We start from the raw sequence: 57,671 nt of genomic DNA, 5'->3' as shown, positions 1-57,671 counted from the left end.
GACTTTGCTACCCGTGATCATCAGAGTCGCCATGACCAGGGTGTACAGCGTGATCGCGGTTTGAATGCCGGTGATGCTCGTGCCGACGTCCTCGGCGACGGTCGCCATCGAAACATTCATGACCGAGCTGTCCAGGGTCATCAGGAACTGGCTGCTCGCCAACACCGTGAGAACCAGCCCCGAACCCGCCTGCGTAGTCGAACCAGCAACCTGTCCGTCACCCATCGTGCGGGTGTACCCGGTGCTCAGGTCTTCGAAGCAGACCGGTCAGTGCTGTTCGAGGCTGTTTGAATCAGTGCCGTCCGAGTCAGCGCTGTTCGAGTGCGAGTTGATCCGCCCAGGCCGACACGTCGCCGCGTTCCAGAGCGACCGCGAGCAGTTCCGGAAACTTGTCCGGCGTGCACGCAAACGCCGGAATCCCGAGGGCGCTCAGCGCCGCTGCATTGTCGTGATCGAACGATGGAGCGCCGTCGTCCGAGAGCGCCAGCAGAACCACAACCTGAACGCCGGCATTCTTCATGGCCGCCATGCGTCGCAGCATCTCGTTCCGAATACCGCCCTCGTAGAGGTCCGAGATCAGAACAAACATCGACTCGGCAGGACGCGAGATCAGCGACTGGCTGTACGCGATTGCGCGGTTGATGTCCGTGCCCCCACCAAGTTGGGTCCCGAACAGGACGTCGACGGGGTCGGACAGTTTGTCCGTCAGATCGACGACGGCGGTGTCGAAAACCACGAGCGAAGTCTTCAGCGCTTGCATCGACGCCAACACCGCGCCGAACACGGACGCGTAGACGACGCTGGACGCCATCGAACCCGATTGGTCGATCGCCAGGACCACGTCGCGCTGCACAGATTTCGACTTGCGGCCGTATCCGACGAGCCGCTCGGGGACGACGGTTCGATACTCCGGCAGGTAGTGCGACAGATTTGCTCGGATGGTTCGGTCCCAGTCGATGTCACGCAACTTCGGATTCGACGTTCTGGCCGAACGATTGAGTGCCCCGGTCACCGCGGCCTTCGTTTTCTGCGCGATTCGCTCTTCGACTTCCCGAACCACCTTCCCGACGACCATTCGAGCAGTTGCCTTGCTGGCCTCCGGCATGACCTGGTTGAGGCTCAGCAGCGTCCCGACCAGATGAACATCGGGCTCGACGGCATCGAGCAGTTCCGGTTCGAGCAGCAACTGCGCCAAACCCAGTCGGTCGATCGCGTCCTTCTGCATCACCTGCACCACCGTGCTGGGAAAGTACGTTCGGATATCGCCGAGCCATCTGGCGACGGACGGCGCCGACGCCCCCAATCCGGCGGAGCGGCGGCGCCCCTTGGTCGGGCCGGACGAGTCGTAGAGCGCTGCGAGAGCTGCATCCATTCGACTGTCGCCCGGTTGGCCCAGCCCTCCCGTCGATTCTTCGGCGGATTCCCCGAGCATCAATCTCCAGCGCCGAAGGCGCTGATCGTCGTCGCTCATACGCGCGCTCCCAGTATCTCGGCAACGACCGCCATTGCCGCTCGGCCGCGTCGAGTATCGGTCTCCACTGTCGTCTCGACGCGTCGTCCACCTCTGACCGCCTGACCGATCGCTCGACGCTCCCCTGCCTCGAAGGCTCCGAACGTGCGTCGAAGCAACGGAAGCGTGTCGATGAAGTCCTGCTCACGAAGTTGGCGGACCCACGTGTCGATCAGCGTGAGCAACGCTCGATCGTGAACGAGCACAAGCCCTCCGCCGCCGAGAAACCCGTCGACCCACCCGGCTTTGGCGGTCGGCGCGCTGCCCACGGACAGGGCCCGAGACAAGCGCTGGGCTGCAGCGGTTTCCGTGATCGAACCGCTGTCGCGCAGTAGCCGCACCATCCGTCCGACGAGTAAACCGTTGACGTCGTCACGGTCGATCACGCCGGCCATCGCCTGCAGCCACCGTGCGCTCGCATCGCGATCGTCACGGACCATGACTGCCGAGTGAACCTTGTCGAGGTGATCGCGAAACTCCTCGGCGCTGGGATCGTCCAGTCCGGTGACGGCGACTGCGAGGCCGGTGCAGATCCGGATCAACAAGCTGTCGGCGACGTCGATCAACGCCGTCACATCGGTTCCGCGCACATCGCCGTATCGCAGCGTTCGGGTCAGCGTCGGTAGCGCCGCCATCAGATGTGACACGTCATGGTCTAGTGCCGCAACTGTTTTCACACTCTCCAAAACCGCAGACAAAGCTGCCGGGAGGTTTGCGAGCAGTGAGCTCTCCAGTAGTCCGATCAGTGACGCGAGAGTGATGTCCGGCTCGTTGATCTTCGAGACGACACGTGATGCCGCCGCTGCGGCCACCGTCGTACCCCACAGCGACGCCTCGATCACCGAGACCGAGAATTCGGGCTTCCATTGCAGCGCCCAAGTCTCTCGGAAAGTTCCGGTGGAACGGACCTCACTGTCGGCCGGGGTTCCCCAATCGATCTCGAGGATCCCCAGTCGGTGCAGGAACTGGGAACGCTCGACGTCGATATCGCGTCGCAGGTCCAGATCGAGATTCTTGGCTCCCGCTTGTTGTTTGAGCCGCAAAGTCTTCGAACGTGCTCGCAGGTCTGCTTCGAGCGGAACCGTCGGAGTTTCTTCGGGCACCGTGCCCAGGGCTTCGCCCACAACGAGTCTTCGTGTGATCAGATCCAGAAGAACGTCGTTTCCGTCGCACATCACCGACCTCGTAGCCTCGGTAACTTCCGACAATCCGGCCAGCGGGCGAGAACGCAGTGCAGCCAACGTATCTGCCAATCGGACAGCTTCGATGACGTGAGCACTCGAGATGGGAAGGTCCTCGTCCCTGAGCACCCTCGCAACTTTGGTGAGCCACCGCGTGATCGTCTTGTCGTTCGCGGTGAACAGATGGTGATACCAGCCCGGCGAGGTGATTCCGGCTCCGTAACCCGATGCCGACGCCAGGCGTGAATGTGTCCAGGGAACCCAGGTCAGCGAGGTCTTGACCTTGGACATCCCCTTGAGAATGCGGGCGTCGGGAGCCGCAGGCCCCAGGGCTCCGACCAACGCCGGCGCGTGCCAAGCTCCGCAGACGACCGCTACCCGCTCGGCGCCATCCTTCAACGTCTTTCGCAGCACCTGCCGCATATACGCTTCGCGATGCGCTGTCTCCTCGTCGATCGGCACTGTCTCACGCAGCGCCTCCATCGCCTCGGTGATCGCATCGAAAGAATCTGCGCCCGAGCTTGATTCGATCACCGAATCCCACCAGCGTTCGGTGTCGTCGAAACCCGCGGCCGCGGCCAGTTCAGACAGAGGATCGCCCTCGCGGACAGTACGAATCCCCTGATCCGCCAACCCGTTGAACGCGGGCAGATCGCAGAACCTTGCCTGCACACCGTTCTTCGCAGCCCACTGCAGCGCTTGCCATTCAGGTGAGAACACCGCAAACGGCCAGAAGGCCGCCTTCGACGGTTCGCCAGTGGCGTACGCGAGCAACGCAATCGGCGGTTCCATCGACTCCGATGCCGCCAGCATCACCAACGGGTCTGCATCCGAAGGACCTTCGATCAGGACCACGTCGGGGGAAAACTCGTCCAGGCCCTGCCGAACCGAACGAGCAGATCCCGGGCCGTGGTGACGGATACCGAAGACCCGGACACGCAGGTCCGGAATCACGATGGTCACCCGGTGACCTCGCGGCACGCCCGGTAGAAGTCGGACCACTCGCCGCGTTCACGCACTACTGCCTCGAGGTACTCGTTCCACACAACCTTGTCTGCGACCGGATCCTTGATCACCGAACCCAGGATTCCGGCAGCGACGTCGGATGCCCGCAGTACGCCGTCCCCGAAATGCGCAGACAACGCCAAACCGTTGGTGACCACCGAGATCGCCTCCGCCGTCGACAGAGTTCCGGACGGGGACTTCAACTTGGTGCGGCCGTCGGTGGTCGTGCCTGATCGCAGTTCCCGGAACACGGTGACGACCCGGCGAATTTCCTCGGCTGCTGCGGGGGTTGTCGGCAATTCCAGTGCTGCGCCCAACTGTTCGACTCGGCGTGCCACGATAGCCACCTCGTCCTCCTCGCTGGCCGGCAACGGGAGAACAACTGTGTTGAACCGTCGACGCAGTGCGGACGACAGATCGTTGACACCGCGATCGCGATCGTTGGCGGTAGCGATCAGATTGAAGCCCTTGGCTGCCTGCACCTCGATGCCCAGTTCCGGCACCGGCAACGTCTTCTCGGAGAGAATGGTGATGAGGGCGTCCTGCACGTCGGCCGGAATACGCGTCAACTCTTCGACACGGGCGATCTTCCCGGTTTCCATCGCGGTCATCACAGGTGACGGCACCAGCGCACCGGCGGTCGGCCCCTCCGAGAGAAGGCGTGCGTAGTTCCAGCCGTAGCGGATAGCTTCCTCGGGCGTACCCGACGTGCCTTGAACCAGGAGCGTCGACGCACCCGAGATTGCAGCCGAAAGGTGTTCGGAGACCCAGGTCTTGGCTGTACCCGGCACGCCCAACAGCAGTAGCGCCCGGTCGGTGGCAAGAGTTGCGACGGCCACTTCCATCAACCGCCGTGGACCGACGTACTTCGGTGAAATGACCGTTCCGTCGTCGAGAGTGCCACCCAACAGATACGTCACCACGGCCCAGGGCGACAAGTTCCACGACGGTGGACGCGGGCGGGTGTCCTGCGCGGCCAGTGCTTCGAGTTCGAGTGCGTACTCCTGCTCTGCGTGGGGCCGCATCAGCATTGCCGGTTCTGTGGTGGGCACGGTTGCGCTGTCAGTCATGTGAGCTCCTCGAGCAGGGTCTTGCGGTGGGTGATGGCGCTGGCAGTTCTGGCGAAGGTCTGCCGCCAGTCCGGGTCACGTGCACGTTCCGCAGCCCGATCGAGCAAAGTTACTGCGCTGTAGGGAAATCGACTCTCGGCTAGGCGTAGCGATGCGCTGTATTTGTAGCGCGAGAATTCGCCGGCCTTGGCGCCCCCATCGGCACGTCTGGCCGCAACTCGTTCCCACTGGGCCACGACTGCCCGGGTGATGTCGTCTGGCCATGGACCTGGCAGAGCGTCGTAGATCGCTGCCCGGCCCGGGTGCAGAACATTGGCGTCGCCGTTTCCAGACCTCAACAGGTCAGCCAACGCCTTGGCCGGCACCAACGGGAGTAGGCGTCGATCGGTTGCCGTGCCGCGTATGCGAAAGAGTTCCAGCGCCCATTCCGCATTGTTCTGCGCGACTGCAGCGGTGGACCAAGCGTCGTGAAGGATCGGCTCCCAGCCTTCGTCAACGCTCATCCCCATGACCTTGCCGGGTTCACCGATCATGTTGTTCCACAGAGACAACGGTGCAGAACTGATCGCCTGACGCACATACTCGGCACGATAGTCGGTGTGTGGATTCGGCCGATCTTCGATGCCGTCTCGCCTCGACGCCGCATCGACTTCCTCAGGCGGCAGGATGACCAACGTGGATCGAAGCAGTTTCCGCTCCACCCGCGCCCATTTCTGAACCCGCGCAGCCATTCGCTCCCCGAACTCCGATTCGGGAATACGTCCGAGCACCTCCGCTGCTGCGCGTCGCACGTCCTTGCGACGGTCGTCGAGGGCTTCCTCCAACAATGGTTGATCGTCGGCGCTCGATCCGATTGCCAGAGTCGAGACAAATGCAGCCTTCTGTTCGCCCCGCTCGGTGCCCCACGATTTTCTGAGTTCGGCCAGTGCCAGCGCGGGATCTGTTCGGCGAGTGTCTATCAGCCACTGCGTGCGCTGGGACGAACTTCCGTGACGCCAGACATCCGGATCTGCATCCCTGGTTCGGACGAGCTTGCTCCACTCGGGGTTTTGCGCGGCTAGCCATCGGCCACGCTCGCCGACGATCTGCAGGATGCTCTCCCGGTGAGCTTCGCTCGCACGTGCAAAGGAAAGCAACTCGGCGACCAGATGATCAGGCGCACGGTAGTTGCGCTCCAACGCGACTGCGAACCACTCGTCGAGCAAGGTCGCCTTGGCCGCGAGCATCGACAGCAGGTGCGCCGATGAGGATTCCGGCAGCGTGAATCGCACATCGTCTGGAGCAGGTATCGGCACGGCCGCCGTGGTGGAGCCCGCACCGCCACGGCGGTACGCCCTCTCCAACGCTGCTGCTGCCAGAAGCATCTCGGCAGGATCGCCGTCGAGTTCGCGGGCATGGCCTCGCACTTCGGCCGGCAGCTCCTCGAATGTTGTTGAGGTTCTGGCAGTCCCGAGCAGAGCAGCCGAGATCAAAGTGCTCACAGCACGATCACCTGCCCTCCCGTGAAAACCGAGATCGGAGTAAGAGCCAGCGCATTCCACGTTCCGCAGACCGTGACCGGGTAACCGCCGGAAATACCGAGCAACTTCCACAGAAGATCCGAATCACCTTCTGCCCGAAGCGCTGTGCCCGATTCGTCGACGAGAAACCAGGAACCGTCGACGAACGACGGGACCACCGAACTGATCACTGCCGGCCACGAGCGCAACCAGGGATCTGCGGCGAGGGCATCGGTAAACTGCTGCAACGCAGCGTCGATGCTTCCGAACGGCATGGTTGTGAAGGGCTCCGGTTCACCGTGCGTTGCCCCCATCCGCGCCCGCAATGCCGCGGCACCGGGATAGAAATGAACATCGGCATTGAGCAGAAACCCGACTGGCGGCGTTTCGGTGGCAAAATTGGGTGACCCGTGGGAGAAGTCGAGCAGCATGGCCCACCGTTTCGAATTCCTGCCGAGCATCCACACGGTTCGGGTGAACAGTCGCTTCTCCTCGGTGATCCCGGAACCGAGAATCATCCAGTTCTCTTTCACCGGAATCGATTCCATCACACTCTCGGTTGAGACGGGATAGCCGACGTGCGCTTTCACCGAATGGGCAAGATCTTCCGGCAACTCGGACAGCTTCTGATGCGCAGCGACCAGCAGGTGCAACCGAGCCAACTCGTCGAGGACCTTCTCGGGCCAGTTCTCCGTAGACGCAACGATTCCCGCCAATGCTCGAAGCATGCCTGCAATACCGGGCGCCTGAGCATCCACCATGCGAGCGGCTACCGCGTCGAAGCCCGCCCAGGACGTGTCCATCGCTGCCAGACCACTGCGGATCTGATCGGTGATCCACAGGTCCAATTCGACGAGCCCGCCCGCAACGCGGTCGGCGCGCTTCTGCGCTGTCGCCGGGTCGGGAGACTTCTTGGGAGCCTCGTCACCGCTTTCGCCGGTGTTCTCGGCCTTCTCCTCGCGGCGCGACAACCACTCTGCCGCGAAGTCGGCCGGCTCGTCCGCCGACGGCACACGCCCTTCCGACCATTCCACCAGCAGCCCCAGAGCATGTTTGCACGGAAACTTTCGACTGGGGCACGAGCACTTGTATGCAGGGCCCCGCAGGTCAACCACTGCTTGATACGGCTTCGAGCCACTGCCCTGACACAGCCCCCAGAGCACGAGACCGCTACTGCCGGTATGGCTCCACGAACCAGCCAACTTGCGCGCAGCGGCCAGCGATGCGGCGTCGGGAGCTACCGACGCCACCTGCCCAGCTGTCCACGGCGAAGTCACTCAACCACAGTATGACAACCCGCTGACATCGCAGAGTCAGGCCGATTCTTTAGTGAATTAGCTCTTGACTCGAACGCATGTTCGAGTATGATTCGGGGAGGGGATCGGGGGATTCAATGAGTATCAACACATCATCTGACATCGTTTGTGGTTCTGCGGTGGGTTTGCGCGGACGTCTGTGGCGGTTGTCTGCTTCTGAGTTGCGTGCGGTTGCGGTGTCGGCGAGTGCGGAGGTTCTGCGTCTCGAGGCTGTTCGGGTGGCGGTGGTCGACGAACTCTCGATGCGTCCCGATGATCAGGTGATTGCCAGCCGCGGGGTGGGGTGCTGGTTGGCGGCAAACACGATGCTGCAGGTTCGGGACGGGAAGAAGATCGCCGCCCTCGGTGCAGCGCTACGGCCGTTTCCGGCGGTGACTGCCCGGTTCGATGTCGGGGACTGCTCCTTCGATCACGCGGTGTTGATCGTGGCGTTCTGCGAATCACCACCAAAGGGCATGCCGGACGAAGCGCTCCCTCGCTGTATCGACTTGTTGTTGGCTGCCGCTTCCGGAGTGGAGGCCACGACCACGAAGGTACGGAACGTGATCGCGACCTTGGAGCGAGTGTTCGAATCCGATGAGATTCCGCCCGCCGAGGATGTGGATCGGAACGAGTTGCGGATCGCGTCGACGTTGAACGGTCGGGTGGTGGTGCGCGGGGATTTCGATGCTCTCACCGGAGAAATGCTGCTATCGGCGTTGTCGAATCTGACGATGCCCACCCCGGCACCCGATGGAACCCCGGACGCCCGGTCGGCAGCGAAACGCACGGCGGACGGGTTCACCGAACTGATCCGCCGCTACCTGGACTGCGCCAAGACTGGCACGGACGGTGGTCAGCGTCCGCACGTGAATGTGCACATCCATGCTCGTGATTTGGCGGAGCATCGGGACTGCGCCGCCGCGCCCTCGCCCGATGGTGGTGGTGGTGGAGCGACTGTATCGGATCTCGATGTCGGGCACATGCCCTGGCTCGGACCACTCTCGGTCTCGCAGACCAGGCTTCTCGGCTGCGACTGTTTCCTGTCCACCGTGCTGCTCGACGACCACGGGGCGCCGCTCGATGCGAAACCCGGAAAGCGATTAGTGTCCGCGGAGCAGCGAGTGGCGTTGATCGCCCGAGACAAAGGCTGCGCGTTCCCCGGCTGCACGTGTGTACCGGCCTGGACCGACGCGCACCACATCCGGCACTGGGCCAACGGCGGCCCGACGGTGATGAACAACCTTGTCCTACTGTGCCGTTCACATCATCGATTGATGCACCGAAAAACCGGATTCGTCGGGAAATGGGAAATCCGCATCGGCGTCGACAACAAACCCTGGTTCATCCCACCACCCTCGATCGACCCCGGCCAGCACCCACGGCCCGCGAACACCACCTTCAAAACCTGAGAAGAACCTCAGGCACAACAGAACACGGCCAGGCTCCGCATCGGACATCAAACCCCGATACGGAGCCCACAGGCCGTGTCGCGTCCATGACTCACGAGGTTTTAGCGGGGCGCAGAACCGATCTACCCAACAACTCACAAACCTGCAGGGCCAGAGCGAGATCCAACTTGTCTCGACCGGCAGCGACTGGATCTCCGAGCGCCTTGTTGATGCGATACTTCACCGTATTCCGGTGCAGATTCATGTGATTGGCAGTGTGCAGATGGCTTTCTCCGTGGGCGAAGTACACACTCAACGTCGTCCGCAAGGATGCAGCAGAAGGCGTATCGTCCGCCAACGGGCCTAGCACCTCCCAGACCCATGACTTCGTAGAATCGATGTTCTCGGACAGAAGTGAAACCACAGCGACGCCGCGGTCCCCGAAGCTCACCACCGGCCGTTGCGGCGTATCCGGCACGGCAGCAACCGAATAGGCGGCGGTTGCCTGTTCGTGAGATCGCTTGAAACCTTCGACCCCTGTCCCTGGCAGTCCGATTGCCACCCGCGCCCCGCCGTCCAACGGCACTGCCGCCGCGAGAACCTCCGGATCCGGCGCGGGCACCCGGCGACCGAACGGCAGCCACGCCCACACCGTGCGTCGATCGATGGCAGTGATGATCGGCGGCTTGTCCGCTCCCGCCGCTGCGCCGAGATCACGTACGAGTCGATCGAGCGTGTTGATACCCATGACGTCCGCATCCCACGTCGACCAGACCACCAGGGCGACGTGGTTCTGACCGAGGCGGTATCCGGTCTCCGCTTCGAAAGCAGCGGTATCTGCGTTGGTGCCGGACAGGAGGGCGTGGATCGCGGCCGAATGGAGGTTTCCCTGCGCTGCCATCCATCGACTGCGTTCCCGCTCGTAGGCGTCGAAGACGTAGAGCGTGATCCAGTCGATATAGCTGTAGACCACATCCGAAGTGTGTTTCAGGACAGCCAAAGTGAGTCGCGCCGGAATATCCAGCGTGCTGATCTCGTCGTGACAGATCCGCATCAGATCGCCTTGGCCCATGTGGTAGGCCCGAACGAGGGAATTGGACGGAACGTCCCGCTGCGCCAGACGCAGAGCGTATTCCACTGCGGCAGTAGTCGGTTGGAGATGATCGATCGGAATGTCATTGGCCAGTACGTGGATGATCGTCGTGATGTTTCCCTGCACGCTGGCCTCGAGCATTTCGAGCAATTTGGCGTCTGCATCCAATTGGTCGATTTCGTGAGCCATCATGAAGGCCATCTCACGCGCAATGTCGGCACTGCGCTCGTCGAGTCGTCGGGCCAACTCGGCAACCACCGCAAGCACTTCCGGCTCCGCGGCTGCAGGCACTCGGGCGAGGCGCCGCATCGCGCCGGCGCCTCGCTCCTTGTGCGATGGACTACTCACAGAACTTCCGCACCCTTTCGTCGCAGGTACTTCAGAGCCGATTCGGCCGCGTTGTACCCGCACATTCCATGTGCTCCGGCACCCGGCGGGGTCGAGGCCGAGCACAGGTAAGTGCCCGCGATCCCCGTGCTGTACGGATCGACTGCCACGCGCGGACGCAAGACAACCTGCAGTTCGGTGTTGGCACCTCCGATGATGTCGCCGCCTACCTGATTCGGATTGTCTTGTGCCAGGTCAGCTGTACCACTGCTCGTTGTCGCGACGATCTGATCCCGGAATCCTGGCGCAAACCTCTCGATCTGACGAATGATCGCCTCTGTAGCGTCGCCGGCATATCCGTGTGGCACGTGCGCATAGGCGTACAGCGGATGAACGTTCCCGGCGGATCGGGTGGAATCAGCCAGGTATTGCTGACCGAGGAGCACGAACGGCCGGTCCGGCATGCGGCCTGAATTCGTCTCACGCTCAGCGGCCACGATTTCGTCGAAACCACCTGCCAGATGGACAGTTCCGGCCCGAGCGCAATCCGGATTGGTCCACGGCACATGACCTTCGATCGCAAAATCGACCTTGAACGCTCCGGGAGCCTGCTTGAACTTTCGATAGGCTCTCGCCACTCGGCCAGGGAGTCGATCGCCCAGTATTTCGAGCGCACCCCCCGGATTGACATCCAGCAGAACAACATCGGCGTCCGGAATCTCGGAGGCCGTGCGAACCCGAATGCCGGTGTCGATCTTGCCGCCGTGATCGAGGAGCATCGCGGACATGGCGTCGGTGATCGAACGCGAACCTCCCTCGGCAACCGGCCAACCGTAGCGGTGACCAGCAGCAGTGATCATCAATCCCACCGCCGAGGTGGCCGGACGGTTGAGTGGATAGAAGGCGTGCGCGGCAACCCCGCCGAACAGCGCCTTCCCTTTGTCGGTCTTCCACAACTTCGCGGTCACGGTTGCCGGAAGCAGCGCTCGCGGACCGAAACCTGCGAGCCGCAGCGGATGCCGCGGGACATTGACGATCGGGCGCATCAGGTCGGACGCCAATGCATCGAATCCCGTCGACAAGTCACCGAACATCCGTTGCCATCGAGGTCCGTCCGCGCCGAGTCCCGCCGCCGTCTGCTCCAGCGAGCGGTACAGAACACCGGCGTCCCCGTTGTCGAGCGGATGCGCGCAGTCCACCTCTGCCCATCTCCAGATCAGCCCGTATCGCTCGAGGTCCAGCTTGGACAGGTACGGCGAGCCGATACCCATCGGGTGAAATGCCGAGCAGTGATCGTGAATCAACCCCGGCACGTCGATCGGACCGGAGCGGGTGCCTCCGCCGATCTGGTCGGCGGCCTCGAGCACCTGCACGTCCACACCGCTACGTGCGAGGTGTACCGCGGCAGCGAGCCCATTGGGCCCGCTGCCGACGACTACGGCCTTTGTCACTTACTCACCTCTTGCTCGCTACCGCTGACCCTCGTACGCATCTTCGGTTCGGAGACCACCTGCGGATCTGTTGCCGCGCGGTCGGCCCGTACGTCCAGTGTCCACTGAACGTCGAACGGAATGGGCCCGTTCGGCAACCACGGTTGTTCGGCAACTGCGTCGGCGACCTTGAAAGTACCCCGTTCGATGACGCCGAGAGCTGCGTCGATCACCTGGTACTCCTGCGTTCCCTTGTGGATGGGCTGCGATTCGATCCAGGTCACCAGGAACTCGCCGGGCGCGAAATTGCAGCGACGCTGAATGGCGGCGATCAACTTCGCGTCGTGCAGGTGCCCGTCACCGAAGTTGAAGGCGACGATGGAGTTGCACATGAACTCGGCTTCCCGCAGCGAGTACGTGTTGATGTCGTCGCCGAGGTGCCTGATCATCAGTGAGAACAGTGCACGCCCCTGGCTGTGCATGGAACGCCAACCCAACAGCTGATGCAGAACGACATCGGACACATCTTCGGGGTACATCGTCATCAACTGATTACGCGTATCCGGCGACGGACGCTTGATGTACTGGTCGATCTTTGCTTCGGCGCCCGGCGCGAATGCCCACGTCGCAGATGCCCAGTTGCCGGCGTACTGACGCATCGACGGCAGGAACGACACCAGATCGGGTCGAAGGTTTCCGAGAATGGGGAAGAAGGCAAGGGCTGCAATAATTCCCGCTGTGATCCAGGGTGAAGACATGGCGCCGAGGCCGTAGCCGTCCCACGCCGGGAAGCCCAGGAACAGGAAGACCGAGGCGTAAGCGAACAGAAGATTCCATTCCAGCGGAACGGCCAGCGGGAAGGTCGACGCGATGAAGAGATGGAATCCGACCATGAGGATCACGGCGAGGATGGTGAGTGTCTTGTTCGTCGAGAACAGCAGTATCAACGGGGTGACGATTTCGACCATCGTTCCGGCCACGTGTGCGACCCCGCCGCCGAGGTGCGAGGGCCGCAGATCCTCCGGGAAATTCCGGTAGTGCGCACGCTTGATCTTCTTCGACGGGATCCACGGCGTATTGCTGAGCATCGGGGGGACCACCAGCGAGAAGTGACGGCCGAACTTCGAGACACCGGCACCGATCCACACCATGACGATCAGCAGTTTGAGCGCCAGAATCATGTCGACGAAGGGCAGGAACGTGAAGAAGAAGATCGCCGGCAGGTACTGCTCACTACGGGCAGCGATGAAGGGCACCTTGTCCCGCAACCCGAGAATCACCATGAGCACGAGGAAGGAGTACAAGACCGTCGGGCGTACCAGTCCGGCATTGTCGGCGATTGCCGAATCGATTCCTGCGGTGTGAATGCCGGGAAGAACCGCGGCAACAAGAAGATTGGCGACTACGGCGACGTAGATGAAGACGTCGAACACCGTGCGGGTGTCACCCGAGGTGAGCGGCACCTTGCCCGGCCACGGTGGAAGGCGAATCGTGCCGGGGCGGATCCAGTAGAGAACTCCACCGGTCATCGGTTTGAAGTGGCCGGCCAATGGACCCCAAGACCCTGCCAGGCCCAGGATTTCGAGCATCATGGTCCAGATGATGAGTTTCTGGTAGACGATCGGCTGGTTCCACCATGATCCGATGTCGAACCACGAGAGGCCGGAAGTCAAAGTGGCAACGGCTGTTCCAGCTGCCAGGTAGAGGAACAACAGTTTCATGATGTAGACGGTGTGGACCATCTTCGGTGTACCGAAGCCGTAATCCACCCAGTGCGTGGACATGTCACGCAGACGCTCGAGAAACGGCTTGTCCATGAAGGTTGCCGGATCGACGGGAGGGAAGTTTCCTTCTTTGAATCCCATGATGTGCTCCTGAAATACGGAATGTGGGCATGACGGATCGACTCGACGCACGTCGTCGAGTTGTGCTGGTATTACGGGGAAGGGACTAGTGAGCGGGAGTTGCGCTCAGAGCTCGTCTCATTCCGGGTTTGTCGATCTTGCCCACCGGGTTTCGGGGAAGCGTATCGACGACGTAGATCGCCACTGGCACCTTTACTCGGGTGAGCAAGGCCGTGACATGTTCGAGCAGTTCGCCTTCGGTGACGGGCGCGTCGGGGTAGGCAACGACATAGGCAACTGGCACCTCTCCGTAGACCTGGTGCGGAGCGCCGATGACGGCGGCCTCGAGCACGGAAGGATGTGTGGCGAGCGAATTTTCGATCTCCTTGGGGTAGATGTTCTCGCCCCCACGGATGATCATGTCCTTGATGCGATCGACCAGGGTCAGGTAGCCGTCTTCGTCGAGGACCCCGACGTCGCCGGTATGCAACCAACCATCCTTGACGGTCTTCGCGGTCTCCTCCGGCTTGCCCAGATAGCCACGCATCACGTTGCCGCCCTTGATGACCACCTCTCCGGCAGTTCCGACGGGAGCAAAGGTTCCGTCCTCGGCAAGAATGGCAATCTGCTGGCCGGGCAACGCCGGGCCGACCGTACCCAGTTTGCGCAGGCCCTCCACAGGATTACAGGCCGACGCACAGGTCCCCTCGGTGAGTCCGTAACCCTCCACGATCACGAAACCGAAACGCTGCTCCGCGCGTTCGAGGAGTTCCTTGCTGATCGGCGCCGCACCGCACACGGCAAACCTCAAGGATGACGTGTTGATCGAGGCGTCTTCCGGCTGCGAGGTCAGCATCGCGTAGATTGCCGGCACCGCCGAGAAATACGTGGGGCGAAGCCGCGCAACGTCGTCGAAGAATCTCGAAACCGAGAACTTCCCGGTGACACTCACCTGTCCGCCGACAAGCAAGGGCGTCAGGACGCTGACGCAGATCGCGTTGACATGGAACAACGGCAGAATCAGCAGGCAGTGATCCGCGCCGGTAACACCGATGTTCTTGCCCATCGACGAAGCCATGAACTGCAGGTTGGAATGCGTGAGCATCACTCCCTTGGGCCGTCCAGTGGAGCCGCTGGTGTAGATGAGCAACGCCAGATCGTCTGCTGCAACATCGATTCCGGGTCGGGGATCGGTCGGCGGCACTGTCGCCAGATCGTCGACGGCCAACACCGCACGGCCACCCGAGGGCGCATCGGCAGAGGCGGTGATGACCAACTCGGCCCCGGAGTCCGCGATCTGGTAATCCGCTTCGTTCGCAGTGAACATCGGATTGATGGGCGTAGCTGCAGCACCGATGCGCCAGGCAGCCATGATCGCGATCAGCAACTCGGCGCGATTGGGCAGCATGATCGCTACCACGTCACCGAGTCCGATTCCGAGTCCGGCCAATTGCGCGGCAACAGCTTCCGTACGATCTGCGAACTCTTCATACGTGAGTTCGACGTGGTCGTCCCGTAGGCACGGCTTCTTCCCGTACTTCTCCGCAAGATCCCAAGCCAGATATCCGATGTCCGCCACGAGAGTCAGCACCTTTCATTCGTGTGTGACTCAAAACACTATCGGCGTCCTGTGGCCGAAGAAACGGTCTCAGGGGATCAACTTATCCAGGTTCTTTGTTCCCTGAGCACAACACCGTACGTGCGGTGCCATCAGCTCGAAGGCTGATGCAACACCTCGTGAGCGCGTCGGGTCACCATCTCGGAGATCCGGCGCAAGACGGGTGACGACAGTTTCCACTGCTGCCAGTACAGCGGAACGTCGTCCACGAAGTCCGGATCGAATCCGATCAACAACCCGCCGCGATCGTCCTCGCCGCACTGCAGGTCCGGTATCAACCCCCACCCGTATCCCCGCCTGACGGCGTCCGCGAAGTCTGCCGATGACGGAACAAGATGGCGAGGCGGATCTGCCGGGCGTCCGACCTTTTGATCGAGGTACCGATCCTGCAGCAGATCCTTGCGATTGAACACCACCAGCGGTGCCTTCGAAAGGGATTCGGCCGTGACACCATCTGCGAACCAGCGACGGCAGAACTCTGCGCTCGCCATCGGCCGATACCGCATGATGCCCAACCGACTGGAGGTACACCCTTGAATCGGTGACGCAACAGACGTGACGGCAGCCATGACCGAACCGTCGCGCAGAAGTTCGGTGGTGTGGTCTTGATCGTCGAGATGAAAATCGAAACTGACTTCTTGCGTGAACTCCGCGAGGGCCCCGAGAACCCAAGTGGACAGCGAATCGGCATTGACCGCGATCGCGACGCGGGCGAAGGTGTTCGAACCGTTTTCCAAACCGAGTTCTCGCACGGTGTCACGCGACAGTGCGTCTATCTGACGGGCAAGACGCAGGACTTCTCTCCCGGAATCGGTGACCTGGATGGGTTTGGTGCGCTGCACCAGGATCCGGCCAACCGAGGTCTCGAGAGCTTTGATTCGTTGGCTGACCGCCGAAGGCGTGATGTGTAACTTCCGCGCCGCCGCCTCGAAGGTTCCCTCGTCGACCGCAGCGTGCAATGCCCTCAGTTGCTCGAAATCCAACATAATCTGAAGCTACTCTGATGCGTCCTAAGAATCATTAGCTGGACTGAATGAAATCTGAGCGGCAGGCTCGACAACATGCTCAGCACCAACGACCCTGCGTCGGCCCTCGTCGGTTTCGGAGTCGGACTGTCATTGATCGTCGCAATCGGCGCCCAGAATGCGTTTGTTCTTCGCCAAGGTCTGACGCGATCGCACGTACTCGCGATCGTCTCAGTGTGCGCGTTGTCAGACGCAATTCTGATCCTTGCAGGCATCAGCGGAATCGGGACCCTCCTCGAACACGCACCGTCGCTGATCACGTTCGTTCGTATCGCCGGTGCGGTCTTCCTCCTCAGCTATGCAATCTTCGCCGCCAAGCGGGCGCTTCGACCCCAGACGCTGGCACCGGATCAGCACGGCAACGGTTCGAGGCTGGCCGCCGTCACGATGGCATTGGCTCTCACCTGGCTCAATCCACACGTTTACCTCGACACCGTGGTGCTCATGGGTTCAATTGCCAACGGTCGCGGCGAAATCGGACGTTGGTGGTTTGCGGCCGGTGCCATCACCGCGAGTGTGGTCTGGTTCAGCGCCCTCGGTTACGGCGCACGTCTGCTGACGCCGCTTTTTGCGAAACCCAACGCCTGGCGGATTCTCGACGCTCTGATCGCCGTGATGATGGCGGTTCTCGGAATCAGCCTGCTTGTCGAATTGTGACTCGGCTGCACAACCTCGATCCGACACTGCGGGTATCGGAATGGGTTACCGTCCAAGGTGAGGAAGCTCAATTCACCTGTCGCGAGTTGTGACCATCAGGTAGGGCTGATCACGATGACCGAGGACGACGGCGGCACCGAACCGCGTGACTCCAACCGCGGACTGAGTTTGCTGTGCCTTCTCGCTGCGGTCGCCGGCGTCGGGGTCGGATTTGTCGGCGGCGCGTTCCGTTGGTGTCTGATCAGGGCCGACGAACTCCGTCGGACGATCGTGAACTGGGCGCATCACGTTCCGTACGTCGGGTGGCTCGTGCCGGTCGTCCTGGTGGCCTTGTGCACCGTACTGGCCGTACTGATCGTCAGACGAGTACCCCTCGCAAAGGGAAGCGGCATCCAGCACGTCGAGGCGGTGTCCCGCGGCGAAGCGAAGCCGCCGGGAATCAATCTCGTGCCTGCCAGATTCATCGGCGGCCTCTTGGCGATCGGCTCCGGGCTGGTTCTCGGCCGCGAGGGCCCCACCGTACACATGGGTGCGGCGATCGGGGCAGAAGCGGGACGGCGGGCCCGCCTTGCCGAACCGGACGTCGCCATGCTGCAAACATCCACGGCCGGAGCAGGACTCGCCGTCGCGTTCAACGCGCCGATCGCCGGGGCACTGTTCGTCTGCGAGGAGGTGACGCACTCATTTCGGCTGCGCACCGTGCTGCCAACACTTTTCGGTGTTTCGGTCGCGGTGGGCTGTGCACGACTTGTCATCGGTGACCAACCCGATTTCGAGGTCGGCACCGTCCCGACGCCTCAACTCGCACTCTTGCCACTGTTTGTCGTCTTCGGAATCCTCACGGGGTTACTCGGTATCGCCTACAACCGCTTGATTCTGGGTCTACTCGACGCCGTTGCACGACTCGACAAGATTCCGCCGACTGTCATCGGCGCAACGATCGGCGCGGTCATCGGCCTGACGCTGTTCCTCGACCCTCTCGCTAGCGGGGGCGGCGACGTTCTTGCACAGATGATCGTCGGCGGAAGGACCTTCGTACTGCCGATCCTGCTGCTGTACTTGGCGGTTCGGTTCTTCACTGGCCCGCTCTCGTATGCCGCTGGAACTTCCGGCGGACTGTTCGCTCCCTTACTTGCACTCGGTGCACTCTGGGGGTCGATCTTCACCGGACTGTCGAGCTTCGTGCCCGGAGTGGACGCCGGGCTCACGGTCACCATGGCCACCATCGGCATGGCTGCCTTCTTCGGCGCTGTAGTGCGCGCACCGTTCACCGGCATCGTGATCGTGGTCGAGATGACAGCGGTGACGTCGACGCTCGTCCCGATGCTCGCTGCCACTGCGGCAGCGGTATTCGTCGCCACCGCGGCAGGGTCGGCACCTATCTACGACAGTCTCCGAGAACGGATGTTGGAAACTCGACACCCACCTCTGCGATGATCACGATCGACATCGTGCCCGACCAATGCGTAGGCAGAGGAGCATTCATGACCCCACAAAGTCTTCACCGAGATAGGTGCGTCGGGTAGCGTCCGGGACCTACCGTCGACCGTTGAATCACTGCGAAACGAACCCATCGACGGCGACGGCATCGAAGTTCACAACTTGACCGGTCGAATCATCGACGACGGATACGTCCTGACACAGTGGGATTCACTCCGTGGCGTGCGTCGAGCGCGACGCACATCCCTGTGGCGCCGCGCCCCGGCCGGATGGCAACTGGTACACCATCAAGGCACCCCGCTCCACTGATTACGCACCGCAAAATCTGCGACAACTCTCTAGATCAAGGGGGTTCCGACGTAGTTCTCGGCGATCAGCGTTCGTCCGGCGACCGAACGCGTGACCATGTCCAACTCGGCCAGTTGACGGCGATGCCCGAAACCGCTGTCGTCTGGCAAGCGATGGAGCATCGACGACATCCACCACGAGAAGTGCTGCGTCCGCCACACACGCGGCAGCACCGTTTCGGTGTACCCGTCCAACATCTTTCGGTCGGACGAGGTGAAGAAACTGTCCATTGCCTTCGCCAGAGCGTAAACGTCGGCGATCGCGAGATTCATTCCCTTCGCACCGGTCGGCGGCACGGTGTGCGCCGCATCGCCGGCAAGAAACAGGTTGCCGTGCTGCATCGGTTCACAAACGAAGCTGCGGAACTGAAGGATCGATTTCTGAAAGATCCTGCCGTCCTTGATCTCTGCGCCCTCGCCGTCGACGCGCATGTGCAGCTCGTCCCAGATTCGATCGTCGGACCAGTTGTCCACGGAGTCGTCCGGATCGACCTGGAGGTAATGCCGCTGCACCTCGGGCGTCCGCGTGCTGATCAGCGCAAACCCACGCTCATGGTTGGCGTAGATCAATTCTTCCGATGACGGCGGAGCCTCGGCCAGGATGCCGAACCACGCGAAGGGATACTGGCGGAAATGATCCGTTCGGATCGACGGTTCGGGAATCAGCTTTCGCGTTTGCGTACGTGATCCGTCGCAACCGGCCACCAGGGCGCACTCGAGCTTCTGGTCGTTTCCGTCCGAATCGACAAAAGTGATGCTCGGGCGATCCGATTCGTGATCGTGCACTTTCGCGTCGGACACTCCGAACCGAATGTCCCCGCCGTCAGCGAGACGTCGCGCGATCAGATCCTTGAGCACCTCGTGCTGCGGATACACCGTGACGGCGCGCCCGTCGGTCAATTCGTCGAACGCGATTCGGTGCCCTCGCCCGCCGAATCGCAGCTCGATTCCGTGATGTTCGAGGCCCTCCCGCTTCAGTCGATCACCGAGTCCGGTCTCGACCATGAGATCAACCGTGTTCTGTTCGAGCACGCCGGCACGAATGGTGCCTTCTACCTCTTCACGGGTGCGACATTCCAGGACTACCGAATCGATTCCCTTCAGATGCAACAGATGCGAGAGCATCAACCCGGCGGGACCACCACCGACGATTCCGACCTGGGTGCGCGAAGAAGACATACAGAGAACTCCTGAGGTGAGTGACGATTGAGACCACCATCGACCACGACCACTCCCCTGAACAGCTGCAATTTCACTCAGTGAAAGACCGAATACGAGCTATCCAAGTCCGCCGCCACCGAGCCCGCGTGAAATTCCACGGGCGGCCGCGACCAAGGCCGGCAGTAACGGAGCCGGATCCTGCTCCACCGGAACAACTGTCGAGACCGCTGCGACGACATTGCCGCCGGCATCGCGGACCGGAGCGGCGACGGCAAGGGTTCCGACGTTCAGATACTCACGGCAGACGACAAATCCGGTGCGTCTGATCTCGTCGAGAGTTGCTCGCAAAATCCGCTCGGACGTAATGGTTTTGGGAGTGAACGACTCGAGACCGGCCTGGAGGACGTCGTCGAGAAGCTCGGTTCCGCCGTGCGCGAGGAGAATCAATCCACCGCTGGACGCGTGCAACGGCAATCTTCCCCCGGCCCGACCGACAACGGTGACAGCACTACGCGAGGACAAGCGCTCGAGGTACAGCGCCTCGGTACCCTCACGAACGACCAACTGCACATTCTCCCGGGTGACCTCGTACAGGTCCTCGAGGAACGGCAACGCCACCTGCCGCAGGCCGTGAGCGCCGGGAGCAAGAGCGCCGATCTCCCACAACCGCACTCCGACCTGGTACTTGCCGTCACTCCGACGCTCGAGTGCGCCCTCAGCCACCAACTGCCCACACAGCCGATGAACGGTGGGCAGAGGTAAACCGCTGCGACGACTGATTTCCGACTGCGTCAACCGCGGCGATTTCGCGTCGAAGGCACCGAGCACGATAAATGCCCGGCCGATCAACGAACGGTCGCCTGATGCCATTCACACAGTGTGACAGGGCAGTGCCACTAAGAATCCACTGTGACTGGCATCAGGCGAAACGTGTTCAGGCGGTGCGGAGCTACGCGGAGTGCGCCAATTCCGGTTCGCGTTCGGTCACCGGCGGCGCGGCCTCGATCTTCATCGGTTCCTGCGCGTAGTGGAAGTGCGGACGACGGTGACCGATGAACGAACCGAACCACGACATCACAGCGACGTACCGGTTGCGGAAGCCCACCAGATACATCACGTGCACGGCCAGCCACATGAACCAGGCGATCGTGCCCTTGAACTCGACCTTGCGGACGCGACATACAGCGCTGAATCTGCTGATGATCGACATGCTGCCCTTGTCGAAGTACTTGAAAGGCGTTCCGGCCTTGACCTTTCCGTTCACAGTCTTCGCGGCGTGACGGCCACCCTGCATCGCAACGGGCGACTGACCGGGCAGACCGTTGAGCGAAGTCATGTCGCCGATGGCAAAGACGTTGGCAAACCCGCCGACGGTCAAGTCCGGATTGATGAGCAGACGACCTGCGCGGTCACTCTCACAACCGGTTGCCTCTCCGAGCACTGCGGCGAAGTCGTTGGCGCGTACACCGGCCGACCAGATGACGGTCTCGGCGTCGATGCGCTTCTCTTCCTTGGTCTTTGCCGAAGAGACGGTGACACCATGCTCGTCGATGGCGGTGACCATGGTGTTGAGGACTACCTCGACACCCGACTTCTCGAGCGAGGCCTGCGTGTACTCACTGAGCTTGCCGCCGAAGGCCGGAAGCGCAACGCCGGCGCCCTCGACCATGGTGACCGTGACCTCGTCGGCACTGATGTTGTTGATGGCCTTCGCAAAGTAGCGACGCGCCAGTTCCTTGATCTGTCCGGCGAGCTCGACGCCGGTCGCGCCGGCACCCACGACAACGAAGCTCAGCAGGTTACGGCGAACCAGCGCGTCGTTGGTGGTGTGCGCTTCCTCGAAGCAACGCAGGATCTGCTTACGCAGTACCTCGGCGTCCTCGACGGTCTTGAGCTTGTAGGTGACCTTTTCGAACTCGTCATGACCGAAGTACGCCTGCGTGGCACCGGTGGCTGCGATGAGCGAGCGGTACCCGAGCGTGTGGCGGGTGCCCGAGGCTTCGTAGACGACGGTGTTCTCTTCGGCGTTGACCTCGACGACGCGGCCGAGGCGGACGTCGGCGTTGGGGTACTTCTGCAGGATCGTGCGGATGGGCGGAGCAACTTCGCCGGCCGACAGGACACCCGTCGCCACCTGGTAGAGCAACGGCTGGAAGAGGTGCTCGGTGGTGGCGGAGATGAGAACGAACGGCGTCTTGGACTTCGCGAGGGTCTTGGCCGCGGCGAGGGCTCCGAATCCCGAACCGACGATCACAACCTGAGTCTTCTCGTGTCCAGTCGCGTCGATGTCGGCGCGACCCGCAGCTGTTCTATCCACAACGAACTCCTCAACCAAATTGAAAGTATGACTATTACGGTATGGACTGATCATGGGTCGGGTCCAGCTAGCTGGAGTATTCGCAAGACTGTTATCTCGATTGCTCATAAGTAAGCTGTCCTCATGGACTTCCGCCAACTCAAGTACTTTCTCGTCGTGAGCGAGGAACTGAGCTTCAGTCGCGCTGCCGAACGCTGCTTCATCTCGCAGTCGGCGATCAGCCATCAGGTCGCACGACTGGAGAAGGAGCTCGGGGCGACACTCTTCGAGCGCTCGACCCGGGCGGTTCGCCTGGCCCCGGCAGGATCGCGACTGGTGCCCATCGCGCAGCAAGTCCTCAGTCTCGAAACGATGGCGTACTCCGTCGCACGAGACCCGAGAGCCCGGATCCGAATCACCGGAAACATGAGCTTTGCCGCTCAGACGCTGGACGCCATCGCACACGTGCGCGAACTTCATCCGGACCTGGACGTCGAGTTCGTCATCAAGAGCTTTGCCCACCGCATGGATGCTGTGGCCTCCGGTGACGCGGACATCGCCCTGATTCGCGGCGGCGTCGACCGCCCCGGACTCGAACCCTTGGACCTCGGCGTCGAAGATCTGCTGGTCGTCATGTCGAGCCGACACCCCCTAGCCGGCCAGCAAAGCGTCGACCTCAATGATCTGGCCGCATATCCCCTGCTCCTGCCGCCGCGCCAAAGTCAGGTGCTCATTCACAAGGTGGTCGAGGACGCATTCCGCGAGATCGATCGACGCGTCCAACTGGGCCCCGCAATTCCGAGCGATCACACAGCCACGCTGGACGTGATCACCAACCCGCGCGCCTGGACCCTGCTCTATTCGATCACCGCAGGCGAATCTCCACGCGCTGGAATCAGCTTCATGCGAGAATCGCACGGCCGCTTACGCATTCCCGTCTCGGGAGTGACCCGCAGCGGCGCTACCCACTCCGCCGAGTTCGCCGATCTGATCCAAGCACTCAAGGACGCCATGAATCCGTCTTTCACTGAGTGAAAGTGTGATGGCGATCGACCCCCTCACGGAGCAACGTGGTGGGCAACCATGTGATGCGGCGCGCGGTTGCATCCCTTTACCGAGGAGCAGCCATGACGCGTTTGCTGAGCGACCATGTGTGGGAATCGAAGATCTTCGACGGCGAATGGGTTCGCGGTAGCGCCGACGATCGTATTGTCGTCGAGCCGGCCACCGGCAAGCAGTTGACGACGGTCGGCATGGCAACACCCGACGACGTGGCGGCCGCTGCAACAAAAGCTACTGCAGCTCAGAAGAATTGGGCGGCAAGGCCATACACTGAACGAGCCGCCGTTCTACGCCGCGCCGGTCAACTGTTCGAGCAGTACGCCGACGAAATCGGCGAATGGGTAATCCGCGAGGCCGGCAGCATCCCGGCCAAGGCCGGGCTGGAAACCCATACCGCTGCCGAAGAGTGCTACAACGCAGCAGCTTTGGCCGCACACCCTGTCGGAGAGGTTCTGCGCTCGGAGCAACCTCGGCTGAGCTTCTCTCGTCGCGTACCCGTCGGAACCGTCGGCGTCATCGCGCCGTTCAACTTCCCCATCATTTTGTCGATCCGTGCAGTCGCTCCCGCACTGGCGCTGGGCAATTCGGTGATCCTCAAGCCTGACCCGCGCACGGCGATCTGCGGCGGTGTGGTTCTCGCTCGCATCTTCGAAGAAGCAGGCTTGCCCGCCGGAGTGTTCAGCATGCTGCCGGGCGGCGCTGACGCCGGTGAGGCAATCGTGGTTCATCCGAGCGTTCGCGTCATCGCATTCACCGGGTCGACCCGAGCTGGACGCGCGGTCGGCGAACTGGCGGGCCGCTATCTCAAGCGCGCTCATCTTGAACTCGGCGGCAACAATGCGCTGATCGTCATGGATGACGTCGACCTCGAAAAGGCCGCATCTGTCGGCGCTTTCGGATCGTTCATGCACCAGGGACAGATCTGCATGACCACCGGCCGCCAACTGGTCCACGAAAGTATCGCCGCCGACTACACCGCACTCCTTGCCGAACACGCCGACAAGCTTCCGGTAGGCGACCCGTTCACCGGTCAGGTCGCACTCGGACCCATCATCGACGCCAAACAACGCGACCACATCCACTCTCTGGTCAACGGAAGCATCGCGGCCGGAGCAAAACTGGCTGCCGGCGGCACCTACGAGGATCTCTTCTACCGGCCCACCGTGCTGGCCGACACCCCACTGACCGCGCCGGCCTTCGCCGACGAGGTCTTCGGGCCGGTCGCACCGGTGACCTCCTTCGCCACCGTCGAACAAGCCGTCGCCATAGCCAACGATTCCGAGTACGGATTGTCGCTGGGCATTCTGACCTCCGACGCCATGCGCGGACTCGAACTCGCCCAACAGATTCCCACCGGCCTGGTCCACATCAACGATCAGACGGTCGGCGACGAAGCCGTCATCCCGTTCGGCGGCATGGCGTCTTCGGGTAACGGCGGCCGTGTCGGCGGTATCGGTGCAAACCTCGATGCCTTCACGGAAACACAATGGGTGACGGCGCAAAGTGCACTCCCGGTATACCCCTTCTAGAACGAATTCACAGGGCACGTCCCACTCGGTCGCTGACCAGCATTGACGGGATCGATCTCGCGGACTTACCATCCAGAGAAAATTACTTCGCCACATTAAGCATTTTCTCTTGTTGTTCCCGAGAAGGACCCGTTGACGAACACAGTTACGACGAGCAGTGCCGCGAGCCCCAGCGCTACGCCAACTGCCACCGATTCCCCGGACCAGTCCGTAGCAAGATCGCCGCGCCGGGAGGCCGTGATCATCGGCGCTTTGAGCCTGGCAGCGATGATCGTCTCGATGATGCAGACGCTGCCGGTTCCGATCCTGGGACGGATTCAGTCCGACCTCGGAGCCTCGTCCGCCGGCGTCAGTTGGGTGACGACGGCGACCCTGCTTTCCGCTGCCGTCTTCACTCCCCTGCTGGGACGCTACGGCGATCAGCACGGCAAGAAGCGCACCTTGGTCGGCGTCCTCGTCGTCATGGTGATCGGTTCGATTGTCGCGGCATTGGCGCACAATCTGCCACTGCTGATCCTCGGCCGTGTACTCCAGGGAACAGCCACCGCGATCTTCCCTCTCGCACTCTCGGTCTTGCGCGAAGAGATACGACCACAGAAGCTTCCCGGCGCCATGGCCCTGGTCAGCGGAACTCTCGCGTTCGGCAGCGGTCTCGCCCTCGTGGCCACCGGTCTGCTCACATCGGCTCCGGATGCCGACTACCGCAACGCCTTCTGGATGGCCACCGGATTCGCAGTACTGGCCTTGATTGCCGTCGCCACGCTGGTCCCGCCCACCACGCACAAAAGCGGTGGGCGCGTGGACCTCATCGGTGCGCTGAGTCTGGGCGCGGCACTACTTCTGCTTCTTCTGGCGATTTCTCAAGGCCACCAATGGGGGTGGTTGTCGCCCTTGACCGTCGGTGTTTTTGTGGCCTCGATCGTGATGTTCGCAGTCTGGGTGTGGATCGAGAAGATCGTCGACGAGCCGCTTGTCGACATGCGGATGTTCGTCCACCGCCCGGTGATGATGGCAAATCTTGCCGGCGTCGTGGTGGGCTTCGGCATGTTCGCGAACTTCCTCGGGATCTCGTATCTCGCACAACTTCCCCGCGATCTCACCGGATACGGCTTCGACGCGAGCATTCTGCGTGCGTCGGTCGAATTCCTGCTGCCTGGCGCGATAGTTTCGCTGATCGCCGCCCCGATCGGCGGTCGTCTCATCAGACTCCGTGGGCCGCGATTCGTTCTGGGACTCACTGCGATCCTGGGCGCGGTGCCGTTTGCGTGGCTCGCGTTCGACCACACGCACACCGCGTCGGTCATCGGTGCGGGCATGGTGATCGGCGCCGCCCTCAGCCTCGGCTATGCAGCCATGCCCGCCATCATCATGTCCAATGTGCCGCATCATCAGAGCGGCATCGCCAACGGCATCAACTCGATCTCACGTTCCACCGGCAGCGCCATCGGCAGCGCAGTAGTGACAACGATTCTGGCGTCGATGACAATCGCGAACCTCCCCGAAGGTGTTCCGGCGATGCCAAGCGAATCTGCCTTCACCGTCACGTTCGCGACCGCGGGCGTTGCCTTCGTTCTGGTGGGACTTGTGGGGTGGCTGGGGCTGCGACCGGCACACTCCCCGTCCGCTTCCGAACAACCTCCCGCTGCGTGAGATCGGTAGTACCGCAGAGACTTAGACGGAACGTAGCCTGCGCACATGGCAGGTGAGACTCTCTACGTGATCGACCGGATCGTCACGAATCCCGGATGCGGGCAGAAGTTCGTCGACGAATGGCGTGCCGGCTACCTGCCGAACGCCCGGCGACGCAGCCTGACCCTCGACAACATACTTGTCAGTCCGCCGTTGTGGTCCGAGTACGAACCCAACGTCGTGACTATCACGTGGACCGTCGACGGAACCTCCGGTTGGTGGGCCATGACTCGTCTGAGTCGCGGCGACACCACGCTTCGGCAGTGGTGGGATGCCATGGAACCACTCATCTGCGAACGTAGCCGCACCATGGCTGCTGCTGCCGACGACGTCGAGGCACTGGCCGATGTATAACGTCACGAGGGTTGTTTTTGCTGCCGACAGCCCGGACTCGGACGGCTGGGCGAATGCGGTGAACACCATTGCAGCAGTGGCAGAATCGTCGGGCGCAGTTCGCCATCTCGTCACCGCTACTCTGCCCGGCGCCATCAACGGCGGAGATCTGATCGTTTATCTTCAGTTCGCGAATGAAGCCGCGTGGCGGGCCGTTAGCGATTCCGTCGACGCCGAACTTCACCACGATGCCATCGAACGCTTTCACGGCGCCGAGTACGTTTCCGGAACCGAGGGTCGCTCGCGCGCCACGGGCCCGAACGGGGTGTATCGAGCGTTGCTGATTCGCGTTGAACCCACTACCTCCGAGGACGAAATCGAACGCTTCGAAAGCGACTTGCTGAAGATGCCCGGGCATATCTCCTCGATCGCTGCCTGGCGACTCAGTCGGGTGAGTGCGGCGACCGGCGCAACACCCGCATGTGACGAAGCACCGTGGACCCATGTGTGGGAGCAGGAGTTCACCGACCTCGAATCACTGCAGACCCAATACCTCGATCATCCGATCCACTGGGGCGTCGTTGATCGATGGTTCGATCCCGAATGCACCGAAGTCATTGTGCGGGAAAGAATCTGCCATACCTTCGGCGAACTGGGCGACGAGATCCTATCGAGCGGCGGCTGATACCTCGCGGATCATCGCCCAAACTTTCTGGCGTGCCGGCTCTGTGAGCGACAATGACGGAATAGTGAGGAACCCGTGAAACAACCCGTCGAAGCGATGATGCTGCACGGGGACGCCGGCCGAGGCAAGCAGTTTCGCGTACTCGTCACCGGACGAGCACGGCGGATCCAGCTCGGCTGTCACGACAACAGCAGCTGGAAGATCTGCGAACGACTCTGTCCGAGTGGGTATCACCCGCACGTCATCTCGGCGTTCGGGAGCATATTGGTCCCAGTACCACTTCATGGCCGTGGTCGTGTTGTAGTGGTCGGTACCGTAGAGACGGTAGGACTCGGTGTCGAAATCGTCGTCGATCACCGGATAGATGAGAACCTGCGCCGCAACCGCCGGCCCCCCACGATCGCGAGCGGCGATGGCTACTGTCGCAGCAAGATTGCCGCCCGCGCTGTCGCCGGCAAGGACTATCTTGCTCGGGTCTGCGCCGTACTGTGCCGCGTGTTTCGTCGCCCACTCCAATGCGGCGTAGACGTCGTCGTGTGCTGCCGGCGCGGGGTACTCAGGGGCCAGACGATAATCGACGGAGACGACGACGGCGCCAACCCCTTCCGCCATGGACCGGCAGAATTCGTCATGGCTGTCCAGGTCACAGAACACGAAGCCTCCGCCATGAGCGAAGACGACCAGCGGTCCGGCGTCGGAGGAAGTGTGCGGGCGGTAGACGCGGATCGCCAGATCTCCACCGGGGCCCTCGATTGCGAGATCTTCGACCGTACGCAAATCGGGAAGCCGCTCCAACGGGGCGCGTCGATTCCGAAGCAGAGCGCGCAACTCCGACGGCTCGAAGCTGGTGACATCCGGAAATGCGGCGTTGAGCGTGGCCAGCATGGTGATGACTTCCGCGTGAATTGTCATGTGCACTCCTGATCTCGGACGTCGGGCATCCGCCAAGGTAGATCGCGCGCGGCCGAGTGAGAACACACCTTCCCGATCAGTGGTCTGTTTGGTTACGAGAAGTCGTGAGAAACGAAAAGGGAGACCACACCTCGTTGTGTGGTCTCCCTTTTCGATTCGGTTCAGCCGATCAGGCGTCAGCTCCTACTGCGAGCATCCACCTTGTCGTCATCGTCGTCGTGCTCGCCGGCAGCAAGCGCGATGTCGGAAGACTCGACGCCCCCATTCGGGCCTGTCTTCTCGAGGTCGACCGGTGCATCACCGGACGCAACCTCTTCGGCCTCAGGCTCTTGCGGTAGCGGTTTCTTGAGGCTCAGGATGATCGAGCCTGCCAAGACCACGATGATCACCGCGAGGCTGACCAGCGAGGGGATCTCGGGGATCGACGTGCTGATCACCTTGTGGCTGGCCTGCATGATCAGCTTCACGCCGATGAAGGCGAGGATGATCGACAGACCCTTGGAGAGGTAGTGGAACTTCTCGAGCAGACCCGAGAGCAGGAAGTACAGGGCACGCAGACCCAGGATCGCAAACGCGTTACTGGAGTACACGATGAACGGGTCGTCGCTCACTGCCAGGACTGCCGGGACGCTGTCGACTGCGAACACGAGGTCGGCGGCTTCGATGGCGACGACGACGGCGAACAGCGGTGTTGCGACGCGCTTTCCGGCTTCCTTGACGAAGAACTTGGTTCCCGCGTATTCCTCGCGAACCGGCATGATCTTGCGCAGCAGGCGAACTGCCAGCGACGTACCCGGATCGAAGCTCTCGTCGTCGTCCTTGAGCAGCTTGTAAGCGCTGTAGAGCAGGATGGCGGCGAAGACGAACAGGACGGCCGTGAACTTGCTGACCACGGCAACGCCGGCAGCGAGGAAGATTCCGCGGAAGATCAGGGCGCCGATGACACCGAAGAACAGCACACGGTGCTGGTACTCACGGGGCACCTTGAAGTAACCGAAGATCAGGGCGAACACGAAGAGGTTGTCGACCGAGAGGCTCTTCTCCAACAGCCAGGCTGTTGTGAATTCGACGCCCGAGTTCACCCCCAAGGTCAGGGTGACAACCACCGCGAACACGAGAGACAAACCGACCCAGAGTGCACTCCACCAGGCCGCTTCCTTGAAGCCGATGACATGCGCGCCGCGGTGGGCGAGCAAGTCGATGAGCAACATGACGACGATGACTGCGGCGAACGCGGCCCACGCCCACATGGGAACGTTCATCGCTGACCACCTACCCGAATGGCACTGATGACTGCGGTCACGGGGAGCTCCTTCACTGGGTTCGGACGGCCGTCTCGCCGTCTTCTCCAGTGTTCCTTGCCGACTTCTATCCATCCCTGTCGAAATATCGACGACTTTTGTATCTAAAGTTGCCGAGATCATGCAATCTAAAGGTGTTGCATCCGAAACCGCCGTTGGAAGGCAACTTGTTCTAGCCTGGCAAACATGAGCACCTCGTTGTACTACTCCGCCGTCCGCTCCACACCGCTGACCGACGACGAGAAGGCCGAAGTCGACCGACTCATCGCCGTCCACAACGACGAATTTCCGTTCGACTACGAGGTCCTGGACCTCTACCCGTCGGATATCCCCAACACTCTGCTCAACGGCTCGACCAAGATCTCGAGCGATCCGACCGAGGTGATTCCGTCACTCGTCTACTGGTTCAACGCACTGACCGAACTCCGGCGAGCGGTGCCCGACGCCGACTGGGACGTTTCACTCGACGACACCCCCGCAGATTGGGATGACAACTCCGGCTACTCGCTCCCCGGACTCGATGACATGCAGTAGCGAATCACGGCGCCGGCGCGATGGTGGCTCCGTAGCTCTCCAGTGCGATGAGGGCCAACTCCGTCGGCAGCCGACGCTGGTCGACGCTGCGACCCAGTAGCTTTTCGGCCTGATCGAGTCGATACCGCACGGTGTTCTTGTGCAGGCCGAGGGCTGCGGCAGTAGCGGCCGCGGTGCAGTTGTTCTCGTAGTAGACCCGGACGGTGTCACGGATGCGCGTCGTGACGCCGTCCGCGCCGGCCAGGCCTTTCAGTTCCCGAGCCACCAACTCACGCAGTTCGCCCAGATCTTCGGTGAGCAGACAGGGAACCTGAACATCCTCGTAGACGGTGATACCCGGCGAGCCCCCGGAACGGACCGCCACGCGCTGCGCGGCGAGCGCCTCGCGATGACTGCGAGCGAATCCTTCCATTCCGTAACCGCTCGCTCCCACTGCAACGCGAAGATCCGAATGCCGGGCATCAACATGTGACGCCCACTCCTGGCCGTCGAAATGCGCGACCCACGACCACAGCTCACGCGCGCCCGAAGGCAAAGTCAGAACACGCTCGCCATTGGACTCGTCCACAAAGGTACGGGCGTACGAGTCCAACCGCGCCAATACGTCTGCAGCCGGGTCGGTGTCGTCCGTCCAGAGAACAAACGCCGTGTGGTGGCGCCGCATCGGATAGTCCAGGATCCGGGACGCTTCGTCGGAGTGAAGGGCTTCGCCCGCGACAATCGCGTGCACCGTCTCGGACCGACGCGCAAAAGCGCCGCGCGCCAAGCTCTCCCGCTCCTTCGCGTACGTCGCGACCAACAATTCGGTGGTCACTTCCAGCCATCTCATCGCCGAACCCCACACTCGAACGAGAAGTGCGCGTTTGAGTTCCGGACCGATCGGGAGTGCCTCTATCGACTCGTCGACGAAACCCAGCATCGCGAGGCGTCCGGCGCCGTAGATCTTGAGCAGGACCCGAAGATCCATACCGCGCCGAGCGACGGTGAGTGCAAGCGCAACCGACTCCGCCGGCGGCGTGACCTCCTGGGAACCGCCCGCGATCGCCGCCACGATGACGCGGAGCTGCGCCGCGGTGCTCGCATCCACATCGCGTCGTAGCTCCCGATCAGCCGCTACCTCGGGATTGGCCTCGGCAATGGCGTCGTCGATGCGTTGGACGAAACCGTCGATCACCTCCGGCTGGAGATAGATGGGTGCGAGATTCGCAATCCAGCCGTCCAACTCCGATGTTTCCATGGCGCCTCCCCGAATTGTGACTTAGTCATAAATCTATCGCCTTGGTTCGGCCAACAAGCCCTATCTACCCAACTTCAACTGGTCCACAATCACATCTCACTGCAGTTTCACGTCGCTGCAGATTTACGTCACTGCAATCCCACCCCTCTAGTTTTTGGAGACGCTCGCGATATGAACAAGCCTTTCGACGGTCAGGTAGTGGTCATCACCGGTGGCGCCAGGGGCATCGGATACGCCACCGCGAAACGGCTCATCAGCCTGGGCGCGAGGGTCGCGATCGGCGACATCGACGAAGCCACTCTCGCGCAGGCTGCAAAAGATTTGGGCATCCGTACGTTCGGGCGTCTCGACGTCACCGACCCCGCGTCGTTCTTCGACTTCCTCGACACCGTCGAAGGTGAACTCGGCCCGATCGACGTACTGGTCAACAATGCGGGCATCATGCCGGTCGGACGGATCGTCGACGAGGACGACACCGTGACCAGACGCATCATCGAGATCGACGTCCTCGGCGTGATCACGGGAACCAAACTCGCACTGCGACGGATGCTTCCACGCGGACGTGGACACGTCATCAACATCGCTTCGCTTGCCGGCGAACTCCCGTGCCCCGGTTTGTCGACGTATTGCGGCGCCAAGCATGCGGTGTTGGGCTTCACCGATTCTGTCCGCAAGGAAGTTCGTGGCACCGGAGTGAACGTCTCGTCCGTACTGCCGACGCTCACCAACACCCAACTCACTTCCGGGACTTCGGGAATGAAGGGTTTCCGTGAGGTTCAGCCGGAGGAAATCGCCGAAGCAATCGTCGGCTTGATCACCAAACCTCGACCACGCGTGCGCATTACGCGAGTATCCGGACTGCTTGTCCAGGCACAGGGTTTCGTACCCCGACGGCCTTACGAGGCATTGAGCCGACTGTTCGGCGTCGAGACGCAGTTTCTCGGCGACGTGGACACCGCGGCCCGTGCTGCCTACGAGGAACGGGCGCGCACCAGCTGATCAGGCCAGCTCCGTGGCCGGCCAGTCGAGCAACTTCGCGCCCAACACGGCAGCGTGGAGCGCGAAGCTGTCGTTGGGGTCGTTGACGTTCTGGCCGGTGAGTTCACGGATACGGTCCAAGCGGTACGTGACCGCCCGGACCGACAAATGCAGGTCTCGGGCGGTCTTTGCCGTATTGCCGCCGGCGGAGAAGTACGCGAGCAGGGTGTCGATCATCGGCCCAGCGCCGCCGCGTGCCTCGAGCAGCGGGGTGAGCAGGGTGTGGATAAGGTCGGTGACCGCCGGCCTGTCGTTGACCAGAACGCGGTAGACCAGCAGGTCACGAGCATCGATGATCGGTGCGGTCAACGACAGGCGCTGCGCCAGGTCCAGTGCGTCGAGCGCCTCCCGGTACGACGCCACGACGCCCGAAGCAGTGGTGCGAGGGCGCCCGACAGCGATCTGCCAGGTGCCGTCCAAAGCACGCCGCTGCAACTGAACTCGCCCGTCGTCATCGGTTCCCGGTCCGAGAGCCGACCGAATACCCGCCAGCACGTGGTCGACGGCATCACGGTCCGGCGCCGCGAAAACGACGACCAGTTTGCCGCTCTTGCTGGCAACCAACGCGTCGGCGTCACCCTTGCTGCCGAGCACGGCACGTTCGACGGCCCGCACCAAGGGATTGTCGTCGGTGAACTCGCGCGTCGCGGTCACGACCGCGACGGCATGTGGACCGCTGAGATGGAGCCCGAATCCCGAAGCACGACCTAACAATCCGACGACATCGGCTCCACCGGTCAACAGGTCGTCGACGAACTCACGGCGTGCCGATACCTGCGAGCGGACCAGAGAACGCCTGGCCAACTGAAATCCTTCGGCCAGTTCGGCGACGGCATCGTCGACGGCGCGGAGCATGACTTCGCCGGCCGAGACGACGGCAGTCGGATCCGATTGTGCCGCAATAACAGCGGGGAGCTCACGCCACAGGCGCCAAGCCGAGGAGAGATAAAGATCGAGCAGGGCTCGCAGGGCAACACCCTGCTGCGCCGCTTCTTCACCGCGGGCACGGAAACGATGCAGCTGACGACGCTGCAGCGGCTTCCCCTCGCATACGGCGACACTGAGCACGTCCAGGAAATCACCCAGCAACTCGACGGGTAGGCCACCGGCGTCGTCCGCCCCTGCCGCGGCTACCCGGGAAAGCACTTCTGTGGGTACTCCGGTTGCGTTCACCCCCCGCATTCTTCCACCACGTTCCGAAGGCGGGGGGACTGTCGTACCGGAACCGCTAGTCTTCGCCGACCAGGATGTGCGCGTAACTCACTCCGCCGGCTCCGATCATCTGCGCGAATCCGATCCGCGCACCGTCGTGCTGACGGACCCCGGACTGCCCACGAATCTGCTGAGTGATCTCGACGAACTGGGACAGGCCGGTCGCTCCACCGGGATGCCCACGGCCGATCAGTCCACCGCTGGGGCTGACCGCGACACGGCCTCCGATGTGGAAATCGCCGTCTGCCATCGCGAACGACGCCTTCCCTTCCGCCGCCAACCCGAGATCCTCGATGTACTGCAGTTCTTCGACGCTGAAAGCCTCGTGAACCTCTACGACGTCGACGTTGTCGGGGCGAATGTCGGCTTGCTCGTAGGCACGGGCGGAGACCCGCTTGGTCACACCGAGATCAGGCATGAACGCGGCAGCCCCGTGCCACTTGTCTGTCTCCGCTACGGCGGCAGCCACTCGGACTGCCCGACTGGCGTTCGCGAGTTTTCTGCTGGTGATGACGACTGCCGCTGCGCCGTCACCGATCGGGCAGGATTCGACGCGCCGGAGCGGATCCACCAGCATCGGTGCAGCTTTCAACTCGTCCATCGTCAATGCTTTGTTACGCTGCGCCATGGGGTTTCGGCTTGCATTGAAGAGGTTCTTCTCCACCACCAGGAGGCTGGCGTCGGCCGATTCGCCGTGTCGATGCATGCGGGCCTGCTTCATCAACGCAAACGGAACAGCAGGAACTGCCATGCCGGATACAGAAATCAAGTCCGGTTCACGTTCCCCTTCGGCAGCGCGGCTCATCAAGAGAGCACCTAGGCTTCCGACTCCGACCACCGCGGCAGTTTCCACCTGCCCCGATGCCACAGCAGCGCGGGCCTGCTCGAAAGCCGCTGTGCCGGTGGCTGATGCGTTCTCTACCGCAACAGCAGGAATCCCGGTCCACGCCATTTCGTGCAGAACCAGCGGAGCGGTCGACATTCCGGTACCGACGGCACCGACCACGAGCAGGCCGACTTCAGCCCAGTCCAGTCCGGAATCCCCGAGGGCCGCGTTCAACGCCTGTCCACCCTGAACATGTGGCGGTGTCGTCGTTTTGGAAACGAACGGCGTCATTCCGACGCCCGAGATGTATACCTCACGCATCGCGCGACTCCTTTTCGAAACCGTATGTCGTGAACAGTGAGTCTTCCGTGCCCGCACTCCGGGGAACAACGGAAACCACATCACCGATTCGAACGGGATCGGCACTGACTCCCAGAATTTCGATGTCGGCGTCACCGATACGCACCTGCGCGATGGTCACGGGAGGTTGCGCTCCGGCAATCGGAAATGCTGCAGTGCAATGCGATAAGACGGTACCGGACTCGGCCAGTTCGATCTGGGTCGCCGGGGCGTAGCACTTGGCGCAACGCTCACGGCAAGGGAAGCTGATGTTCTCGCACCGACTGCACTGCGAAGCCAGCAGTCTGATGCTCGTGCCTTCACATCGCAGGGCGGCATCGTCGAATGAAGGGTGCATTATTCGTCAGTCCTGTTCTTCAGACTCGTCGAGCCTGATCAGCCCAGTAGAGTTCTCGGAGATCCTTCTTGAGGACCTTCCCGTTGACGCTGCGCGGGAGTCGTTCGACGAAGTCGATTCGCTTGGGACTACGAACACCTCCGAGCTTGTTGCGGCACAGAGCAATCAGCTCGTCGGCACCTACTTCTGCGCCCTCGTTGAGCTCGACGACAGCGGTGACGGCCTCGCCCCATTCCGGGTCCGGAATGCCGATGACGGCACAGTCCTGCACAGCGGGGTGCGACCAGATCACCTGCTCGACCTCAGCTGGGAAGACGTTGAATCCGCCCGAGATGATCATGTCTTTCTTGCGGTCGGTGAGCGTCAGAAACCCTTCGTTGTCGAGGTATCCGATGTCGCCGGTGTGAAGCCAACCGTCACGTATGGTGTCGGCGGTCGCCTCGGGGTTGTTGTAGTACCCCTTCATGACCAGGTCTCCGCGTACGCAGATTTCGCCACGCTCACCGCTCGGAAGCGCGTTGTCTTCGTCGTCGCGGATTTCGACTCTGATCAACGGCGACGGCCGACCACAAGACAGCAATCGGGCGTCGTCGGCGATCTCGCCGTCGACAAAGTGCTGCTCGGGGCGCAGGAAACTGATGGAGCCGGGAGCTTCCGTCTGGCCGAAGCATTCGATCATCACCGGACCCAGAACCTTCAAGCACTTGCGCAGCTTCTCGGCCGACATCGGGGCAGAACCATAGAGGAAGTACCGCAGCGACGTGAGATCGTAGTTCGCCAGATCCGGATGTTCGATCAACCGGTAGATCACGGTGGGAGGCAGGAACAGGTCGGTGACGTTGTATCGGTCGATCGACTCGAGCAGGGTCTCCGGATCCGGCCGCTTCAACACGACGACGGCGCCGCCGCGGGCAGTTGCCGGCAGGGTCAGCATTCCGGCGGAGTGCGTCATGGGGGCAGCCGCGAGGTTGACCACCTTCTCGTCGGCGCGATAGTGCATGGCAAGCATCAGCTGCGCAACACACATCGAGAAGCTGCGGTGGGTGTTCATCACGCCCTTGGGAGCGCCTGTCGTACCGCCGGTCGGCGAAATCATCGCCACGGAATCCTGCGGAACGTCGACCCTCGGATGCGTCGACGGAGAATCGCCGAGCCAGTCCGTCAAAGCGCGGGCGTAGTCACGAACACACTCGGCGGCGTCCGCTTCTCCTTCGAGGCGGATGTACTGGATGCGGTCGCCGACTGCAGCGTGAATCTCGTCTACAGCTGCTGCAAGCGCAGGGTGATAGAAGAGAATCTCGCAATCGAACTGGTTGACGAATCCGATGCTGTCCGTGATCGGACTGTTCGGATTGAGAGGCACCCAGGTTCCACCGGCACGCCAGGCAGCGATGACGCATAACCACGCCGCTGGATCATTGGGAGAGAGAACGCCGATCTTCGTTTCCGGCTTCATTCCGTCTCGCAGCAACGCGTTCGCGACACGACAGGACAGCGAACCTGCTTCTTCGAACGTCCAGTCGACGTCGCCGTGACGATATGCGATGGCAGCGGGATCGACGCTCCACCCTTGGTCGAAGAAATCGGAGAGGGCCATGGGAAACCATTCCTTCCTTCCTGCGGGCCGCAGCGTCCCAGGAAGTTGTCAGTAACTGTTTACATCTCGGCGAAACGTAAGCTCCCCCGGCCGACCTGTCAACCATCGACAACTGCAAAACTGTTGCACAACAACAGAATAGAGCTAACAGTCGAACAGACTCAGCAGAATCATCCCGTCTCGTACACTAAACCATACGCCATTAGGTTTACCGAAGGCGCATGCGTTGACCATTTAACCGAACTGCGTTAGATTAACCGATGTGACTTGAGGCACATCGATTCAGTGTCGACTCGAAAACTGCTGCTGGTGAACATCACCCGAGCGCACAAGCCAAGTCACACCCGCAACCACCCCTTCCGACTAAGGAACACGATGGCTTCAGCACGCGAACTGATCGATGCGTCTCCACTCAGCAGACTCCAAATACGGGTAATCCTTCTGTGCACGCTGGTCAACATGGCCGAGGGATACGACATCCTTTCGATGTCACTCGCCATACTGCCGATCACGGACGACTGGGGAATATCCGGCACCCAGTCCGGCATGCTTTTCAGCGCCGGCCTCATCGGCATGGCGGTCGGCTCGATCGCCTTGGGACCGGTCGGCGACCGATACGGGCGCCGCCCCCTGCTGATCGGTTCGCTGGTCGTCATCACAGTCGGTCTTCTACTGTCCGCAGCGAGCGGCGACGTCACACAACTTGCGCTTGCGCGTCTGCTGGCCGGCGTCGGTATGGGCGGCATCATCCCGAGTTCGCCGATCATCGTCGGCGAGTACGCACCTGCACGCAAGCGCTCGACGCTCATCGCGCTGTTCGCGATCGGCATTCCACTCGGGGGTGTACTCGGCGGCGCCGGAGCAGCGGTGCTGATGTCGACGTACGGCTGGCACTCCGCATTCCTGCTCGGCGCGGTCGTCACGGCAATAATGGCGGGTGTGGCCTATTTCGGAATCCCAGAATCGCCGGACTTCCTCGCCGCCAAGGGAACCGAGTCGTCGCGAAAGAAGCTGGACGAACTGATTTCCAAGATGAAACTGACCGGAGTCCCGGCCACGGGTAATCACACGACACCTGTGCGGCGGTCACCGAACGTCTCCGGATCGGCTCACCTGAAGTCCTGGGCCCTGGCGACGACATGCATCGTCTTCGGCCTGGTCAACATCGCATACTTCTTCGGCAATACCTGGACACCGAAACTTCTCAAGCTTGCCGGCATGTCCAACAACGCCGGAATCAGTGGTGGACTGATGTTCTCGCTCGGCGGCGCGCTCGGAACGCTGGTCTTCGCCGGCCTGGCCCTTCGATTCGCCTCGATGTGGATCACCATGGGCTTCATCCTCGCCGGCTCGCTACTGTTCGGCGTCCTCGCTCTGGTCTCGACTCAACTCAGCCCCGCGCTGGTGGCGTCAGCTCTGCTCGGGCTGTGTATGACCGCGGCCTACACCGGCCTGTATGTCATGGTGCCGATCCTCTTCCGCCCCGAAGCACGTGTCTCCGCTCTCGGAATCGCAGCGGGACTCGGCCGCATCGGAAGTATCGTGACGCCGTTGGGGATCGGTCTACTCGTCGACCGATCCTGGACGACGGAATCCATCTTCTTCCTCTTCGTCGTACCGACCCTGCTCGCCGCCGCAACGATCGCATACGCGCAGGTTCGCAATACCAAGGAATCAGTCGCCCTTGCCGTCGACGGCGAAAAGGCATCTGTACCTGCCGCTTGATCAGATCGAGTTATCCACCTGGTCGGCGTGAAGAACCCCGTAGAGGAAACTTCGCATCATCTGTTCGTACAACTGCCTGGGCGTACGTTGATTCGACTTCAGCGCGGCGTCGAGGACCGGGTGGGCAATTCGATCTACGTTGGCAAAAACGGCGGAACGCTTGGCCTCGGGCCTCATCGCCTCAGTGAGGGTGACACCCAAGGTCAGCTTCTCGAGGCCGTCGAGGATCTGAACATGCAGCCGCACAGGAACTCCCGAACCCTCGAGGTAATCTGCTGCAGCCTCGAACATGTCAGTCACGAGGTCTCGCGGAAGAAACTGCAACATCACCGGCGCGGCATTGCGGTGACGCAGAATCACATCCCGAAAGTTCAAGCCGTACGCGACAACCCAGTCCTGCCAATCACCTGACGCGGGCTGACGCGGAATCCTGGTCTCGAACACGATTGCTCGCGCAACCTCCGTCAAAATCTCGTTCTTGTCGGAGAAATGGTGATACAACGACGGAGCTTTGACGTCGAGGTACTTAGCCAGACGCGGAAGGCTGAAAGCGTCCAAGCCCTCGGCATCGATAATCGAGATTGCTGCGGCAACTGCGGTGGTTCGGCTGATCAACGGTTTCGACGGTCGAGCCATGTCGCTCTTCACTCCTGATTTGCTCGGCGTCCGAAGATCGTACAAGCACCGATCGGAAGGTCAGGACAAGCGCATCGAACCCGTGTCGATGTACCGCTGATGGAACGAGAATGCCTCGCCCAGGATGTGCGGCGTCTGCCCCGCGCCCGGCTGAGCGTCGGCGCGAGCGATGTAATCGCGGAGCAGTGGCCGGAACTCCGGGTGAGCACAGTTGTCGACGATCAGGCGCGCGCGTCGCCGCGGAGACAGACCGCGCAGATCGGCCAACCCCTGCTCGGTGACCAACACCTGAGTGTCGTGCTCGGTGTGGTCGACGTGCGGAACCATCGGAACGATCGCCGAGATCTCACCCCCGCGGGCCGTCGACGGGCTCAGGAACATGGACACGTAGCCGTTACGAGCGAAGTCTCCCGAGCCGCCGATTCCGTTCATGATCTTCGTCCCCATGACGTGCGTCGAGTTCACGTTGCCGTAGATGTCGGCCTCGAGCATGCCGTTCATGGCGATGATTCCGAGTCTGCGCACCACCTCTGGGTGGTTGCTGATTTCCTGCGGACGGAGCGTGATGTGGTTGCGGTAGAAGTCGATGTTCGCGGTCAGTTCTTCGATGCCCTCGTCGGTGAGCGCCAAAGCCGTCGACGACGCATGCGCGACGGTTCCGTCCTTGATCAGCTTGAGCATCCCGTCCTGGATGACCTCGGAGTAGCAGGTCAGGCCGCGGTACGGCCCCCGATCGAGACCGCCGAGCACCGCGTTGGCAACATTGCCGATGCCTGCCTGCAGCGGAAGCAAGGTATCCGCCGGCATCCGTCCGGCGCGCACCTCGAAGTCGAAGAATTCCAGGACGTGGCCGGCGATCGCCTCACTGACGGCGTCGGGTGCAGTGAGAGGGCTCGCGCTGTCTCGGCAGTCGGTCTCGACAACGGCGACAACCTTCGCGGGATCCACTCGGAATGTCGTCTGGCCGATCCGGTCTTCGACGCGGGTGATCTCGAGAGGCTTCCGATGCGGCGGCAACGCGGTGCCGTAGTAGACGTCGTGGATGCCTTCCATCGCCTCGGGCACCCAGGAGTTGACTTCGAGAATGACCTTGTCTGCGACGTCGAGCCACGTCTTGTTGTTGCCGATCGACGCGGAGGGAATCAGTTCACCTGATTCGGTGATACCGGCGACTTCGACGACCGCGACGTCGACGTTGCCGTAGTAGCCCTCCCACACCTGCTGAGCAACGTGGGAGAGATGGATGTCGACGTAGTCCATGCGACCGTCGTTGATGCGGCGACGCGCGGTGGCCTCGGACTGATACGGCATACGCAGCGCGATTCCGTCGACCTCGGCGAGCAGCCTTTCGGTCTCGGTGGACACCGAAGCACCGGTCAGGAGATTGATCGTGAAGTTCGATCCGTTGCCGCGGGTGTGGTGAATGCGCTCGGCCAGTGCCGGAATGATCACCTTGGGAGTACCGGCGCTTGCGAAACCGCTGATCGCGACCGTGTCGCCGGGGTGAATGAACTTCACAGCGTCGGACGCGGCCATCACCTTCGACGCAAAGGCTGTGGCGCGGATGCGGCTGGAGGTGGCTTTGTGTCCGGTCTCACCGAAAGATGAACTCACGCCACCAGGATAAACAGGGCACGTCGGAGCGATTTACGGGGATAACCCAGACAGAATCGCTCCGACGTGCTATGCGCTCGGGTCAGCTGACGACGCCGTAGGCGCCCTCGCCGACCAGGCTCGCAATTCGATATTTCTGAATCTTGCCCGAGCCGGTCAGAGGAAATGCTTCTGCACTGAACCACTCCTTGGGTGCTTTGTGGCGTGCCAGTCGCTCGGTGCAGAACTCGACCAGTTCGGCTGCGGTCGGCTGGTCGGACTCGTCTTTCCACCTGATGACGGCAACCACCCGCTCGCCCCATACCTCGTCAGGCACACCCACGACCGCCACATCGAGGATCTTCGGATGTGTGAAGATCACGGACTCGACCTCTCGCGGATAGATGTTCTCCCCGCCGCGGATGATCATGTCCTTGAGCCGGCCGGTCACCCGGACGTATCCACGCTGATCCATCGTCCCCAAGTCGCCGGTATGTAACCAACCGTCCTTGTCCACGGTGGCGGCCGAAGCCTCCGGGTTGCGGAAGTATTCGGTCATGACGAGGTACCCGCGCGCGCAGATCTCACCTTGTTCGCCGAGTGGCACGCTGTCCCCGGTCACCACGTCGGAAATCTTCACCTCGACCTGCGGCAACGCGAGACCGACCGTCTCCGATTTGTCTTCGGGGGTGTCGGCGGGGCTGGTCTGCGTGATCACGGGGCTCGCCTCGGTTTGTCCGTAGACGATGCTGAACCCAGCACCGAAGGCCGACTCCACCGTGCTCACGAGTTCGGGCGGGACCGACGACCCACCCGACACGACCACCGAACAGGTCGAGAAATCGCGGCTCGCGAAGCTGGCGTCGTTGATCATCGCGATCAGCATCGTCGGAACTCCACTGACCACGTCGGCCCGAAAGCGTTCCGCCGCATCGAGAACCGCAGTCGGGTCGAAATACTGGATCAGACCGATGGACATTCTTCGCTGTGCGGCGCCGAGGACCAGGATGCCGCACCCAGCGGTGTGGAAGAGCGGCATCGCCGAGACCACCGAACCCCGTTCGGGGAATTGACCTCTCCGACTGACGAAATCGGCATTGTTGACCAGTCCTCGGTGATGCAGCAGCGCACCTTTGGGAACTCCGGTGGTTCCCGACGTGTACTGGATCTGCGCATTGTCGTCAGGAGAGACTTCCGGCAGTGCGCCCCGTTCGCCGGCCCAACCTCGAACCTGACGATCCCAGTCCTCGAAGTTCACTGCCAGAACTTCTGCTCCCGCAATCGAAATCGCCTCGGATGCCACCGCTGCCATGTCGCCGCCGCGAAACTTTCCGGTGTGGAAGAGCCCGCGGGACTGGGACTGCGACAGGACGTACGCCAATTCCTCCGCACCCAATGCCGGATTGGCAGTCACCAGAACCATTCCGGCAAGCGCGGCGCCGTACTGCAGAATCATCCACTCCGGAATGTTCGGAGCCCAGACCGTTATCCGGTCGCCGCGGTCGAACTGCGACAAGAGGTAATGCGCGCACCCCTCCGCTTCACCCAGGAGTTCCGCAAAGGTCCAGGTGCGATCCGTCTCGGAGGCACCGGACAACGAATGCGATTGCGCCGGAACTACTTCTCGGATAGCAACCAGGTTCGGCGAGTCCGCGGCGCACTCTCGGAGCAGCCCGCCGACCGTTTGTTCCACTATCGGGTCCGACACGTCCGCGGGGAAGTACGACGTTTCGAGAACACTGCTCATCTCACATCCACTTTCTATCGTGAAGGGGTGTCGGATTCGGGGAGCGGCCCGCCTCCGTCTGGAATCTTGCGGCCGGAATCGCGGTACTGCACCGCGGCGTGAAATCCGTCGCGTTCGGCAAAATCCTTGAACCAGCGCCCTTCCGGCGAGTGACGCGTAATTCCGTCGAACAGGGTTGCCAGCACCTGGGTGCCCTGCAACCCCATGTTGTCGTACGCCTGATTGATCATCATCTTCTGCATTGCCAATTGATTGAGCGGGACACCGGCGATGCGATCCGCCAACGCCTCCACCGCAGCGTCCAGTTCGTCGGCCGGCACCGATTCGAGCGCCAATCCCCAATCGGCGGCGGTGACACCGTCAATGGTGTCTCCCGTCAACAACATTCGCTTGGCGCGTTGCGCCCCGAGGCGGTACACCCACATAGCTGTGGTCGGGCAACCCCAGACGCGAGCAGGCGGGTATCCGATGCGGGCGTCGTCAGCCATGATCAGCATGTCGCAGGACAGCGCAATATCGCTTCCGCCTGCGACTGCATGACCCTGAACTTTGCAGATGGTCGGCTTGAGCGATCGCCAGAGGGTGAAGAAGTCATCGGTGTTCTGCTTCATGCCCCGAAAGTCCTTGATGGGGTCCCACACCGGGCCTTGATTCCACTTTCCGTCGAGATCTCCTTCGGCGAACTTCTTGAGGTCGTACCCGGCGCAAAACGCCTTGCCTGCGCCTTGCAAGATGATCACGCGAACGTCGTCGTCGTCATTGGCCGCCGCAACTGCATTTCGGATGTCCGACGGCATCCGATCGTCGATTGCGTTGAGCCGATCGGGGCGGTTCAGGGTGATGTACGCCTTACCACCAGAGGTCTCGTATTTCAGGGTCGCAAAATCTGTCATCATCGGTCCTGTCGATCGAGCGCATCTCGAACGAAACGAGTTGCGCTAGTTCTGGGTGAGCAGCAGGCGAACGACGCCCGCCCATTGACTGATCGAACGACGCGCAGAGGCATCGCTCTTGTGTACCGCCCGGGACAACGCCAAACCACGGAGCATCAGCACGGTTAGATCTGCAATTTGCGAATAGTTCTCGGAAGCAACAATTTCAGGCCCGAACGCGTCATGGACAACTCGCTGCAAATCCCGCCCGGCGACGCGCTCCGATTCGCGGAGAACCTCCGCCAACACCGGATCCGTCCGAGCCGCCGACCACAGTTCGAGTTCCGCTTGGAACGGCGGCTGAGTCAACGCCGAATACAAAGCGGAGATCGAGTTCTCGATCGTATCCACCGACGGGTCTTGTCGAGACATCGCCGACCTCACCGCCGCCTCGTTCCGCACGACGATATTCGACACCAACGCGGCAGTGAGCTCCTGCATATTCGGAAAGTGGTGCAGGAGAGCGCCCCGACTGACTCCGGCAGCCGTTTGAACCGACTGCGTCGTCAACGACGAATACCCGTCCGCTATCAGTAAATCCGTTGCCGCATCGAGAATCCGGTGGCGCGTGGCTTCGCGCTGCGCGTCACGCAGGGTCACGGTCACACCTCCAGCCTCTCGAGTGGCATGGCTCACAGTTTCACAGTCCATTCAGACTGTCAACGGTTGAAGACCTCCGGCGTACCCTCGATCCACCGGACCTCGGACTGATCGGAGCAACAAGTGAGAACCTCACCGCCGACCGTCTCGCTGACGCTCGATCAACTTGCCTCACGCGCCGCTTCACTGATCACCGACAACGGCCGATACATTCTCGGCATCGCGGGAGCCCCTGGAGCCGGGAAATCGACGGCTTCACAGGCAATTGCGCAGAAACTGGACTCACTGTGCACCGTCGTCGAGATGGACGGCTTCCACCTTGCCAATCGGGAACTCGACCGACTCGGCAGGCGTGGACAAAAAGGCGCTCCGGAAACTTTCGACGCCGACGGATACGCGGCGCTTCTACACCGCCTCCGATCCGAAGACTCCATTGTGTACGCGCCCGCCTTCGATCGCGAGATCGACGAATCAATCGGCAGCGCAACCGCTGTCGAGCCTCGAACGCCATTGATCGTCACCGAGGGAAACTACCTCCTCCTACCAGACGGCAGCTGGCCACAAGTACGAGCGGCGATCGACACCGTCTGGTACCTCGAGGTTCCGGAGGCGACACGCACGCAGCGGTTGGTGAAACGCCACAGCCGCTTCGGGAGGAGTTCCGAAGCGGCCGCGGACTGGGTGAGACGGGTGGATCAACCGAACGCCGACGTAATCGCAGCGGCCAGGTCACGTGCGGATCTGATCGTGGAGATCCGCACGTGACTGCCGAAGTTCGGCAACTCCCCACACCCACCCGTCATCCAAATGAACGGCGAAGACTACGGTAGTTTGGATTAAAAACCCTGGTCAAGTCGATTTCATGTCTCCATACATACGTACGTATGGATCCTCTTTCGGCCATCATCCTCGGGCAACAAACTCTACCGCTGGTCGCCGCCGTCAGTCTGGCTCCTCAGTGAAACTCGACAGTTGCGCAGCAAACAGATTCAGTACGTTTGCGGTTATTCGTTCGGTGAAAGGATCCCGGTGAATCAGTCCACTGACCCACTCGGTCGTCCCGGCATTGAAAACGGTTCCGAGACCGCGCTGATGTGTTGCCACCATTCCCGAACCGTATTCGAACTCGCGCAGATGCTCGGGGAGTTCTCTCCCATAGGCACTTTCGAAGATTCCCGACACCTCGGCGAAGGGCACACCAATCGGAGCGGTGCCGTTCCAGTTGTCCCGTGACCCCGATACTGCCGGCGCCATTGCGATGATTTCCAGATCCTCTGGTGCACCGTCGACACCGGTGGCGTACGGCAGACCCTTCCTGAACGTGTAGTCCGCACCGTCCATTGCGAAAGCAGCAATACAGACCGGCGCGATTCCGAAGTTGTCACCGTAATACAGGTCGGTTCCGTTCAATGCCCAATGATCGGGCCGGTATACGGTAAAGCCGCCGGATGACCTCGGAGCTGTTGCACCGTAACGGTTGTACACCCCCGCCATCGCGGTCAAACCCATCGTCCACGCGCCCGGCCGATCAATCTCGGGGGAATCCCATGCCGTGGTGACGCGGGTGGGGTCTACTTCTCGTATGGGATCGTCGAAGGGGTTCTTGTAACAAATCTGCGCGTCACCTTCGATGCGTACCTGCCACAGGAAGTTCCCGCCGAATCGCGCCAGGCCGCCTCCTCCTTCGACAAATGCGTCGAGACGATCACGCATTTCCCACGACCAGTACTCGTCGTGACCGACGACGACTGCACACGAATATCCGCGCAGCGCTGAAGGATCCTCATGTAGGTCGTGCTGGGTGATGTGGTGTACGAGAAACGCTTGCTCCTCCGCCCACACCGTGAACGGGCGTTCGTACGTCGCCCAGAATGCGTCGGCGTGATGGCGCGAGTATCCGTTCACCCAGGCCCATTCGTACGGCGGGTGCCGCGGAACCCATCCGATTCCCGGCATATCGGTGTGAATGTTTCGCGCTGCACCTTCGGGTTTGCGCAACATCCCGCGCGCGATGGGACGCTGCGTCGACGAAATCGGTGTCGCCATGTCGCCGAAACCGTCCGGGGCACCACGGAAATTGTTGGCTCCGCCCCAGTCGTTGTAGGCCAACATCGTGCTCGTGGTGTGGATGAGGACCATGTCAGCGTGCTCGGGTTCACGTGCCTTGACAATGAAGAAGCCCTCACGTTCGACGACCACACCTTCGTGGCGCATTCGAACCAGGATCAGGTACATCCCCGAAGCCCAATTCGGTGCAACGGTGAAGGCAACGGATTCCGACCAATCACACCCGGTCGCATAGGCGTCGTCGGGCGTCGACTGTTGTTTTCCTGGTAGCCCGATGTACTTGACGATGCTCTGTGGGCGCGCGCCGTCACGGACCACCTCGATGTCGTATTCGTCAGCGGTGGTGTGGACCCGCACCGAGACGGTGTCGCCGGCGAAGTAGGAGAACTTGTCTGCGTAGACCCAGATCTCAGGTGCACCCGGAATCAATCCCGGCCGTTCGACCAAACCACCAGTGGCCGACCACGCGGCAGCAGCACCCGCGCGACGTGGACGGGTTTTCTCTCTCATGGGGTAACTCCGTGGATCGTCGTATTTAGGCGCATGGACTGGGAATGAGGGTGCCCGAGGTCGACCGAATTTCACTCGAAGTTGTCCCGGTGTTCTACGAGAGTGCCGAAACGTTTCGGCATAGTCAATAGCTCTGATGAAACGATTCGGCGAAATTTCTCCGACTGAACAATCGTCCGCCAGGTTCCCCCTGCCGAAACGATTGGGCGTTACTCTTGAGTAGAAACCGCCCAGCAACTAGAGGACGCGACCCCGATGATCACGCCGAACGTCCCGACGCTTCGCGATGTCGCGACAGCCGCCGGCGTCGCCGTGTCCACAGTTTCCTACGCACTCAACGGCAAGGGCAGAGTCGACTCTGCCACCCGGGCGCGTGTTCAAGAGGTTGCGGATCGCTTGGGTTACCGAGCCAATCGGTCGGCACAAAACCTTCGCTCGGGTCGAACCGCCACCCTCGGGTTGATGCTCCCGGCTCCGGACGAGCCTTCCTCGGCCGAGTACCTCAACTTCGACTGGTACGGCCGTGTGGCGACCGCCGCCACACAGGCAGCGTTCCACGCCGATCACTCACTCCTGCTGTTGCCGTCGATGAAGGACCCGAACGGACTGCGTCGCATCGAGATGGACGGTGTGATCGTCGTCGACCCGATGATGCACGACCCTCGCGTCGACATCTTGAAGAAACTCGGAATACCTTCTGTCGTAGTGGGTCCCGGCAACCCTGAGCAATTCGGATGGAGTATTTCGCCGGATCTCTTCGCCACGACCGAAACGCTCTTGAACCACCTCACCGAACAGGGCGCAACGGATATCCTTGTCCTCAATCCCGGAATGGATTCGGCATGGACTCGCGCAACGACCATCGCTTACCTCGAATGGTGCCGCATCCACGGCGTGTCGCCCCGAGCCACGGACGACCTGGCGTCGTTCGAGGGCGTCAATTCCGTCGAACAACTCGTCTCCGCGGCATACGCGGCGACTCACAAAGCACTGACATCCGAGAATCCCCCTGACGCGATCCTCTCGGTCATCCTCGGTTGCGCCCCCGCCGCTGCACGAGCGGCGCTCGATCTCGGCCTGTCAATTCCCGGAAGTATCTTGATCGCCCAGGACAGTGACGAGCCCGCTCTACTGATCTCCGATCCCCCGATCACCGCCGTCGACTTCTTCCCCGAAGAACAAGCAGCTTTGGCGGTGGATGCACTGCTCGCCCTGATCGACGGTGACGAACCCTCTGCGCCGACCCACACCCGTAGCGAACTACGAATACGAGCAAGCACCGCAAATTCGCTCACCCCATGAATTCACTCGGCACCGATAGACTGATTTCCTGACAATCGTCCGTCGCAGACCGAGAGGAATCAAGCCATCGCGCACCGCTCCCGCGACCGCTTGGCCAGGTACCTCGCCGTAGCGCTCGTCTGCATCTTCACGCTCGTGATCTCGGTCGCCAGCGCCACCGGTCTCGACCGCGATGTCCCTGCGGTACGCATCGCTTACGCCGCTGCCGCAGATACTTTCGGCGATCTGTATCTTCCACCCGGATCGGACGGCGACCTGCCAGTCGTCGTATTGATCCACGGCGGCGGCTGGGCGCAGAAGAGCAATCTCGAGTACGCGGGTGCGTGGGCAAAAACGCTGACCCCCTACGGAATTGCGGTCTGGAACATCGAATACAGACGTATAGGTGGGCAGGGCGGTTGGCCGACTACTCTCTCCGATACCGTTGCGGCGACCAACGCGCTTGCCGGCATCGTTCAGGAAAAGGCCTCCGGGCGACTGGATTTGGGTCGCGTGCACATCGCCGGATACTCCGCGGGCGGACAACTGGCCGCGTGGGTCGCGTCGCGACCACAACAGGACACGGATGCTCCCGCGCCTGACCTCACCGTGCCGATTCGTTCGGCGACGATCATGGCCGGCGTCTTCGACATGACACTCGCCGCAACCGCGGGCAAAGATCGATTTGTTCGAAATCTTCTGGGCGGCATGCCGGTCGATCACCCTGACCGTTACCGCATCGCGTCACCGATCGAACATCTCCCCACCGGGCTCCCCGTCACGGCGATCCACGGACTCGGCGACAAGGTCGTGTCGGTCGAACAGAGCCGGCGCTATGCCCGTGCCGCACGAGCAGCAGGCGACGTGGTCGATCTGATCGAACTACCCGGCGTCGGCCACGGCGACTTCGGAAACCCGACAACCAACGCCTGGGCTATCACCAAGCAAGCAATAATCGATCACGTAAACACTCCTTGAGCAGGTGAAACCGCCTACTGTGAGCATGATCGCCCGCAAAAGGATTAGCTGAAACCAACTCCATGACGTACGGTGGGGTTATCAGAGGGCAGCCGTCAGTCAGGCAGCCGGTCGCTTCGCCCGGAACGACAGTTCCAATATTCGTTCCAGGGGCAGACTTCCAGTTCGGTGCAAATCCGCGCCTTTGATCACTACGCACTTTCATCAGTCCCGCAGATTGTTGACCAGGCCGAAGGCTCCGACAGAGTCCGCCGCCAATCGCGTACCGACTGCACCAGTATCAACATGCGCTACACACCGCACGGGCCCAAAACCCATGTGGTTCAAAGGAATACCTTGTACAACACCATGATTCACCCCGACGACACGAACAACCAGACGAACAGTGTCCCGACAAACGGACTACGGATCCCGACTACTTCGGGCCGTCTCCGCGAACGGGCTCTCGAAATTGTCTGCACGCTTTACCGCTGCAGCACCGACGAAGCCGCCGACCTGCTGGTACGACATTCTCAGACCAACAACCTCAAGGTCACCAGCCTGATCAAGGCGCTTGTCGCCTTGATCGACGAGGACACCTCCGGCACCGGCTACGGAAGCAACAACGCTCTGGCGTCTCACTTCTGGCTTCGCGAGATCAGGAATCTCAGCCAGGCCCACCGACGCAGCGATCACTTTCACCGCCATCTCGTCGGCGCGTAACAGTCGCTGAACGACAACTGACCTGAAACGACAACTGGGGCAGTACACGGAAATCGTGTACTGCCCCAGCTTCGTGTTTTCAGTTGTCAGGCGGAAGCTGATTCTCGGCAGTCAGGCGGAAGCCGATTCTCGGCAGTCAGGCGGAGGCCGATTCCTTGTTGAGGTCCTGCCGCACACCGTCGGTATCCGTCGCCTCGTCCACATGCTGCGGAGCGAAGAGCAGGCAGACGATGCTCAGGATGCACATGCCGATCAGCAGTGCGATGACCGGCCAGATGCTGCCGGTTGCCTTGTACATCAGCGTCGAGACCAGCGGAGACAATCCGCCGAAGATCGCGCCGGCACCCTGGTACGCCAACGAGATGCTCGTGTAGCGCGCCTGCGGCTTGAACATCTGCGAGAGAACGGCGGCGATCGGACCATACGTGGCAGCAAGCACCAGTCGCATGACCGCAAACGTCAGGAAGATCAGGAACACGGATCCGGACTTCAGCACCAGGAACTGCGGCGCTGCGAGTATTGCGACCGCAGCAAGACCCCAGATGACCACGCGGACGCGCCCCACCTTGTCGCCGAGCCACGCAACTCCCAGGGTCGCGATCAACTCGACCACTGCAGCGACACTGAGCGCGTTGAGAATCAGCGTCTCCGACAAGCCGACGTCGGGGTCGGTTGCGTATGCCGTGATGAAGGTCGTCACGAGGTAGTAGCCGCCGACTGCGACCGGCAGAATGCCGATACCGAGGATGATCGGACGCCAGTTGGTCACCAGCGCGTACTTGAGCGGCAGCATCTCCGGAACGTCCGCGGACTTCACCTCGGACTCGAAGACCGGGGACTCCTCGACCTTCAGGCGAACGACCAAGCCGACCAGAATCAGCAGTGCCGAGCAGAGGAACGGCAGACGCCAAGCCCACTCGCGCAGAGCGTCGTCGCCGAAGGTGGAGAGAATGCTGAAGAAACCGGTGGCAAGAAGGGCGCCGGCCGGGTTGCCCAGCTGAGCGAATCCGCCGTAGAAGGTCTTCTTGTCCTCGGGAGCATGCTCGACGGCCATCAGGACCGCGCCACCCCATTCGCCGCCAACGGCGAAGCCCTGGACGAAGCGGAGTACGACCAGCAGTAGCGGCGCCCAGAACCCGATCGACGCGTACGTGGGCAACATGCCGATGAGGAATGTTCCTGCACCCATCAGCGTCAGGGTGACAACAAGAGCGGTGCGTCGGCCCATCTTGTCACCGACATGGCCGAACACGATTCCACCAAGGGGGCGGGCGAAAAACCCGACGGCGTACGTCGCGAACGCCGCCGCAACGCCGGTCAGGCGATCGGTTCCGGGCGGGAAGAAGATGTCACCGAAGACCAGGGCGGCTGCCGTGGCATAGACGTAGAAGTCGTACCACTCGATGGTTGTACCGACGAAGGCTGCAAATCCCGCCTTGCGGGCCTTCACGATCTGTTGCTCTCGGTTCATTACTTTTCCTCGGTGGTCGAAGTGCTCGACAATAGGTGGTTATGACCTGAATGTGCGAGTTCGCCGTCGATCCAGGTCGCCCGGACCTCGATCTGCGCAATCGCGTCGGCCGGAACCTCGAGGAGATCCGCGCCCAGAATCACGAAGTCGGCCCGCTTGCCGACCGAGATGCTGCCAAGTTCCGCTTCACGGCCCAGCGCACGCGCGCCGTTGAGCGTGTGAGCCTGCAGTGCCTGGTCGGCGGAGATGCGGAGTGCATCGGAGCCGAGCTGATGGCCCTGACGCGTCACACGAGTGACGGCCGCCTGAATGGCCTCGAGCGGCTTGGGCTCTGCGACCGGGGCGTCGGAGCTGATGGTCACGGGAACCTCGGCAGCGATGAACTCCCCGAGCGGGTTGAACCGCTCGCCCGGAGTGCCGATCGCCGCGGTGACGCCCTCACCCCAGTTGTAGTAGTGCTGCGGCTGGTTCACCGGGTAGACACCGGCCAGGTTCATCCGGGCGATCTGCTCGGCCGTCGGGAGTCCGCAGTGCTCGATGCGGTGACGCGCGTCGGCGTCGGGGTGAGCCTTCTGCGCTGCTTCGATGGCGTCGAGCACCATGTCGATGGCGGTCGGCGACTGTGCGTGCGTGGCGGTCTGCAGACCCACGGAGTGTGCCTTGGCAATGAGCTCCGAGTAGTCCGCCGGCTCATGGTAGAGCTGCCCGGTGCGGCACGGGTCGCCCACGTAGCCGTCGGGGAAGTATGCGGTCCAGCCGCCGAGAGTGCCGTCGGCGTAGAACTTGATGCCGCCGAACGCGAGCCGCGAATTGCCGAAAGCGCCATGCATTCCCGTGTCGATGACGTGATCGAGGAGATGGCTGAGCATGTACATGCTGACGCGCGTCTTGAGCTGATCCTGCTCGGCCAGTCGCAGGTACATGTCGAATTCACGACGCGTCACCTGGCAGTCACCGATGGTGGTGACGCCGCCGGCCAGGAACTTGTCCTGAGCGACCGACAGCTGGCGAAGGTGCTCTTCCGGCTCGTCCTCGAGATGGAAGTTGGGTCCGTGATGGCCGACCTTCACACCGTTGACACCGGTGAGGATGTTGCACGCGGCGTCGGACAGCTCGCCCGTCAACTCGCCGTCTGCGTCTCGGAAGAACTCGCCACCGGCCGGGTTCTCAGTGCTCGCATCGATGCCGTGCTTGTCGAAAGTGAAGGAGTTGACGACGCCGCCGTGACCGCTCGCGTTCATGAGGTAGACCTCGCGATCAGTGGCCACCTGATCGAGCTCTTCCTTGAGCGGATGACGCCCTTCGATCAGGTTGCGGTGCTCATAGCCGTATCCGCGAATCGGGACACCTGCAGGAGCTGTGAGTGCCGCTTCCTGAAGCAGGGCAATGATTCCGGGAATCGAGTGCGCCTTCTCCGGCCCGCAGTCCACCCAGCTGAGCATCTGTCCGTACATCAACGGGTGTGCGTGCGGATCGACGAATCCGGGGACGACGGTGGCGCCGTCGAGTTCGACCACCGCGGTCGTGCGAGTGCTCAGGCGTCGCGCCTCCGTGCGGCATTCCTCGAGTGTCCCCACCGCGGCAAAGCGGTTTCCGAACACCAGGAACGCTTCGGCTCCCGCCGTGCTGTCGTCAACGGTGTGGATCTTGGCGCCGGTGAAGATCGTGGCGGTGGCGTCGAGCGGCGAGGCTTCGTGCGTGTGCAACTTGCGCATGGTGGTCCTTCGTCGAGATGGTGGTGCAGGTCACTGCGTGTTGAGCGAAAACTACGCCCTGACCTGGAGCTATGCAATGCATCAAAGTTTCAGACCAGGTGGTACACAACTTTTTTGTACAAGTTTTCGAGCATTTCTGCACTTATCCACATCATCTATGCCCACATGCGACTGTTCTAATAGGAAGCTCATACAGAAAAATCTCTGGAAAAGTTGGGGCATCCATGACGGTCGATCTCGATTCCAAGCTCATCGCTGCTCTTCAACGCAATGGGCGAGCGACGTACCGCGAACTGTCCGTGGCCGTCGATGCCCCACGCGCGGCAGTGTCCACCAGGGTGCAGGCACTACTCGACTCGGGAACGGTGTCCGTGGTTGCCGTCGCACACCCCGAACTTCTCGGCCTGAAGGCACTCGCACACGTGTCGATCGCCGTGTCCGGACCGATGACCCCGGTACTGGACGCGTTGATCGAATCCGAGGCTGCCGTCTACATCTCGGCAGTCAGCGGGCAGTACAACGTGATCGCGGAACTTCGGGTGTCCAGCCACGACGATCTGTACCGCGCTATCGCCGAACTCCGCTCACAGCGTGGCGTCAGATCCGTGAGCACGCTGGTCTACGTCGACGTCATCAAGGGAATCTTCATGCCCGAAACCGCTTTACAAGCCGACATCCGACTCGATTCGACGGACGTCACCTTGATCGAACTGCTCGAACGCAACGGGCGCATGCCATTTCTCGAGCTGGCCGAACACACCGGCCTGTCGCCGAGCGCTGTGCGCAATCGCGTCAATCACCTGATCGCGAGCACGGCACTGCGCGTCGGCGCTGTCGTCAAGCGGCGAGGTGGTGGCCGGACGCTGGCGATGGGCATCGGCGTCAATCTGGGCTCACGGGACGACAACGCGGTATCGGAGATCGAGTCCCTGCCCGGAATCGAATTCCTCGCGCGGACCCTGGGACGGTACGACGTGATCGCGACGGTCGCCGCCAACTCGTCCAACGACCTCCATGCCCTGTCCGAGCGAATCCGGGGCATCGACGGTGTCAGCGGCTTGGAATCGTGGGCGCATCTCGAGGTTTTCAAGGAGCACTACGCCCGCAGCCTGGACGTACGCGGATAATTCCCAAGTCATTGACCCACTCGTGAGAGCACGCTAACCTCGGACAAAGTCATTGACTCACTTACCCGAGGTGGCACACATGTCCGATTCCGGACGCAAGGTAGACATCGTCGCTGCGGCGATCGAGGAGGCGATATCGACCGGCCGATGGCCCGTCGGATCAAAACTCCCGCCGGAGACCGCACTGGTCGAGGATTTGGGAGTCGCCCGAAACACCATGCGCGAAGCGGTACGGGCGCTTGCACACGCCGGAGTTCTGTCCGTTCGTCACGGTGGCGGCGTGTACGTCATGGCGGCGTCGCCGGTCGAAGGACTACTCGGGCGCAGGCTCGCCAGAGGTGACGTTCTCGACGTACTGAGCCTGCGACGCGGACTCGAGGTCGAAGCCGCGCGACTTGCAGCGCAGCGCCACACCCCCGAAGATCTCGCGCGGATACATGCAGCCTGGAATGCCCACCCCGGTCACGTCGGCGGCTTCACTGTCGAAGCCGGCATGGCCCTGCACCTTTCGATCGTCGAGGCGTCCCACAATTCCGCACTGATCGACGTCTACCGGGGAGTCCTTGCCGCCGTGACGGATTCGCTGTCCGCAGTCAGTGTCGGTCCAGGTTTCCACGTCGACGAGCACCGACCCTTGATCGCAGCCATCGAGGAACGCAACCCCGACGAAGCAGCGCGCGCGGCGGGCGCAGCGCTCGATACGGTCATCGATGCAGTCGAAAGGAGCTTGGCGTGAATCAGGGAAACTGGAACGGTACGACGTATTCGCCTCTTGCCGAGCAACTCTCACCGGCATCGACGGAGGCACTGCGCTCGATCGGGCATGTGAGCACGGTGTACGACGTCTGCGCCGGAACCGGGAACTTTGCGCTCCCGGCAGCTCAGTCAGGCATGACGGTCCACGCACTCGACCTCTCCGCCAGCCAGCTCGAGGTCGCACGCGAACGCTGGATTCCCCACCCCGCCACTACCCAACCCACCTTCACGATCGGCGATGCGCAGTCTTTACCCTGGCCGAATTCGAGTGCCGACGCCTGCGTCAGCATCTTCGGGATCATCTTCTGCCCCGACCCCTCGATTGCCCTCGCAGAGATGATGCGGGTGACCCGGCCAGGCGGAAAGATCTGCGTCGCAACGTGGTCGGAGAACGGGTGGGCAGCAGCACTCCGCCGGGAGGCCGCCTCGGCATGGAATGGCATCACACCACTACCGACGACATGGTCGAGCTCGAGCGAATTCGAGAAGGCGGCAGCCGGATTGGAGTCGGTGAGCTCGGCCTCCCACCTGCTCGAGTGGGAACTACCAGCCGGATCGGATCCCGTCGAGGAACTGTGCGACCAGGCACCGGCGTTGAAGAACTTTCGCGAGGCCGTTCGAAGCACGGGGAATTGGGCTTCGATGTCAGCGCACCTCCGCTCGACGCTCGAGCCCTATCTCAGGTCGAGTGCGACAGGCCCCGTCGCCACCAGCGAATACGTCCTCCACGTTGGCACTGTCCCGAACTCTGACACCGCGTTCTTCCGAACGCGCGGGTAACCCTCTTTGCCGGATACGGTCTCTTCACCGTCCACCGACCCGAAGAGGCCCGCTCGATGTCCGAATCGAACTCCCTGCCCGAATTGAAGCAAGCATCGCAGCAAGCATCGAAACAAACGTTGTCCATGACCGTCCTCATGACGCCGGACATGTCCAATTTTTCGGGCAACGTTCACGGCGGAACGATTCTGAAGTTTCTCGACCAGGTCGCCTATGCGTGCGCGAGTCGATACGCCCAGACGTACGTCGTGACCCTGTCGGTGGATCGCGTGGTGTTCCGCGAACCGGTGCATGTCGGAGAACTCGTCACGTTCAGCGCTTCCGTCAATTACACCGGGCGCACCTCGATGGAAATCGGAATACGCGTCGAAACCGAAGACATTCTTCTCGGAAAATCTCGACACACCAATAGTTGCTACTTCACGATGGTCGCAATGGGCAGCGACGGAAAACCGGCCGAGGTACCCCAACTCCGGCCGACCGGAACAATCGCGAGGCAGCGATTCGAGGCCGGTCGTCGGCGTCGTGAACTGCGCAGAGAGAACGAGCTTCGTGAACAGTCCATCCGGGCTGCAGTTCGGGACTTAACGCCCGAACACGATGACTAAATCCAGTCAAATTTAAGTTATAACCTTATGCATTAAACTGATCGAGTGACTTCGAAGGCACGGGAAAACTATGACGTTGTGATTGTCGGCGCGAGCATCGCAGGATGCGCGGCCGCAATCATGTACGCCCAGCAAGGTCTGCGGATAGCGCTTCTCGACGCTCGCTCCGACATCCGGGCGCACAAAGTCCTGTGCACTCACCACCTACAACCCTGCGGTGCCCCGATCTTGCAACGACTCGGCGCCACGGAAAAACTGCTCGCCCTGGGAATGGTGGAAACCGTTCCGAAATTCTGGACCCCGTGGGGAATGATCACCCCTGATGCTGCAGAGAACTCACCGCCGCCTGGATTCAACGTCCGAAGGGAAACTCTCGACCCCCTCCTGCGCCAACTCGCGAACGACTACCAGAACGTCGACCTTCTTCTCGGACATCGTGTTTCCGGACTACTGACCAAGAACGGCACTACTGCAGGCGTCTACGGCACCGAACAGGGTTCGGCCTTCACTGTCGAAGCACGATTGACCGTCGGAGCAGACGGCAAGGATTCGACCGTCGCACGATCCGCGCGTTGCGACTCGGTGAGTGCGTCCAACGGGCGCTTCAGCTACTTCGCTCAACTCTCCGGACTCGAACGACCCGACGGAGAATCTTCATTGTCGTGGTTCATGGATCCCGACGTCGCCTATCTACTCCCCAACGACGGCGGAATCAGCGTGCTGGTCGTCTTCCCTGCCCTCGACAAGCTCGGCCCGTTCACTGACGACCTGTCTACTGCTTTCCTCGCGTACGCCAACGCATTACCCGGCGCTCCGCCAGTTCGCCGAGAGCACATCGTCGGGAAGATCGTTGGTACCAAACACTTCTCCACAATCCTCACCGACCCGGTAGGTAACGGGTTCGCACTCATCGGCGATGCCGCGGCAACCAACGACCCGTTATGGGGCATCGGATGCTCGTGGGCACTGGAGACCGCTCAGATGCTGGTCGACGCGACCGCCCAAATGCTGACGGAGACGACGTCACACACACTCGACTCGCATCGGAACGTGAACGCTGCCTTGGCCGAATACCGCAGTGCCAGAGCGAGTATGACGAAACACATCGATTACATGAGCGGTTACGCCGGTGGGCGAAAGTTCACCGCGATCGAACGTCTGCTCATCTCCGCGGCCACACATGACCACGACGAAGCCCAAAGGTTCTACTTGTTCGGTTCCCGGTTGATACCCGCCGAGCAGTATCTCTCGACTCGCTCGGTCGCGCGGGCAGCACAAAAACATCTCAGACACCGTCTGCGTCGTAGATCTGTGGCCGGGACGTAATCTGCCAAGCGTTTTTTCGGCGCCGGCAACGGGGAACCCTCCGATCGCAACCGAGCCGGAGGAGCGACCATGCGTGCACACATCGCCATTCCGAGTGAATCGACTTGTCACAGGTACGTAGTCGCCGTCGCCAGCTCCACCTTCGCCGAATCGGTCATCTGGTGCGACGGCCCCGCGTTCGACGCAGTACTCGTTCTGGGCAGCGAGATTCCGCAGCACAGTGGCCACCGAGCCGTACTCGCCTGGAATCACTACTTCGGGTGGGCGCTCGGCGTG

General features: G+C 61.8%; 51 protein-coding genes (2 of these 51 cut by a window edge). 22 read left to right on the top strand and 29 right to left on the bottom strand.

What is annotated here, in order from left to right; all coding sequences use genetic code 11:
• The 6 genes from AC2ETI_RS24985 to AC2ETI_RS24960 form a co-directional block, all read right to left on the bottom strand.
• Positions 1-225, bottom strand: partial view of an MFS transporter gene (locus tag AC2ETI_RS24985; protein WP_483634553.1) — the 5' end (the start) only. It extends 1,398 nt beyond the left edge of the window; the window shows 225 of its 1,623 coding nt (coding positions 1-225); the start codon lies at positions 223-225; its stop codon lies off the left edge, out of view.
• Between the two features lie 82 nt (positions 226-307).
• A complete protein-coding gene (locus AC2ETI_RS24980; RefSeq protein ID WP_046379481.1) occupies positions 308-1,471 on the bottom strand; it encodes a VWA domain-containing protein in 1,164 nt (387 codons plus the stop codon).
• Positions 1,468-3,654 carry a DUF5682 family protein gene (locus tag AC2ETI_RS24975; RefSeq protein ID WP_483634552.1) on the bottom strand — a complete coding sequence of 729 codons (2,187 nt, stop codon included), beginning with the start codon at positions 3,652-3,654 and terminating at the stop codon, positions 1,468-1,470. The genes AC2ETI_RS24980 and AC2ETI_RS24975 overlap by 4 nt, the downstream gene beginning before the upstream one ends.
• Complete coding sequence (locus AC2ETI_RS24970; protein ID WP_019745780.1) at positions 3,651-4,766, bottom strand: ATP-binding protein; 1,116 nt, start codon at positions 4,764-4,766, stop codon at positions 3,651-3,653. Before AC2ETI_RS24970 ends, AC2ETI_RS24975 begins: the two co-directional genes overlap by 4 nt.
• Positions 4,763-6,247 (bottom strand): DUF5691 domain-containing protein, encoded by a 1,485-nt coding sequence (locus tag AC2ETI_RS24965; protein WP_483634551.1) that lies wholly within the window; start codon positions 6,245-6,247, stop codon positions 4,763-4,765. The genes AC2ETI_RS24970 and AC2ETI_RS24965 overlap by 4 nt, the downstream gene beginning before the upstream one ends.
• Complete coding sequence (locus AC2ETI_RS24960) at positions 6,244-7,542, bottom strand: SWIM zinc finger family protein (RefSeq protein WP_283384253.1); 1,299 nt, start codon at positions 7,540-7,542, stop codon at positions 6,244-6,246. The genes AC2ETI_RS24965 and AC2ETI_RS24960 overlap by 4 nt, the downstream gene beginning before the upstream one ends.
• A gap of 116 nt (positions 7,543-7,658) precedes the next feature.
• Here AC2ETI_RS24960 and AC2ETI_RS24955 point away from each other — a divergent pair, with 116 nt between their 5' ends.
• A complete protein-coding gene (locus AC2ETI_RS24955; protein WP_483634550.1) occupies positions 7,659-8,972 on the top strand; it encodes an HNH endonuclease signature motif containing protein in 1,314 nt (437 codons plus the stop codon).
• Between the two features lie 91 nt (positions 8,973-9,063).
• Here the strand turns inward: AC2ETI_RS24955 and AC2ETI_RS24950 are convergent, their stop codons facing one another.
• The 5 genes from AC2ETI_RS24950 to AC2ETI_RS24930 form a co-directional block, all read right to left on the bottom strand.
• Positions 9,064-10,353 carry a PucR family transcriptional regulator gene (locus AC2ETI_RS24950; RefSeq protein ID WP_211918581.1) on the bottom strand — a complete coding sequence of 430 codons (1,290 nt, stop codon included), beginning with the start codon at positions 10,351-10,353 and terminating at the stop codon, positions 9,064-9,066.
• 35 nt (positions 10,354-10,388) lie between these two features.
• The gene (locus AC2ETI_RS24945; RefSeq protein ID WP_483634549.1) at positions 10,389-11,822 is read right to left on the bottom strand and encodes a phytoene desaturase family protein; all 1,434 of its coding nucleotides are present in this window, start codon (positions 11,820-11,822) and stop codon (positions 10,389-10,391) included.
• Positions 11,819-13,666, bottom strand: coding sequence for a DUF3556 domain-containing protein (locus AC2ETI_RS24940; RefSeq protein WP_483634548.1), 1,848 nt, complete (start codon positions 13,664-13,666; stop codon positions 11,819-11,821). Before AC2ETI_RS24940 ends, AC2ETI_RS24945 begins: the two co-directional genes overlap by 4 nt.
• Positions 13,667-13,751: 85 nt before the next feature.
• Positions 13,752-15,224, bottom strand: coding sequence for a class I adenylate-forming enzyme family protein (locus tag AC2ETI_RS24935; protein WP_113682890.1), 1,473 nt, complete (start codon positions 15,222-15,224; stop codon positions 13,752-13,754).
• Positions 15,225-15,355: 131 nt separating this feature from the next.
• Positions 15,356-16,249 carry a LysR family transcriptional regulator ArgP gene (locus AC2ETI_RS24930; protein ID WP_483634547.1) on the bottom strand — a complete coding sequence of 298 codons (894 nt, stop codon included), beginning with the start codon at positions 16,247-16,249 and terminating at the stop codon, positions 15,356-15,358.
• Positions 16,250-16,324: 75 nt separating this feature from the next.
• Here AC2ETI_RS24930 and AC2ETI_RS24925 point away from each other — a divergent pair, with 75 nt between their 5' ends.
• From AC2ETI_RS24925 to AC2ETI_RS24915, 3 genes are all read left to right on the top strand, one after another.
• The gene (locus tag AC2ETI_RS24925) at positions 16,325-16,945 is read left to right on the top strand and encodes a LysE/ArgO family amino acid transporter (RefSeq protein ID WP_483634546.1); all 621 of its coding nucleotides are present in this window, start codon (positions 16,325-16,327) and stop codon (positions 16,943-16,945) included.
• Positions 16,946-17,059: 114 nt separating this feature from the next.
• Complete coding sequence (locus AC2ETI_RS24920; protein ID WP_483634545.1) at positions 17,060-18,382, top strand: ClC family H(+)/Cl(-) exchange transporter; 1,323 nt, start codon at positions 17,060-17,062, stop codon at positions 18,380-18,382.
• A gap of 72 nt (positions 18,383-18,454) precedes the next feature.
• On the top strand, positions 18,455-18,694 hold the full coding sequence (locus AC2ETI_RS24915) for a DUF4440 domain-containing protein (protein ID WP_097386701.1): 240 nt from the start codon (positions 18,455-18,457) through the stop codon (positions 18,692-18,694).
• Between the two features lie 29 nt (positions 18,695-18,723).
• On the opposite strand, the gene AC2ETI_RS24910 is transcribed toward AC2ETI_RS24915, so the two are convergent.
• The 3 genes from AC2ETI_RS24910 to AC2ETI_RS24900 form a co-directional block, all read right to left on the bottom strand.
• Positions 18,724-19,911, bottom strand: coding sequence for a 4-hydroxybenzoate 3-monooxygenase (locus AC2ETI_RS24910; protein ID WP_020971147.1), 1,188 nt, complete (start codon positions 19,909-19,911; stop codon positions 18,724-18,726).
• A 99-nt stretch (positions 19,912-20,010) separates the two neighbouring features.
• Positions 20,011-20,763 carry an IclR family transcriptional regulator gene (locus tag AC2ETI_RS24905; RefSeq protein WP_020909508.1) on the bottom strand — a complete coding sequence of 251 codons (753 nt, stop codon included), beginning with the start codon at positions 20,761-20,763 and terminating at the stop codon, positions 20,011-20,013.
• A gap of 79 nt (positions 20,764-20,842) precedes the next feature.
• Positions 20,843-22,210, bottom strand: a complete 1,368-nt coding sequence (locus tag AC2ETI_RS24900; RefSeq protein ID WP_019745793.1) for an NAD(P)/FAD-dependent oxidoreductase — start codon at positions 22,208-22,210, stop codon at positions 20,843-20,845.
• A gap of 123 nt (positions 22,211-22,333) precedes the next feature.
• Between AC2ETI_RS24900 and AC2ETI_RS24895 the strand changes: the two genes are divergently transcribed.
• The 5 genes from AC2ETI_RS24895 to AC2ETI_RS24875 all read left to right on the top strand — a co-directional run bounded on the left by AC2ETI_RS24895 (position 22,334) and on the right by AC2ETI_RS24875 (position 27,487).
• Complete coding sequence (locus AC2ETI_RS24895; protein ID WP_019745794.1) at positions 22,334-23,224, top strand: LysR family transcriptional regulator; 891 nt, start codon at positions 22,334-22,336, stop codon at positions 23,222-23,224.
• A gap of 92 nt (positions 23,225-23,316) precedes the next feature.
• On the top strand, positions 23,317-24,780 hold the full coding sequence (locus AC2ETI_RS24890) for a benzaldehyde dehydrogenase (protein WP_195790903.1): 1,464 nt from the start codon (positions 23,317-23,319) through the stop codon (positions 24,778-24,780).
• Between the two features lie 132 nt (positions 24,781-24,912).
• On the top strand, positions 24,913-26,430 hold the full coding sequence (locus AC2ETI_RS24885; RefSeq protein ID WP_020909510.1) for an MFS transporter: 1,518 nt from the start codon (positions 24,913-24,915) through the stop codon (positions 26,428-26,430).
• A 45-nt stretch (positions 26,431-26,475) separates the two neighbouring features.
• Complete coding sequence (locus tag AC2ETI_RS24880) at positions 26,476-26,823, top strand: hypothetical protein (protein ID WP_020909511.1); 348 nt, start codon at positions 26,476-26,478, stop codon at positions 26,821-26,823.
• On the top strand, positions 26,816-27,487 hold the full coding sequence (locus AC2ETI_RS24875) for a Dabb family protein (RefSeq protein WP_084325884.1): 672 nt from the start codon (positions 26,816-26,818) through the stop codon (positions 27,485-27,487). The genes AC2ETI_RS24880 and AC2ETI_RS24875 overlap by 8 nt, the downstream gene beginning before the upstream one ends.
• Here AC2ETI_RS24875 and AC2ETI_RS24870 read toward each other — a convergent pair.
• The gene (locus AC2ETI_RS24870; RefSeq protein WP_020971152.1) at positions 27,470-28,399 is read right to left on the bottom strand and encodes an alpha/beta hydrolase; all 930 of its coding nucleotides are present in this window, start codon (positions 28,397-28,399) and stop codon (positions 27,470-27,472) included. The two genes, AC2ETI_RS24875 and AC2ETI_RS24870, sit on opposite strands and share 18 nt — an antisense overlap.
• A gap of 176 nt (positions 28,400-28,575) precedes the next feature.
• Complete coding sequence (locus AC2ETI_RS24865; RefSeq protein WP_019745800.1) at positions 28,576-29,661, bottom strand: TerC family protein; 1,086 nt, start codon at positions 29,659-29,661, stop codon at positions 28,576-28,578.
• A gap of 225 nt (positions 29,662-29,886) precedes the next feature.
• Between AC2ETI_RS24865 and AC2ETI_RS24860 the strand changes: the two genes are divergently transcribed.
• Complete coding sequence (locus AC2ETI_RS24860; protein ID WP_020909514.1) at positions 29,887-30,234, top strand: hypothetical protein; 348 nt, start codon at positions 29,887-29,889, stop codon at positions 30,232-30,234.
• Positions 30,235-30,238: 4 nt separating this feature from the next.
• Here the strand turns inward: AC2ETI_RS24860 and AC2ETI_RS24855 are convergent, their stop codons facing one another.
• Entirely contained in the window at positions 30,239-31,471 is a 1,233-nt protein-coding gene (locus AC2ETI_RS24855; RefSeq protein WP_019745802.1) for a PucR family transcriptional regulator, read from the bottom strand.
• A 171-nt stretch (positions 31,472-31,642) separates the two neighbouring features.
• Between AC2ETI_RS24855 and AC2ETI_RS24850 the strand changes: the two genes are divergently transcribed.
• On the top strand, positions 31,643-32,470 hold the full coding sequence (locus AC2ETI_RS24850) for an SDR family oxidoreductase (RefSeq protein ID WP_019745803.1): 828 nt from the start codon (positions 31,643-31,645) through the stop codon (positions 32,468-32,470).
• On the opposite strand, the gene AC2ETI_RS24845 is transcribed toward AC2ETI_RS24850, so the two are convergent.
• The 4 genes from AC2ETI_RS24845 to AC2ETI_RS24830 form a co-directional block, all read right to left on the bottom strand.
• On the bottom strand, positions 32,471-33,682 hold the full coding sequence (locus tag AC2ETI_RS24845; RefSeq protein ID WP_021345888.1) for a PucR family transcriptional regulator: 1,212 nt from the start codon (positions 33,680-33,682) through the stop codon (positions 32,471-32,473).
• Between the two features lie 55 nt (positions 33,683-33,737).
• Positions 33,738-34,868: a thiolase family protein gene (locus AC2ETI_RS24840; RefSeq protein ID WP_003942932.1), complete on the bottom strand. Its 1,131-nt coding sequence runs from the start codon at positions 34,866-34,868 to the stop codon at positions 33,738-33,740.
• Positions 34,861-35,028, bottom strand: a complete 168-nt coding sequence (locus AC2ETI_RS24835; protein ID WP_003942869.1) for a hypothetical protein — start codon at positions 35,026-35,028, stop codon at positions 34,861-34,863. The genes AC2ETI_RS24840 and AC2ETI_RS24835 overlap by 8 nt, the downstream gene beginning before the upstream one ends.
• Before the next feature lie 235 nt (positions 35,029-35,263).
• Positions 35,264-36,841 carry an AMP-binding protein gene (locus AC2ETI_RS24830; protein WP_069145398.1) on the bottom strand — a complete coding sequence of 526 codons (1,578 nt, stop codon included), beginning with the start codon at positions 36,839-36,841 and terminating at the stop codon, positions 35,264-35,266.
• Positions 36,842-37,216: 375 nt separating this feature from the next.
• On the opposite strand from AC2ETI_RS24830, the gene AC2ETI_RS24825 reads away from it, so the two are divergent.
• Positions 37,217-38,566, top strand: a complete 1,350-nt coding sequence (locus AC2ETI_RS24825) for an MFS transporter (protein ID WP_020971159.1) — start codon at positions 37,217-37,219, stop codon at positions 38,564-38,566.
• Here the strand turns inward: AC2ETI_RS24825 and AC2ETI_RS24820 are convergent, their stop codons facing one another.
• From AC2ETI_RS24820 to AC2ETI_RS24800, 5 genes are all read right to left on the bottom strand, one after another.
• Entirely contained in the window at positions 38,567-39,202 is a 636-nt protein-coding gene (locus AC2ETI_RS24820) for a TetR/AcrR family transcriptional regulator (RefSeq protein ID WP_031333860.1), read from the bottom strand.
• Between the two features lie 60 nt (positions 39,203-39,262).
• Complete coding sequence (gene scpC / locus AC2ETI_RS24815) at positions 39,263-40,816, bottom strand: succinyl-CoA:acetate CoA-transferase ScpC (protein ID WP_042953206.1); 1,554 nt, start codon at positions 40,814-40,816, stop codon at positions 39,263-39,265.
• A gap of 82 nt (positions 40,817-40,898) precedes the next feature.
• The gene (locus AC2ETI_RS24810) at positions 40,899-42,542 is read right to left on the bottom strand and encodes an AMP-binding protein (protein ID WP_182261546.1); all 1,644 of its coding nucleotides are present in this window, start codon (positions 42,540-42,542) and stop codon (positions 40,899-40,901) included.
• 14 nt (positions 42,543-42,556) lie between these two features.
• On the bottom strand, positions 42,557-43,435 hold the full coding sequence (locus AC2ETI_RS24805) for a crotonase/enoyl-CoA hydratase family protein (RefSeq protein WP_020971163.1): 879 nt from the start codon (positions 43,433-43,435) through the stop codon (positions 42,557-42,559).
• Between the two features lie 45 nt (positions 43,436-43,480).
• Positions 43,481-44,074, bottom strand: a complete 594-nt coding sequence (locus AC2ETI_RS24800; RefSeq protein WP_020909519.1) for a TetR/AcrR family transcriptional regulator — start codon at positions 44,072-44,074, stop codon at positions 43,481-43,483.
• A 123-nt stretch (positions 44,075-44,197) separates the two neighbouring features.
• Between AC2ETI_RS24800 and AC2ETI_RS24795 the strand changes: the two genes are divergently transcribed.
• Positions 44,198-44,839, top strand: a complete 642-nt coding sequence (locus AC2ETI_RS24795) for a nucleoside/nucleotide kinase family protein (protein ID WP_060937807.1) — start codon at positions 44,198-44,200, stop codon at positions 44,837-44,839.
• Between the two features lie 177 nt (positions 44,840-45,016).
• Here AC2ETI_RS24795 and AC2ETI_RS24790 read toward each other — a convergent pair whose 3' ends face one another.
• Positions 45,017-46,651 carry a N,N-dimethylformamidase beta subunit family domain-containing protein gene (locus AC2ETI_RS24790; protein ID WP_483634544.1) on the bottom strand — a complete coding sequence of 545 codons (1,635 nt, stop codon included), beginning with the start codon at positions 46,649-46,651 and terminating at the stop codon, positions 45,017-45,019.
• Between the two features lie 255 nt (positions 46,652-46,906).
• Between AC2ETI_RS24790 and AC2ETI_RS24785 the strand changes: the two genes are divergently transcribed.
• From AC2ETI_RS24785 to AC2ETI_RS24775, 3 genes are all read left to right on the top strand, one after another.
• Positions 46,907-47,953 (top strand): LacI family DNA-binding transcriptional regulator, encoded by a 1,047-nt coding sequence (locus tag AC2ETI_RS24785; RefSeq protein WP_483634543.1) that lies wholly within the window; start codon positions 46,907-46,909, stop codon positions 47,951-47,953.
• A 90-nt stretch (positions 47,954-48,043) separates the two neighbouring features.
• Positions 48,044-48,910 carry an alpha/beta hydrolase family protein gene (locus AC2ETI_RS24780; RefSeq protein WP_080910325.1) on the top strand — a complete coding sequence of 289 codons (867 nt, stop codon included), beginning with the start codon at positions 48,044-48,046 and terminating at the stop codon, positions 48,908-48,910.
• Between the two features lie 336 nt (positions 48,911-49,246).
• The gene (locus tag AC2ETI_RS24775; protein WP_024487573.1) at positions 49,247-49,612 is read left to right on the top strand and encodes an ANTAR domain-containing protein; all 366 of its coding nucleotides are present in this window, start codon (positions 49,247-49,249) and stop codon (positions 49,610-49,612) included.
• Between the two features lie 136 nt (positions 49,613-49,748).
• Here the strand turns inward: AC2ETI_RS24775 and AC2ETI_RS24770 are convergent, their stop codons facing one another.
• Entirely contained in the window at positions 49,749-51,083 is a 1,335-nt protein-coding gene (locus AC2ETI_RS24770) for an MFS transporter (RefSeq protein WP_020909524.1), read from the bottom strand.
• On the bottom strand, positions 51,083-52,798 hold the full coding sequence (locus AC2ETI_RS24765) for an amidohydrolase (RefSeq protein WP_483634542.1): 1,716 nt from the start codon (positions 52,796-52,798) through the stop codon (positions 51,083-51,085). Before AC2ETI_RS24765 ends, AC2ETI_RS24770 begins: the two co-directional genes overlap by 1 nt.
• Positions 52,799-53,022: 224 nt before the next feature.
• Between AC2ETI_RS24765 and AC2ETI_RS24760 the strand changes: the two genes are divergently transcribed.
• The 6 genes from AC2ETI_RS24760 to AC2ETI_RS24735 form a co-directional block, all read left to right on the top strand.
• On the top strand, positions 53,023-53,925 hold the full coding sequence (locus AC2ETI_RS24760) for an Lrp/AsnC family transcriptional regulator (RefSeq protein WP_019745816.1): 903 nt from the start codon (positions 53,023-53,025) through the stop codon (positions 53,923-53,925).
• 79 nt (positions 53,926-54,004) lie between these two features.
• A complete protein-coding gene (locus AC2ETI_RS24755; RefSeq protein WP_046379500.1) occupies positions 54,005-54,661 on the top strand; it encodes a FadR/GntR family transcriptional regulator in 657 nt (218 codons plus the stop codon).
• On the top strand, positions 54,658-55,461 hold the full coding sequence (locus AC2ETI_RS24750) for a class I SAM-dependent methyltransferase (RefSeq protein ID WP_483634541.1): 804 nt from the start codon (positions 54,658-54,660) through the stop codon (positions 55,459-55,461). The genes AC2ETI_RS24755 and AC2ETI_RS24750 overlap by 4 nt, the downstream gene beginning before the upstream one ends.
• Positions 55,462-55,517: 56 nt before the next feature.
• Positions 55,518-56,069, top strand: a complete 552-nt coding sequence (locus tag AC2ETI_RS24745; RefSeq protein ID WP_020909529.1) for an acyl-CoA thioesterase — start codon at positions 55,518-55,520, stop codon at positions 56,067-56,069.
• A 45-nt stretch (positions 56,070-56,114) separates the two neighbouring features.
• Positions 56,115-57,395, top strand: coding sequence for an NAD(P)/FAD-dependent oxidoreductase (locus AC2ETI_RS24740; protein ID WP_020971174.1), 1,281 nt, complete (start codon positions 56,115-56,117; stop codon positions 57,393-57,395).
• Positions 57,396-57,464: 69 nt separating this feature from the next.
• Positions 57,465-57,671: the 5' portion of a DUF6292 family protein gene (locus tag AC2ETI_RS24735; RefSeq protein ID WP_019745820.1), read on the top strand. The gene runs 117 nt beyond the window's last position; only the first 207 of its 324 coding nucleotides appear in the window; it begins with the start codon at positions 57,465-57,467; the stop codon falls past the right edge of the window.

The sequence above is a fragment of the Rhodococcus sp. MurmanLake-1 genome, from assembly GCF_056945715.1.
Note: the sequence above shows the minus strand (reverse complement) of the source record. Positions and strands in the feature narration are given on the sequence as shown.

What these genes read in the sequence shown, in the direction of transcription:
- AC2ETI_RS24980 (WP_046379481.1), bottom strand. Translation starts at nt 1,471, where the DNA reads ATGAGCGACGACGATCAGCGCCTTCGGCGCTGGAGATTGATGCTCGGG.
- AC2ETI_RS24970 (WP_019745780.1), bottom strand. Translation starts at nt 4,766, where the DNA reads ATGACTGACAGCGCAACCGTGCCCACCACAGAACCGGCAATGCTGATG.
- AC2ETI_RS24955 (WP_483634550.1), top strand. Translation starts at nt 7,659, where the DNA reads ATGAGTATCAACACATCATCTGACATCGTTTGTGGTTCTGCGGTGGGT.
- AC2ETI_RS24950 (WP_211918581.1), bottom strand. Translation starts at nt 10,353, where the DNA reads ATGCGGCGCCTCGCCCGAGTGCCTGCAGCCGCGGAGCCGGAAGTGCTT.
- AC2ETI_RS24940 (WP_483634548.1), bottom strand. Translation starts at nt 13,666, where the DNA reads ATGGGATTCAAAGAAGGAAACTTCCCTCCCGTCGATCCGGCAACCTTC.
- AC2ETI_RS24930 (WP_483634547.1), bottom strand. Translation starts at nt 16,249, where the DNA reads ATGTTGGATTTCGAGCAACTGAGGGCATTGCACGCTGCGGTCGACGAG.
- AC2ETI_RS24925 (WP_483634546.1), top strand. Translation starts at nt 16,325, where the DNA reads ATGCTCAGCACCAACGACCCTGCGTCGGCCCTCGTCGGTTTCGGAGTC.
- AC2ETI_RS24920 (WP_483634545.1), top strand. Translation starts at nt 17,060, where the DNA reads ATGACCGAGGACGACGGCGGCACCGAACCGCGTGACTCCAACCGCGGA.
- AC2ETI_RS24910 (WP_020971147.1), bottom strand. Translation starts at nt 19,911, where the DNA reads ATGTCTTCTTCGCGCACCCAGGTCGGAATCGTCGGTGGTGGTCCCGCC.
- AC2ETI_RS24905 (WP_020909508.1), bottom strand. Translation starts at nt 20,763, where the DNA reads ATGGCATCAGGCGACCGTTCGTTGATCGGCCGGGCATTTATCGTGCTC.
- AC2ETI_RS24895 (WP_019745794.1), top strand. Translation starts at nt 22,334, where the DNA reads ATGGACTTCCGCCAACTCAAGTACTTTCTCGTCGTGAGCGAGGAACTG.
- AC2ETI_RS24890 (WP_195790903.1), top strand. Translation starts at nt 23,317, where the DNA reads ATGACGCGTTTGCTGAGCGACCATGTGTGGGAATCGAAGATCTTCGAC.
- AC2ETI_RS24880 (WP_020909511.1), top strand. Translation starts at nt 26,476, where the DNA reads ATGGCAGGTGAGACTCTCTACGTGATCGACCGGATCGTCACGAATCCC.
- AC2ETI_RS24875 (WP_084325884.1), top strand. Translation starts at nt 26,816, where the DNA reads ATGTATAACGTCACGAGGGTTGTTTTTGCTGCCGACAGCCCGGACTCG.
- AC2ETI_RS24870 (WP_020971152.1), bottom strand. Translation starts at nt 28,399, where the DNA reads ATGACAATTCACGCGGAAGTCATCACCATGCTGGCCACGCTCAACGCC.
- AC2ETI_RS24865 (WP_019745800.1), bottom strand. Translation starts at nt 29,661, where the DNA reads ATGAACGTTCCCATGTGGGCGTGGGCCGCGTTCGCCGCAGTCATCGTC.
- AC2ETI_RS24860 (WP_020909514.1), top strand. Translation starts at nt 29,887, where the DNA reads ATGAGCACCTCGTTGTACTACTCCGCCGTCCGCTCCACACCGCTGACC.
- AC2ETI_RS24855 (WP_019745802.1), bottom strand. Translation starts at nt 31,471, where the DNA reads ATGGAAACATCGGAGTTGGACGGCTGGATTGCGAATCTCGCACCCATC.
- AC2ETI_RS24850 (WP_019745803.1), top strand. Translation starts at nt 31,643, where the DNA reads ATGAACAAGCCTTTCGACGGTCAGGTAGTGGTCATCACCGGTGGCGCC.
- AC2ETI_RS24840 (WP_003942932.1), bottom strand. Translation starts at nt 34,868, where the DNA reads ATGCGTGAGGTATACATCTCGGGCGTCGGAATGACGCCGTTCGTTTCC.
- AC2ETI_RS24830 (WP_069145398.1), bottom strand. Translation starts at nt 36,841, where the DNA reads ATGGCCCTCTCCGATTTCTTCGACCAAGGGTGGAGCGTCGATCCCGCT.
- AC2ETI_RS24825 (WP_020971159.1), top strand. Translation starts at nt 37,217, where the DNA reads ATGGCTTCAGCACGCGAACTGATCGATGCGTCTCCACTCAGCAGACTC.
- AC2ETI_RS24820 (WP_031333860.1), bottom strand. Translation starts at nt 39,202, where the DNA reads ATGGCTCGACCGTCGAAACCGTTGATCAGCCGAACCACCGCAGTTGCC.
- AC2ETI_RS24810 (WP_182261546.1), bottom strand. Translation starts at nt 42,542, where the DNA reads ATGAGCAGTGTTCTCGAAACGTCGTACTTCCCCGCGGACGTGTCGGAC.
- AC2ETI_RS24805 (WP_020971163.1), bottom strand. Translation starts at nt 43,435, where the DNA reads ATGACAGATTTTGCGACCCTGAAATACGAGACCTCTGGTGGTAAGGCG.
- AC2ETI_RS24790 (WP_483634544.1), bottom strand. Translation starts at nt 46,651, where the DNA reads ATGAGAGAGAAAACCCGTCCACGTCGCGCGGGTGCTGCTGCCGCGTGG.
- AC2ETI_RS24785 (WP_483634543.1), top strand. Translation starts at nt 46,907, where the DNA reads ATGATCACGCCGAACGTCCCGACGCTTCGCGATGTCGCGACAGCCGCC.
- AC2ETI_RS24770 (WP_020909524.1), bottom strand. Translation starts at nt 51,083, where the DNA reads ATGAACCGAGAGCAACAGATCGTGAAGGCCCGCAAGGCGGGATTTGCA.
- AC2ETI_RS24765 (WP_483634542.1), bottom strand. Translation starts at nt 52,798, where the DNA reads ATGCGCAAGTTGCACACGCACGAAGCCTCGCCGCTCGACGCCACCGCC.
- AC2ETI_RS24760 (WP_019745816.1), top strand. Translation starts at nt 53,023, where the DNA reads ATGACGGTCGATCTCGATTCCAAGCTCATCGCTGCTCTTCAACGCAAT.
- AC2ETI_RS24755 (WP_046379500.1), top strand. Translation starts at nt 54,005, where the DNA reads ATGTCCGATTCCGGACGCAAGGTAGACATCGTCGCTGCGGCGATCGAG.
- AC2ETI_RS24745 (WP_020909529.1), top strand. Translation starts at nt 55,518, where the DNA reads ATGTCCGAATCGAACTCCCTGCCCGAATTGAAGCAAGCATCGCAGCAA.